The sequence below is a fragment of the Mycobacterium sp. 1164966.3 genome (genome assembly GCF_001665395.1).
Lineage (GTDB): Bacteria > Actinomycetota > Actinomycetes > Mycobacteriales > Mycobacteriaceae > Mycobacterium.
In genome coordinates, this window is the sequence record NZ_LZSG01000004.1 from 1 (window position 1) to 57,671 (window position 57,671).

41 protein-coding genes and 5 pseudogenes (1 of these 46 running past the window's edge) are annotated in these 57,671 nt (G+C 65.3%); 17 read left to right on the plus strand and 29 right to left on the minus strand.

The features are described 5' to 3' along the window. Positions 1-60 precede the first annotated feature (60 nt). Both A9W99_RS01770 and A9W99_RS01775 read left to right on the plus strand, forming a co-directional pair. Positions 61-1,116: a glycosyltransferase gene (locus A9W99_RS01770; RefSeq protein WP_067372627.1), complete on the plus strand. Its 1,056-nt coding sequence runs from the start codon at positions 61-63 to the stop codon at positions 1,114-1,116. Continuing rightward, positions 1,113-2,327 carry an acyltransferase gene (locus tag A9W99_RS01775; RefSeq protein ID WP_067372516.1) on the plus strand — a complete coding sequence of 405 codons (1,215 nt, stop codon included), beginning with the start codon at positions 1,113-1,115 and terminating at the stop codon, positions 2,325-2,327. The genes A9W99_RS01770 and A9W99_RS01775 overlap by 4 nt, the downstream gene beginning before the upstream one ends. Positions 2,328-2,342: 15 nt before the next feature. On the opposite strand, the gene A9W99_RS01780 is transcribed toward A9W99_RS01775, so the two are convergent. The 5 genes from A9W99_RS01780 to A9W99_RS01800 all read right to left on the minus strand — a co-directional run bounded on the left by A9W99_RS01780 (position 2,343) and on the right by A9W99_RS01800 (position 10,102). Next, the gene (locus A9W99_RS01780) at positions 2,343-3,446 is read right to left on the minus strand and encodes a glycosyltransferase family 4 protein (RefSeq protein ID WP_067372519.1); all 1,104 of its coding nucleotides are present in this window, start codon (positions 3,444-3,446) and stop codon (positions 2,343-2,345) included. Beyond that, positions 3,443-4,876 (minus strand): O-antigen ligase, encoded by a 1,434-nt coding sequence (locus A9W99_RS01785; RefSeq protein ID WP_253869522.1) that lies wholly within the window; start codon positions 4,874-4,876, stop codon positions 3,443-3,445. Before A9W99_RS01785 ends, A9W99_RS01780 begins: the two co-directional genes overlap by 4 nt. A gap of 32 nt (positions 4,877-4,908) precedes the next feature. Then, the gene (locus A9W99_RS01790; RefSeq protein ID WP_067372630.1) at positions 4,909-6,402 is read right to left on the minus strand and encodes a polysaccharide biosynthesis tyrosine autokinase; all 1,494 of its coding nucleotides are present in this window, start codon (positions 6,400-6,402) and stop codon (positions 4,909-4,911) included. Between the two features lie 133 nt (positions 6,403-6,535). Beyond that, the gene (locus A9W99_RS01795; RefSeq protein WP_067372524.1) at positions 6,536-8,233 is read right to left on the minus strand and encodes a hypothetical protein; all 1,698 of its coding nucleotides are present in this window, start codon (positions 8,231-8,233) and stop codon (positions 6,536-6,538) included. Positions 8,234-8,236: 3 nt separating this feature from the next. Next, positions 8,237-10,102, minus strand: a complete 1,866-nt coding sequence (locus A9W99_RS01800; RefSeq protein WP_067372527.1) for a bifunctional diguanylate cyclase/phosphodiesterase — start codon at positions 10,100-10,102, stop codon at positions 8,237-8,239. A gap of 402 nt (positions 10,103-10,504) precedes the next feature. Here A9W99_RS01800 and A9W99_RS01805 point away from each other — a divergent pair, with 402 nt between their 5' ends. From A9W99_RS01805 to A9W99_RS01820, 4 genes are all read left to right on the plus strand, one after another. Next, positions 10,505-11,305: an FkbM family methyltransferase gene (locus A9W99_RS01805; protein WP_067372530.1), complete on the plus strand. Its 801-nt coding sequence runs from the start codon at positions 10,505-10,507 to the stop codon at positions 11,303-11,305. 87 nt (positions 11,306-11,392) lie between these two features. Continuing rightward, on the plus strand, positions 11,393-12,589 hold the full coding sequence (locus tag A9W99_RS01810) for an NAD(P)/FAD-dependent oxidoreductase (protein WP_067372533.1): 1,197 nt from the start codon (positions 11,393-11,395) through the stop codon (positions 12,587-12,589). After that, complete coding sequence (locus A9W99_RS01815; RefSeq protein WP_067372535.1) at positions 12,586-13,515, plus strand: RNA polymerase sigma-70 factor; 930 nt, start codon at positions 12,586-12,588, stop codon at positions 13,513-13,515. Before A9W99_RS01810 ends, A9W99_RS01815 begins: the two co-directional genes overlap by 4 nt. Positions 13,516-13,543: 28 nt before the next feature. Continuing rightward, the gene (locus A9W99_RS01820; protein WP_067372538.1) at positions 13,544-14,782 is read left to right on the plus strand and encodes an aminodeoxychorismate synthase component I; all 1,239 of its coding nucleotides are present in this window, start codon (positions 13,544-13,546) and stop codon (positions 14,780-14,782) included. Between the two features lie 276 nt (positions 14,783-15,058). Here the strand turns inward: A9W99_RS01820 and rsmI are convergent, their stop codons facing one another. Further along, positions 15,059-15,910, minus strand: coding sequence for a 16S rRNA (cytidine(1402)-2'-O)-methyltransferase (rsmI, locus tag A9W99_RS01825; RefSeq protein WP_067372540.1), 852 nt, complete (start codon positions 15,908-15,910; stop codon positions 15,059-15,061). A gap of 24 nt (positions 15,911-15,934) precedes the next feature. Here rsmI and A9W99_RS01830 point away from each other — a divergent pair, with 24 nt between their 5' ends. After that, positions 15,935-17,506: a dolichyl-phosphate-mannose--protein mannosyltransferase gene (locus A9W99_RS01830; RefSeq protein WP_067372543.1), complete on the plus strand. Its 1,572-nt coding sequence runs from the start codon at positions 15,935-15,937 to the stop codon at positions 17,504-17,506. Positions 17,507-17,577: 71 nt separating this feature from the next. Here A9W99_RS01830 and arcA read toward each other — a convergent pair whose 3' ends face one another. Beyond that, positions 17,578-18,792 (minus strand): arginine deiminase, encoded by a 1,215-nt coding sequence (gene arcA, locus A9W99_RS01835; protein WP_067372546.1) that lies wholly within the window; start codon positions 18,790-18,792, stop codon positions 17,578-17,580. A 76-nt stretch (positions 18,793-18,868) separates the two neighbouring features. On the opposite strand from arcA, the gene A9W99_RS01840 reads away from it, so the two are divergent. Continuing rightward, complete coding sequence (locus A9W99_RS01840; protein WP_216639701.1) at positions 18,869-19,465, plus strand: alpha-ketoglutarate-dependent dioxygenase AlkB; 597 nt, start codon at positions 18,869-18,871, stop codon at positions 19,463-19,465. A gap of 6 nt (positions 19,466-19,471) precedes the next feature. On the opposite strand, the gene A9W99_RS01845 is transcribed toward A9W99_RS01840, so the two are convergent. The 3 genes from A9W99_RS01845 to A9W99_RS01855 are packed head-to-tail and all read right to left on the minus strand — an operon-like array spanning position 19,472 to position 21,827. Continuing rightward, a complete protein-coding gene (locus A9W99_RS01845; RefSeq protein WP_067372549.1) occupies positions 19,472-20,125 on the minus strand; it encodes a DUF5642 family protein in 654 nt (217 codons plus the stop codon). Between the two features lie 28 nt (positions 20,126-20,153). Further along, on the minus strand, positions 20,154-20,858 hold the full coding sequence (locus A9W99_RS01850) for a DUF5642 family protein (RefSeq protein ID WP_067372552.1): 705 nt from the start codon (positions 20,856-20,858) through the stop codon (positions 20,154-20,156). 18 nt (positions 20,859-20,876) lie between these two features. Next, on the minus strand, positions 20,877-21,827 hold the full coding sequence (locus A9W99_RS01855) for a GNAT family N-acetyltransferase (RefSeq protein ID WP_156622903.1): 951 nt from the start codon (positions 21,825-21,827) through the stop codon (positions 20,877-20,879). A 235-nt stretch (positions 21,828-22,062) separates the two neighbouring features. Here A9W99_RS01855 and A9W99_RS01860 point away from each other — a divergent pair, with 235 nt between their 5' ends. Further along, positions 22,063-22,809 (plus strand): class I SAM-dependent methyltransferase, encoded by a 747-nt coding sequence (locus A9W99_RS01860; RefSeq protein ID WP_067372557.1) that lies wholly within the window; start codon positions 22,063-22,065, stop codon positions 22,807-22,809. Positions 22,810-22,902: 93 nt separating this feature from the next. Here A9W99_RS01860 and A9W99_RS01865 read toward each other — a convergent pair whose 3' ends face one another. Continuing rightward, positions 22,903-25,095 (minus strand): molybdopterin-dependent oxidoreductase, encoded by a 2,193-nt coding sequence (locus A9W99_RS01865; RefSeq protein ID WP_067372560.1) that lies wholly within the window; start codon positions 25,093-25,095, stop codon positions 22,903-22,905. A 179-nt stretch (positions 25,096-25,274) separates the two neighbouring features. Between A9W99_RS01865 and A9W99_RS01870 the strand changes: the two genes are divergently transcribed. Beyond that, on the plus strand, positions 25,275-26,015 hold the full coding sequence (locus A9W99_RS01870; protein WP_253869524.1) for a GAF and ANTAR domain-containing protein: 741 nt from the start codon (positions 25,275-25,277) through the stop codon (positions 26,013-26,015). Between the two features lie 15 nt (positions 26,016-26,030). Here the strand turns inward: A9W99_RS01870 and A9W99_RS01875 are convergent, their stop codons facing one another. Together A9W99_RS01875 and A9W99_RS01880 are read right to left on the minus strand one after the other, a co-directional pair. Then, positions 26,031-26,393, minus strand: a complete 363-nt coding sequence (locus A9W99_RS01875) for a DUF4333 domain-containing protein (protein ID WP_253869526.1) — start codon at positions 26,391-26,393, stop codon at positions 26,031-26,033. 106 nt (positions 26,394-26,499) lie between these two features. Beyond that, positions 26,500-27,321, minus strand: a complete 822-nt coding sequence (locus A9W99_RS01880; protein WP_067372564.1) for an enoyl-CoA hydratase/isomerase family protein — start codon at positions 27,319-27,321, stop codon at positions 26,500-26,502. Positions 27,322-27,377: 56 nt separating this feature from the next. Here A9W99_RS01880 and A9W99_RS01885 point away from each other — a divergent pair, with 56 nt between their 5' ends. Next, entirely contained in the window at positions 27,378-28,277 is a 900-nt protein-coding gene (locus tag A9W99_RS01885; protein ID WP_082929773.1) for a helix-turn-helix domain-containing protein, read from the plus strand. A gap of 12 nt (positions 28,278-28,289) precedes the next feature. Here A9W99_RS01885 and A9W99_RS01890 read toward each other — a convergent pair whose 3' ends face one another. The 3 genes from A9W99_RS01890 to A9W99_RS01900 all read right to left on the minus strand — a co-directional run bounded on the left by A9W99_RS01890 (position 28,290) and on the right by A9W99_RS01900 (position 29,903). Beyond that, on the minus strand, positions 28,290-28,826 hold the full coding sequence (locus A9W99_RS01890) for a hypothetical protein (protein ID WP_067372566.1): 537 nt from the start codon (positions 28,824-28,826) through the stop codon (positions 28,290-28,292). An 82-nt stretch (positions 28,827-28,908) separates the two neighbouring features. After that, complete coding sequence (locus A9W99_RS01895; protein WP_253869528.1) at positions 28,909-29,379, minus strand: helix-turn-helix domain-containing protein; 471 nt, start codon at positions 29,377-29,379, stop codon at positions 28,909-28,911. A 119-nt stretch (positions 29,380-29,498) separates the two neighbouring features. After that, positions 29,499-29,903, minus strand: a complete 405-nt coding sequence (locus A9W99_RS01900) for a DUF6188 family protein (RefSeq protein ID WP_067372571.1) — start codon at positions 29,901-29,903, stop codon at positions 29,499-29,501. Positions 29,904-30,279: 376 nt separating this feature from the next. On the opposite strand from A9W99_RS01900, the gene A9W99_RS01905 reads away from it, so the two are divergent. After that, the gene (locus A9W99_RS01905) at positions 30,280-30,678 is read left to right on the plus strand and encodes a lipoprotein LpqH (RefSeq protein WP_067372574.1); all 399 of its coding nucleotides are present in this window, start codon (positions 30,280-30,282) and stop codon (positions 30,676-30,678) included. Between the two features lie 82 nt (positions 30,679-30,760). Here A9W99_RS01905 and A9W99_RS01910 read toward each other — a convergent pair whose 3' ends face one another. From A9W99_RS01910 to A9W99_RS01920, 3 genes are all read right to left on the minus strand, one after another. Beyond that, a complete protein-coding gene (locus tag A9W99_RS01910) occupies positions 30,761-31,063 on the minus strand; it encodes a hypothetical protein (protein ID WP_067372577.1) in 303 nt (100 codons plus the stop codon). Between the two features lie 357 nt (positions 31,064-31,420). Further along, positions 31,421-31,696 (minus strand): hypothetical protein, encoded by a 276-nt coding sequence (locus A9W99_RS01915; RefSeq protein WP_067372581.1) that lies wholly within the window; start codon positions 31,694-31,696, stop codon positions 31,421-31,423. 136 nt (positions 31,697-31,832) lie between these two features. Further along, entirely contained in the window at positions 31,833-33,353 is a 1,521-nt protein-coding gene (locus A9W99_RS01920) for an adenylate/guanylate cyclase domain-containing protein (protein ID WP_067372583.1), read from the minus strand. Positions 33,354-33,447: 94 nt separating this feature from the next. Here A9W99_RS01920 and A9W99_RS27670 point away from each other — a divergent pair. After that, positions 33,448-34,760: pseudogene (locus A9W99_RS27670) on the plus strand (adenylate/guanylate cyclase domain-containing protein). A gap of 274 nt (positions 34,761-35,034) precedes the next feature. On the opposite strand, the gene A9W99_RS01930 reads toward A9W99_RS27670, so the two are convergent. Together A9W99_RS01930 and A9W99_RS01935 are read right to left on the minus strand one after the other, a co-directional pair. Continuing rightward, a complete protein-coding gene (locus A9W99_RS01930) occupies positions 35,035-35,310 on the minus strand; it encodes a DUF3303 domain-containing protein (protein WP_067372587.1) in 276 nt (91 codons plus the stop codon). A gap of 317 nt (positions 35,311-35,627) precedes the next feature. Then, positions 35,628-36,398, minus strand: a complete 771-nt coding sequence (locus A9W99_RS01935) for a class I SAM-dependent methyltransferase (protein ID WP_067372589.1) — start codon at positions 36,396-36,398, stop codon at positions 35,628-35,630. A gap of 860 nt (positions 36,399-37,258) precedes the next feature. On the opposite strand from A9W99_RS01935, the gene A9W99_RS01940 reads away from it, so the two are divergent. Beyond that, positions 37,259-37,480, plus strand: a complete 222-nt coding sequence (locus A9W99_RS01940) for a hypothetical protein (protein WP_067372591.1) — start codon at positions 37,259-37,261, stop codon at positions 37,478-37,480. 187 nt (positions 37,481-37,667) lie between these two features. Here A9W99_RS01940 and A9W99_RS01945 read toward each other — a convergent pair whose 3' ends face one another. Together A9W99_RS01945 and A9W99_RS01950 are read right to left on the minus strand one after the other, a co-directional pair. Next, positions 37,668-38,156 (minus strand): hypothetical protein, encoded by a 489-nt coding sequence (locus tag A9W99_RS01945; RefSeq protein WP_156622900.1) that lies wholly within the window; start codon positions 38,154-38,156, stop codon positions 37,668-37,670. 11 nt (positions 38,157-38,167) lie between these two features. Next, positions 38,168-38,908, minus strand: coding sequence for a winged helix-turn-helix transcriptional regulator (locus tag A9W99_RS01950; protein WP_156622901.1), 741 nt, complete (start codon positions 38,906-38,908; stop codon positions 38,168-38,170). 582 nt (positions 38,909-39,490) lie between these two features. Between A9W99_RS01950 and A9W99_RS26930 the strand changes: the two genes are divergently transcribed. Beyond that, positions 39,491-40,015: a hypothetical protein gene (locus tag A9W99_RS26930; RefSeq protein WP_156622902.1), complete on the plus strand. Its 525-nt coding sequence runs from the start codon at positions 39,491-39,493 to the stop codon at positions 40,013-40,015. 434 nt (positions 40,016-40,449) lie between these two features. On the opposite strand, the gene A9W99_RS01955 is transcribed toward A9W99_RS26930, so the two are convergent. After that, positions 40,450-41,967 carry an adenylate/guanylate cyclase domain-containing protein gene (locus tag A9W99_RS01955; RefSeq protein WP_067372597.1) on the minus strand — a complete coding sequence of 506 codons (1,518 nt, stop codon included), beginning with the start codon at positions 41,965-41,967 and terminating at the stop codon, positions 40,450-40,452. 586 nt (positions 41,968-42,553) lie between these two features. Here A9W99_RS01955 and A9W99_RS01960 point away from each other — a divergent pair. Beyond that, positions 42,554-42,739: a hypothetical protein gene (locus A9W99_RS01960; protein ID WP_067372600.1), complete on the plus strand. Its 186-nt coding sequence runs from the start codon at positions 42,554-42,556 to the stop codon at positions 42,737-42,739. 439 nt (positions 42,740-43,178) lie between these two features. On the opposite strand, the pseudogene A9W99_RS01965 reads toward A9W99_RS01960, so the two are convergent. The 3 pseudogenes from A9W99_RS01965 to A9W99_RS01975 form a co-directional block, all read right to left on the minus strand. Continuing rightward, positions 43,179-43,544, minus strand: a pseudogene (locus A9W99_RS01965) (zinc-ribbon domain-containing protein); the annotation flags it as partial. Positions 43,545-43,635: 91 nt separating this feature from the next. Next, positions 43,636-45,186, minus strand: a pseudogene (locus tag A9W99_RS01970) (adenylate/guanylate cyclase domain-containing protein). Positions 45,187-45,384: 198 nt separating this feature from the next. Next, a pseudogene (locus A9W99_RS01975) lies at positions 45,385-45,835 on the minus strand (adenylate/guanylate cyclase domain-containing protein); the annotation flags it as partial. A gap of 21 nt (positions 45,836-45,856) precedes the next feature. On the opposite strand from A9W99_RS01975, the pseudogene A9W99_RS25760 reads away from it, so the two are divergent. After that, positions 45,857-46,017: pseudogene (locus A9W99_RS25760) on the plus strand (serine protease); the annotation flags it as partial. 90 nt (positions 46,018-46,107) lie between these two features. Here A9W99_RS25760 and A9W99_RS01980 read toward each other — a convergent pair. Both A9W99_RS01980 and A9W99_RS01985 read right to left on the minus strand, forming a co-directional pair. Next, positions 46,108-46,890, minus strand: coding sequence for a S9 family peptidase (locus A9W99_RS01980; protein ID WP_067372609.1), 783 nt, complete (start codon positions 46,888-46,890; stop codon positions 46,108-46,110). Positions 46,891-47,017: 127 nt separating this feature from the next. Further along, on the minus strand, positions 47,018-57,671 hold the 3' portion of the coding sequence (locus A9W99_RS01985; RefSeq protein WP_067372612.1) for a non-ribosomal peptide synthetase. Its footprint extends 2,078 nt past the window's final position; the window shows 10,654 of its 12,732 coding nt (coding positions 2,079-12,732); the start codon falls outside the window, past its right edge; it ends in the stop codon at positions 47,018-47,020.

Consider the following 57,671-nt stretch of genomic DNA (forward strand, 5'->3'; position numbering starts at 1 on the left):
GCGGCTCGCGGAGAGGGGACAGCCGTGAATCCGCTTAAGGCGCTGTGGCTTTCGCCGTGGATGCGTCCACTGGCGCGGGTTCAGGCCGAGGCCTTGCGCCGCGGAGGTGTCGACGTCTTGCTGGTGACCACCGACCATCACCATCCGGAAGCCGACGCGGCACGCGACTACGAGCTGGTGCTCGATCCGCGGTTCCGCACCGCGGCCACCTGGCCGGCCTACCTGGCGGCCTGGCGCAGGGTGCGCGAGTTTCGCGCCGACGTGGTGATCGCCGAACTGGTCAACGATCCGCGCTGGATCGCATTGGCCGGACTGGCGCCGCGCGTCCAGTTGGTGCACGACGACAATCCCAAAGACGCTCTCGAACAGCGGCCCGCCTACGAGCGAGCGGTATTCGACCGTTGGGGCGCCCGCTCGACGGCCACCGTTGCCTACAGCCAGCATGTCGCCGCCGCGATCGCCACCCGGCGTGACGTGGCCGGGACCCCGGTGCACGTGCTGCCGCTTAGCAGTGACCTTGCCACGGACCTGGTTCCCCGGTTCGTCGATCCCGAAGGCCGCCGCGATTTCGTGATGATCGGGCGGCTGAACCCGTACAAGAACCTCGAGGTGGTGCTGCAAGCCTGGCGGCAGCACACGGCCGGGCCGGCGTGGCGCGGCGACGAGCTGGTGCTCGTCGGTGACGGGGCGGTCGACATTGGCGCGTTGCCCGCGCACACGCGTTGGCGCGCAGGCAAATACCGCTATGTCGACGTAGCCCCCACCCTGGCCCGCGCGAAGGGTTCGATCGTCCACTATCGCCGCGCGTCGCAAAGCGGTGTGCAGGTGGTGTCGATGCAGCTGGGCGTGATGCCGATCGTGTCGACGGCCGGTGGTCTACCAGAGTTCCAGCCGCCGGGTCGCCCACCGGTCGGTGTCGACGACGTCGACGGGCTCGCCGCCGCGTTCGACGCGCTGGCCGACCCATTGAGCGCGACACTGCGCGGCGCCGAAGCCAAGCGCCACTTCGCGCAGCGGTTCGCCGTCGACCGCTGCGCCGACGGGTTGCTGAATGTCATCACCGAGGCGTTGCAGCGGTCTGCGCGGGTGCCGGCCGTCACCGGGACGACGCGATGACGGCGCAACCGGTTGGGACCGTCGCCGCCCGCGCGTTCGGCCGCTCGCGCCGCGGCGCCATCGAGCCGAAATCGGGTTGGGTACAAGCCAACTTCGACCGGTTCATGGCGATCCGCCGCTTCAGCGCGCTGGACGGTTGCCGGGCGTTGAGCGTGATCGCGGTGGTGTGGCAGCACACGTCGGGCAGTCCAGGCCCGTCGTTTCTGCACAAGGGATTCTTGGGAGTGGACTTCTTCTTCGCGATCAGCGGCTTTCTGATCACCAGTCTGCTACTGCGCGAACGGGATTCGACAGGCGCAATTTCGTTGCGGAAGTTCTACGCCCGCCGTGCCCTGCGGATCTTTCCACTGTACTACTTGGCGCTACTGGTCTACGTCGGCCTGGTGGCCGCGACCCGTCGGCACAGCGCGGAAGGGGTTCAGTTCTTTCATCATCTGCCGGCATTCGCGACCTATACATACAACTGGTTCTCCAGCTCCGGTCATCAGGTGACGTTCAATTTCGCCTGGTCGCTGGCCACCGAGGAACAGTTCTATCTGTTGTGGCCGCCGCTGCTGGTGGCGACGCTGATGATAACGGGCGGCAAGCGGGTCTGGCCATCGCTGGCTGTGCTGGCGGTGCTGATCGCGGTTTCCCAAGGCGTCGGCCTGTTCACGGACGCCTCGGTCATGCCGTGGCGCATCCCGGCGAGCCTGTCGCTGCCGATCCTGCTCGGTGCCGCCGCAGCGCTCGTGCTCACCACCCGGCGCGGTTTCGCGGTGGTGAGCGCGGTTGCCGGGCGGCTGTGGTCCGCGCCGGTCGCGGCGCTGCTGCTGGCAGCGGCGATCATCGCTGACACGCCACTGCAGGTCGTCGAGGTATTGATGATCTTGGTGGTGGTGGCGACATGCATCGTCGAATGGACGCCCTTGCACCCGGTGCTGCGCTGGCGCCCACTGGCCTTCGTCGGGGTGATCAGCTACGGGGTGTACCTGCTGCACAACCTTTGTGCGAACCTGGCTCGCGCCGCAATCGGTGAGCACGAAGGGATCCCACTGTTTGTCGTCACACTCGTGGTGGTGGTCCCGGTGGCCTATCTGAGCTTCCGCTTCTTCGAGACACCCGTGCTGAAACTCAAACGCCGATACGAGACACGCGGTGAGCATGAAGGTGACGAATTGTCCCGGATAGCGGCACTGTCGCGGCCCGATCCCAACCCGAAAGCCCGCTAGCTCAACTCCGCTAACTCAACGAAGGGCGGGCCGATCGCCGGCCAGTTCGGTCCACAACCGCGTCAAACGCTGATACCAGCGTTCCAGCGCGAAGTCACCGGCGCGGCTGCGCGCGGCCCCGGCCAGCCGAACCCGCAACCGCTCGTCCTCGACCAGCGCCGTCAGCGCAGCGGCGATCTCGTCGGGATGACCGGGCCGCACAAGTATGCCGTTGATGCCGTCGTTGATCGCCTCCCCGATGCTGCCGACCATCGTCGTCACCGGCACCAGTCCGTACGCCATCGCCTCCAGCAGTGCCATCGGCAGACCTTCGTCGTAGCTGGGAAGTACGAAAAGGTTTGCGCTGGAGAGCAATTGGTCACGAGCCGAGGAGTCGAGCCAACCCGCCACCGTGATCGTGTCGGTCAACCCGGCGGCCGCCACCGCGGCACGCACCTCCGCGATGTCGCCGTCGCCGGCCAGCGTCACTTGCAGCTGGCTGCGAACCGGCTCCGTCAAGGCCCCGACCGCGGCGATCACGTCGTAGCTGCCCTTACGCGCGCCCAGCCGGCCGAGCGCCACGGCGTGCACCCGCTCGACACCGGCCTGTGCCACCGGTGCGTCCGGCAGCCGGACAGCGTTGTGCAGCACGGTGATTCGTCCCCGCTCGACAGCCAGCCGGCTGGCGTACTCGTCGACGTGACCGGCACCCAGAACCATCCACGAGTCGGCAACCAGCATGCGTCTGACCGCCGTCCGGACCGGCGCCGGCTGCCGGTCGAACCAGCCGCCGAAGTCATAGCTGTGCGCGTGGATCACGGCCGGCACCCCCACGAGATGCGCCGCCCACAGGGGCAGTGCCTTGCGAATCACGCTGCCGCCGTGGGCCAAATGGACGTGCAGCACGTCGGCACGCCCGCGCAGCACGAGCCAGCTGGACCGCAGCATGCCGCCGACACCGACAAGGAGCCGCTGCAACACCGGGCCGTCGACGTAGGTCGGCACCACCGTGATGGAAATCTTATCGTCGGGATGTGCCGCCATCAGGGCGGCCACCGTGGCCATGCCCCCGCGGCTGACTGTGCCGGCCGGTGCCGGACCGGCCACCACGACGCGCAGCCTGCCCTGGAGCGAACTCACCGGGACATCTCAGCCGGGACGGGCTCGGCGTCCACGGCCTCGGCGGCGTCGGGCTCCTGTGCCGGGCGTCGCAGGCTGGCGTACGCCATGGCCGCTCCCAGCGCTAAGCCCAGCGTCAGACCGTTGGGAGACTCCTCGGGCAGCGGGTCGACGTTGCACATCACCAGCAGGCCGATCGAGACCGCCGCGCTGATCTTCGCCGGCGCCGAGCCGCGACGCAGCGCCCGGATTATCGGCACACTCGCGAACACCACGAAGGCCGCCATGCCCACCGCCCCGGCCTTGACCAACCACCACAGGTAGAAGTTGTGCGCGTAGGTGGTGCCCAGCGTCTCGGTGAACCCGTTCGGGTCGTTTCCGAAGGGCAACTGATAGGCGTAGCCAAGCCCGTGGCCGAACACCGGCGCTTTGGCGATCGCCGGAATCAGATGGTCGTTTTCGGCCAACCTGTCCAGCGTCGACTGATCGACGGCGAGCGCACTGGCCGACACGCCACCGAGCACCCGATGGCTGTACGCGGTGAGCTGGTCGCCCAGCCACGTCCCGGCCGCGGAGTGCTGCAGCAGGAACAACGCACCTGGCAGGGTGACGGCCAGTATCGCCGCGCCGACGGCAAGGAAGCCGAAGGTGCGGCGCAGGGCCGACCAGCCCAGGTTGGCCAGAAAGACGACGACGGCGGCGACCGTCGCCGAGATCAGGGTGTTCCGCGAGAACGCCAGCAGCGCAATGACCAGCGCCGGAGTGCCCAGGACGAGATACGTCGCGGGTTGGACCCGCCCGACGATCGTCGCGGCGACCAGCGCGGTGAGCACGGCTACGGCCGGCGTCAGTGCGGTGGTGATCACCCGGGTCACCGACTCGCCGGTTTCCACGCCTACCTCGCGGCCGACCAGCGCGACGCCGTGCAACGAACCCATTACCGCCATGCCCGCCGAAAACCACAGCATCACGGCGATCGCCCCCATGACGCCCCTGATGTAGTCGCCGGCCACGACCAAAAGCGCCAGCACGAACCCGGCGACCATCTCCAGCAGGAACGTGGCCTCGCGCACCACGGCTACCGGGGCATGCCCGGTCTCGAAGCCGACCGCGGTGAAGTACAGCACGATGACGACGAACATCGCCGGCAACAGGAAGTCCGTAAACCGCGGCCGCACAAAGGGAATGAGGTAGCAGATTCCCAGCAGCAGGGCCAGGTGATAGGCGTAGATCGAGGCCGGCCCGACGACTTTGCCGACGTGCAGGCCCTGCGGCAGCGACGCCATCGCCAAGAACAGCCCGACCCACATCATCGCCTCTGGTCTCGACCAGTACACGACCAGGCAGAACATCGCACCGACCAGCATCAAGCCGTAGACGGTGGTGCGAACCGAGAACACGCCGAACAAGAAGCACCCGAACAGGAACAGCCCCAGCAAAGCTGCGTTCATCGCCAGGCGCTGTCGGCTGCGCAGGTACAGGATCACGCCGAGCCGCTGACCTTGGCCCGGTAGGTGCGCGTCGCGGCCTTCGCGTGCCGGGGCAGTCTGGCGCCGGTCAGCACGGTGCCGACGACGTTGGCGCCCGCGGCGCGTAGAGCGGTCAAGGCGTCGGTGAGCTCGTCCTCGGTGGTGCGGCCCGCCCGGACGACGAGCACCGTGGCGTGCACGGCACCGGCCAACAGTCCCGCGTCAGCGGTGGCAAGCACCGGGGGGCCGTCGACCACCGTGCGGTCGAAGGCGGCCGAGACGTCGCGCAGCACTTGGTCCAGCCGCTCGGGCAGGTATGCGCTGCAGGGCAGCGTCTCGCGGCGCGCCGCCCGCGCCGCCAGCACGAACAGCTTCGAAATCGGCGTCTGCTTAACGGCTTCCGGCGCGATGTCCGGGTCGGCCAGTGCGTTGCCCAGCCCCTCGCCCGACTCGACTTTGAGCAAGCCCGCGATCACCGGTCGACGGGTGTCACCCTCGACCAGCAGCACATCCTCCCCGAGTTCGGTGAACGCGCGGCACAGGTTCAGCGCCGTCGTCGTCGTACCCTCACCGCCGAACGGCGCGGCCAGCAATACCCGGCGACCCTCGGGTCCCATCGCTCGCAGCAACCGGGCACGCAAGCCCCGCACGGCGTCGTCGAAGGAGATGTTGGTCCCGTACCGCGGTGCCCTGCCGCGGCTTCCGGGCAACTCGGCGAGCGTCCGCACCCCGGACAGTTCCTCCAGCTTTTGGCGGGTGCGCACGGTCCGGTCGGTGGCCTCGCGGGTCAGTGCCACCCCGATGCCCAGCAGCAAACCGGCGACCAGCCCGATCGCCATGTTGCGCATCGGCACCGGCTTGAACGGACGGTCGGGTACCCCGGCACGCTCCACGACCGTCGCCCGTGCGATCGGCGGTTGCTGGGTCGGGGGTGTTGTCGGCTGCGGGTCGGCGGCCGGTGTCGGGACCGGGACGGTGGTGGTTTCACCCGGCGCGGCCGTCGGCTGGCCGTCGGGGCTCGCCGGCTGCAGAGTCTGCGGCGGAGCAGCCGGTGCGGGCGGGCTCTTGGGGTTCCCTCCAAGCGTCCCGACTATCGCGGTGAACTGGTCGGCCATCGCTTGCGCGAGCGCGGCTGCGCGCGTGGGATCGGTGTCGGTGACGGTGATGGTGAACAGCGTCGATTTCGGGGTGAACGTCACCTGGGTCCGGCTGGCCACGTCGTCGGCGCTGATCGGTAGGTGCAACTGCTTGACCGCGCGCTCGGCGACCGCATGCCCGCCCGCGACGGCGGCATACGACGACAACCGCTCCTGAGCGGCCTGCGTGCCCTGGAACACCTGGGTGAGGTCGGTTTCGCCGGAGAACGAGATCAACACCGTGGCCGACGACTGATAACTCTTCGTCTGGAATACGGTGACGGCTGCGGCGCCGACCAGACAGGCGAGCAAGGCGCCGACGAGCAGCAACCAATGCGAAGCCAGGGTGCGGGCAAAAGTGCGGAAATCCACTAAGACTCCCCAGGTGGCAGTGGCGCGGTGCACTTCGCCGAACACTCGAGAGCGCCGATTGGTCGACTTCGCCCGGGGCGGGCAAAGTCACCGGACATTATGACCCATGACGAGTGCAAAACGGCAGGCCAGGTCACCGCTGGGGCGACGCAGAGGTCAGCGCGTCGCGAGGAACGTCGAGCGTTGCGATCGAATACCACCCGGCGTCGTCGCGCCCCTCGCGTGCCAACTGCATCGGCGGATAGTTCACCACGTGAGTCCCCTGCGGCTTGTGCTGCTGCCAGCCGACCGAGGCTTGCAGTCGGTAGCGACCCGGGGCCAAACCCGCCATGCTGACCGCCACCGACTCGGTTGACGACGCCGGGACCGGTTGGTCACCCGAGTTGTCGCTGGTGTTGACGAGCATCTTCAGCGCCACGGCCGCCGGCAGCGTCCGGATGACCGCACCGGAGAAATCAATCAGCCGATAGCCGGGAACCCATTTCTCGGTGGCCGCGGCGGCGCCGTAATTCGTCCAGGTGACCGCGATTCTGGCGGTGCCGTCGCGCAAGGTTTGCGACCCGGCCCGCGCCTCCACCGAATACCGATAGCCCGCCGCGACATTGGCTTGGGCCCACAGCAGGTACAGCTGCGGGTCCATCGCGGTGGTCGAATTGGCGTCCAGAAAGTTAACGCTCGAGGTCATCGACACGTGGTACTTGACAACGTCGCGCAAGCCCTTCACGTAATACGCCCTGGGATCGGTCTTGGTCGGCGGCGCGCCACCCCATTCGGTGATCACCGGTGCCTCCGCCAGCCGCTTCTTCAAAGCGGCGACGAGCGGATCCTGGTGCTGCACGTAGTGGGATGCGCTGTCCTCTGCCCAGACCGGAAGGGGTGCGTAGACACCGAGTGCGTCGGAGCGGATGCCCACCGGGGCGACCAGCTTCTTGGTGACGTCGTCGGCGAGCACCTGACGCACGATCTCCGGGTTGGCGACGGTGACCACCAGCTGCGTATGGGGAAAGGCGTTGACGTTGGCCGCGACCAGTCGCCGGATGGCGGCGATGGTGATGTTCTGGTCCCGAAACTGGCTGTAATAGCCCAGGGCGGCCACACTTTCGTCGGGCGCCGGGCCCGGCGCGTTCAGCGTGTCACGCAGATAGGCGATGTGGTCTTCACTGAAGTCCCCGTAGCCGGAGAACTCGAAAACGCTGAGCCGCTCGTCGTTGTCGTAGCGCCGACCGAGTGCGGCCAGCAGCTGTTCGAATCCGTCGAGGTAGCCCGCATCGTTCCAGTTCGGCACCACCTGCGTCAGGCCGTGCGTCGACGAGCCGGCCGGCGGGCCGGCGTAGCTGGTGCTCGCACCGGGAAGGGCACGCACCCAGTCCGGGATCTCGATGTTGGTGTCGTTGGGATACACCGCATCGCAACAGGAGTTGTACGCGTACACGCGCAGGGTGAGCCGCATGTTGCGGGCGGCCAGCTTGCTCAGCGCATCGTCGATGACGCTGAAGTCGTACTTGACATCGTCGGGAGCATTCGGCGGCAGCGAGCGCGGATCGGTGGGCTGTAGCTGCCGCCAGGACACTCGCATGCTCGCGTCGTTCGACGCGGGCCACGCCGGGTACCGCTGCTGGGCCGGATTGCCTTGTGGGAAAAGGGGAACCAGCAAGTCTTCATATTGACCGCGCAGCGGATTGGGAGTCTCCTGGACGCTCGCCGGTATCACCGAACTGACGATTGCGTTCAACGGCCCGGACCCGGCCGGATGGTCACCACCACATCCGTTGAGCGCCAACGTCGCGCACGCGCCGACGACCAGCGCCTTCCTCCGCAGCATACGAAGCATCGACTAGATCGCGCCGAGCGACAACGCCTCGCGGTCGGCGAGGAACGGCATCGGCATCCACCGCGCGGCCAGCAACGCCTCCATGGTGTTGCCCGGAACGGGTCGCGACAACAAGAAGCCCTGTGCGCGGTGACACCCGTGCTGCATCAAAGTCAGTGCGGCAGCGGGTGTTTCGACTCCCTCGGCGACCACTTGCAGACCGAAGGCCTCGGCCAGGCCGATGATGGCGCGCACGATGGCCAGGTCGCCGGCGCTGTTGCCCAAGTCGCGCACGAATCCCAGGTCGATCTTGAGCATGTCGACGGGAAGGGATTTCAGGTGGGACAGGACCGCGTAGCCGGTGCCGAAGTCGTCGATGGCGATCTGGACCCCGACCTCCTTGAGCTCGGCGAGGGTCTTGCGGGTGGTTTCGATGTCGTGTACAACCGCGCGCTCGGTGATCTCGAGACATACCGATCCGCCGTCGATACCGAATTCCTCGATGGTGTCGGCGACACTGCGGACGAAACCGCGGGTGATCAGTTGCACCGGCGACACATTGATACGCAGGGTCGCGCTCTGTCCGACGCCGTTGGCTCTCCAGCGGCTGAATTCGGCGCACGCGGCGCGCATCACCCAGCGGCCCAATTCCCCTGCGAGGTTGGTGGATTCGGCTACGCCGATGAACGAATTCGGCAGCAGCAGCCCCCAGATCGGGTGCCGCCAGCGCACCAGCGCCTCGGCCGCCACGATGGCGCCGGTCCACAGATCCACCTCGGGCAGATAGTGCAGCAGCAGCGCCTCGCTGTCGATGTCGCCCTGCAGGTGCAGCTCGATGTCGTTGCGGAACGCGCTTTTCAGCGACATGTCGTCGGTGGACAGGGCGACCTGGTTGCCGCCCTCGCGTTTGGCGCTCAAAACGGCCTCGTCGGCGCGGCACAGCAAGTCGGTGCTGTTGTCACGCCCGGGCATGCCCACCGCCAGCCCGATGCTGACGGTGCGGGTGATCATGTGACCACCGATCGCCAGGCGCTCGCGCAGCATCGAGCCGAGCCGGCGGGCGAACGACTCAGCGGTGGCACTCGACATCGGCTGCTCGGGGATGACCACGAACTCGTCCCCACCGATTCGGGCGATCATGCTGTTGTTTCCGGCGCACACCCGGATCCGCTGCGCGAAGACGCGGATGAACCAGTCGCCCGCGGTATGCCCGAGGTAGTCGTTGATCGGCTTCAGCCGGTCGAGGTCCAGATACAGCACCGCAACCGGACCGGGGCTTCCCGCAGCGAGCCGGGCGGAAAGGTGCGCGACCAGCGCCCGACGGTTGTACAAGCCGGTCAAATCGTCGTGCTCGGCAAGGTAGCGCAGCTTCTCCTCAGCCGCGATACGCGCTTGCAGCTGCGCAAACAGGGCAGCCACCGCCTCGAGCGTGTTGATCTCTTCCTGTTTCCACTTCTTGGTGCCGGCCTTGACGAAACCCAGCACCCCGGTGGTGACGTCGTGTGAGACGAGCGGCGCGGCGGCCACGGTCGGGGATGAATCGTCGACGGCGTCCCCGCCGCGGCGCTGGAAGAGCCGGTTGCTGTGGTCCGGCCGGATCACGACGGGTTTGCGGCCGTGTTCGCACTCGGCAAGTACCGGGTCGGCGCTGGTGAAATGCACGACGGCGAGCGGATCCGGATCGGGGACGTCCACTCGCGGCGGCCACTCGGCAACCAGCAGGGAGGCCCGGATGTCGTGGTCGTGGTGGCGCAGGAAGCTACCGCTCAGACCCATCTGGTCGACGAGCTGCGCGAGGACGTTTTCGGTGACTCGGGTCGCGCTGGACGCGGTGGCCTCCATCAGCTGCTTGGCGACGGAGGTAACGAGCAGGTCCAGACTGCGCGGCACTAGATCCTCCGATAGCACATGTCCCTTCTGGGCGCCCGCTCATCGAGGCCCGACCAGGGACTGGTCGTCTTACCGACTGCTTTTCCCGATGCACAACCGCGCGCAATAGGGATCCCCGTTTGTTCAACTGGTTTCGTGGTTAGCCGACCCGGGGCAAGGCCGAACTGTGTCGGAAAGCGTAGCATGTGCGGCCCGCGCCCACCCGGTTCAATCCGGGCCGCGACCTGCGCTGAAACCAGTCTCGCGGGGTTACGGCCGGACACCCGTCGACGTCGGCTACGGTTGTTGCCTCAGCAAACGGCACAAGGCAGTCTGGGCGCGGTCGGGGGACTATCGGGCCGCCTCGAAGGGCCCGGTCAAAAGCCCGAAGCGTTATTCGAAACGGCCAGGAGCCCACCGCAGATGTCCGTCGCACACTCGATCAGGCGTTGGCTGGCGCCTGCGGCGAAGACGGTGGCACCGCGGCGGTACTGGCGGCGCAAATTCGGCATCCTGCAGCGTCTCGGCGAATCGCACCCAGACGTCATGCTGGCCCGCTCGCTGTGCCATCCGGACCGCATCTCGCTGGACATCGGGGCGTCCATTGGCGAATTCACCATCGCCATGCTCGCGGCGTCGCGCGCGGTGATCGCGTTCGAACCGCGGCCGACGCAGGCCCGCGATCTGATGGCGATGTTCGACGCGGTCGGCGCTTCGGTCCGGGTCGAGGCGGTGGCGCTGTCGGATCAGCCGGGAGTGACCGCGATGCGGGTGGTGCCCGACGATCCCGGGCGCAGCACGATCGACGACAGCAACCCACTGAGCGACCTGGGCGAGGGCGGAGATTTGGTCCAGGCCATCGACGTGCCGGTGCGGCGCCTCGACGACTTGGAGCTGGACAACGTCGGCCTGGTCAAGATCGACGTCGAAGGCCACGAGCTGGCAGTGCTGCGCGGCGCCGCGGACACCCTCACCCGCAACCGGCCCGCGGTGCTGGTGGAAGCCGAAGAACGCCACCACCCCCACGCCGTCGCATCGATCACCGAGTTTTTGTCCGGTCTCGGCTACACCGGTTATTTCGACGTCGGCGGCACCCGCCGGCCGGTGCAGGAGTTCGACCCGGCCGAGCATCAAAACCCGGCGAACATCGGCGGCCGGGAGGAGGGCTGGGCCGTCCGCGGCGTCTACGTCAACAACTTCGTCTTCCTGCCGACGGATTCGTGAAACAGGTCACAATCGGGCCCTAAGATGTCACGCCCGGCCGGCTCGCGGTGTCTCAAGGTCACAAGTCCGATCAACAGGAGACAGGAAATGACCAAGAGAACCCATGTCGTCGTGGTCGGGGGCGGATACGCCGGCACCCTGGCCGCCAACCATCTGCGGCAGCGCCCCGACATCGACATCACCCTGCTAAACCCGCGCCCGATGTTCGTCGAACGGATCCGGCTGCACCAGTTGGTCGCCAACACCGGCACCGCCACCGTCGACTACCGTTCGCTGCTCGGCGAAGGAATCCAGCTGATCGTCGACAGCGCCGACCACATCGACGCCGATGCCCGGCGGATCGTCCTGGCGTCCGGCGCTTCGGTGGACTACGACTACCTCATCTACGCGGTGGGCAGTACCGGCGCGACCACCGCCGAGACGTCCGCGGTCCCCGGGGTGGCTCAATTCGCTTACTCCGTAGCCGATTTCGAGAGCGCGCAGCGGCTGCACTACGCGGTGACCGATCTGCCTCTCGGTGCTCCGGTCGCGGTGGTGGGCGGCGGACTGACCGGCATCGAAACGGCTTGCGAGCTGGCCGAGCAGGGCCGTCCGGTGACGCTGATCTGCGGTGGGATCCTGGGGCCGTCGTTGAGCGAGCGGGGCCGGCGCAAGGTGGCCAAGCGACTGCGCGCGCTCGAGGTGAACGTACTCGAGTTCGATCCGGCCGCCGAGGTGCAGTGGGACGCGGTGGTGCTGTCGGACGGCGCCGTCGTGCCCAGCGCAGTGACGGTGTGGACGGCCGGCTTCGCCGTGCCCGATCTGGCTGCACGCAGCGGCCTTGCCACCGACGCGATGGGCCGGCTGCTCACCGACGAGACGCTGACCAGCGTGGACGACGAGCGCATCGTCGCCGCCGGTGACGCCGCCGCGCCGTCGAGCCTGCCGCTGCGGATGAGCTGCCAGGCGGCCGGGCCGTTGGGCGCGCAGGCCGCCCGCACTCTGCTCAGCCGGGTCGCCGGCCGCACTCCCGAGCCGCTGAACCAGGTGTTCGTCGGCCAGTGCATCAGCCTCGGCCGCAGCGAGGGCATCTTCCAGATCTCGCACAGCGACGACACCCCGCGGAACATCGCGGTGGCCGGCCGGACCGCCGCGTCGGTCAAGGAGGCCGTCTGCAAGGGCACGGTGTGGCTGCTGCGTCGCGAGGCGGCCAAACCAGGTTCCTACCGGTGGCTCAAGGGCGGCATGCGCAAGGCGCAATTGGCCGCGTTCGAGCCGACGCCAGATCAGGTCGCGCCGCGATGAGTTCGTCGCCGGGCGATGGTGAACACGCCGAACGGTTCACGCTGCTGCGACCGTTGCTGTTCACCATCGCCTACGAAATCCTCGGCTCGGCAACCGAAGCCGACGACGTGCTGCAGGACAGCTACCTGCGGTGGGCCAACGTCGACCTGGCGGGGGTGCACGACACCAAGTCCTATCTGGCTCAACTGGTCACGCGCCAGGCCCTGAATGCCTTGCGGGCCGGCGCGCGGCGACGTGAGGAGTACGTGGGGCCCTGGCTGCCCGAACCGCTGCTCCTCGAAGAGCAAGACCCGTCGTCGGATGTGGTTCTGGCGGAATCGGTTTCAATGGCGATGCTGGTGTTGCTGGAAACGCTCAGCCCGGACGAACGCGCGGTGTTCGTGCTGCGCGAGGTGTTCGGGTTCGACTACGGCGAGATTGCCGAAGCTGTCGACAAGCCGGCGCCGACGGTCCGCCAGGTCGCCCACCGGGCACGTGAACACGTCCGCGCCAGGCGCAAGTGGGGCGGGGCCACCCGAGAACCCGTGGACCCGCAACGCAACGCCGAGATCACCGCGCAGTTCTTGCAGACGGCGGCCAGCGGCGATGTCGAGGCGCTGATGGCGATGCTGGCTCCGGACGCCACCTGGATGGCCGACGGCGGAGGCAAGGTGAGCGCGGCCCGCAAGCCGGTTATCGGCGCCGAGCGGGTGGCCCGGGCCATCACCGGCCTGATGCGCAAAGCTGGGACCGGAGTGCGCGTCGAGATGGTGACCTGCAACAGCGCCCCGGCGGTGTTGTTCTACCTCGACGAGCAGCCGGCGATGGTGGTCACGCTCGAGATCGCCTACGAGGTTGACGGGCCGAAGATCACCAACTTCTACGTGATGCGTAACCCGGACAAACTCGTCGCGCTGGCCACCGCACGCGAGATCAGCCGCGGCTAGAAATCCGAGGTTCTGTCAAGCTTGGGCAATGCGAATCGAGCGGCTCGGCGATCTCGGCGGCGCACCCAGAGTGTTGCGCGCCGTCGGCGACGCCACCCGCCGGCTCGGTCTGCCACCACCGGCCGCGCTCACCGGCGAGTGGTTCGGCGCACTGGCCGTGATCGCACCGAGTGTCTCGGTGCAACCGGTTGACGCGGCATTCGATGTCCGGCCCGCCCTGGATGGACCGGACGGCACGGCGGTGGGCGGCGGCTGGGTTGGGTATCTGTCCTACCCCGACGCCGGGGCCGACCGGCAGGGAAGCCGGATCCCGGAAGCCGCCGGCGGCTGGACCGACTGCGTGCTGCGCTGCGACCGCGACGCGCAATGGTGGTACGAGAGCCTCTCGGGCGCGCCGATGCCGAGCTGGCTGGCCGGCGCCCTCACAGCACCGCCGGCGCCGCCGCGGGACTGCCGGATCGACTGGGGATCGGCGGACCGCGAAACCCACCGCGACGGGGTGCTCGCCTGCCTGGAGGCGATCGGCGCCGGCGAGGTCTACCAGGCCTGCGTCTGCACGCAGTTCACCGGGACCGTCGACGGAGACCCGCTGGACTTCTTCGCCGAGGGCGTCGCACGCACCTCCCCGGCCCGCGCGGCCTATGTCGCCGGACGTTGGGGAGCGGTGGCATCGCTGTCCCCCGAACTTTTCCTGCGGCGCAGAGGTAGCGCCGTGACGTCCAGCCCGATCAAGGGCACGCTGCCGCTCGATGCCTGGCCGGCGGCGCTGAGGGCTTCGGCCAAAGACGTCGCCGAGAACATCATGATCGTCGACCTGGTGCGCAATGACCTTGGGCGAGTTGCCATTACCGGCACGGTCACCGTGCCCGAACTACTGGTGGTGCGCCGCGCGCCGGGCGTATGGCATCTGGTGTCCACGGTGTCCGCGCGAGTTCCGGCCGAGCTTCCGACGTCGGCGCTGCTGGACGCCGCCTTTCCGCCGGCCTCGGTTACCGGGACACCGAAATTGCGTGCCCGTCAGCTGATTTCGCAATGGGAGCCGCGTCGTCGCGGGATATACTGCGGCACAGTAGGTTTGGCTTCCCCGATAGCGGGCTGCGAGCTCAACGTGGCGATCCGCACAGTCGAATTCGACCCTGCGGGCCACGCCGTGCTCGGAGTCGGCGGCGGCATCACCGCCGACTCCGATCCCGACGCCGAATGGGAAGAATGCCTGCACAAGGCGGCCCCGATCGTCGAACTGCCGACCGCCGCGCCTGTCGGCTGAGCGGTTGCCGGGCTTTGGGTGTGAATCCTGGGCTTTGGTGTGAAGCCTGGGCTTTGCGAGTGAAGCCTGGGCTTTGGGTGTGAACCCTGGGCTTTGCGAGTCAAGCCTGGGCGGAAATGCGCGCCGATTTCCCGCCCTACTGTCACGCCGAAAGCCGTGATTTCACAGCGAAAGCCGTCAGTTCACGCCGAATGCGCGATACGTGCTGATCCCCGCCGAACAAGAATGCCGAGGCCGATACTGATGCCGTCCATGCATCCCGCGGCTGGCCGGACTTCAGTCTTCCTCGCGCGACCGCAGCACCGCGTCATAAAGCTGGCGGGTGCGCACCTCCGAATGCCGGCCGGCGACCAGGCTGCAGGCGTCCTTGATGCGGACCCCGCCGGCGACCAGCTCCTCCACCTCTTCGACCAGCGAATCCACCAGCGAGGACGGGTCGCCGTGCGGGAGCGCACCGCCCAACACGACCGTTATCTCGCCGAGCACACCGTCGGCCGCCCACTCGGCCAGCTCGTCGAGCGATCCGCGAACGACTTCCTCGTGCACTTTGGTCAACTCCCGGCACACCGCCGCCCGGCGCGCACCCCCCAGCTGCTCGACGGCGTCGCGCAGGCAGGCGGCCAACCGCCGAGGCGATTCGAAGAAGACACAGGTCCGCGACTCGTCGGCCAGGGACGCCAGCCAGGTTCGGCGCGCCGATTTCTTGCGCGGGGCGAAGCCCTCGAAGCAGAACTTCTCCGCCGGCAGACCGGATACGGCCAACGCGGTGATCACCGCGGACGGTCCGGGCAGACACTGCACCGGCAGCCCGGCAGCCGCGCACGCGACGACCAGCCGGTAGCCGGGGTCGCTGATCACCGGCATTCCGGCGTCGCTGACCACCAGCACCGTCGCGCCGGATTCGATCGCGGGCAGCAGCGATGCGGCCCGGGCCGCCTCGACCCGGTCGAACAGGCTGACCACCCGACCGGTGATCGTGACGTCGAGCGCCTTGGCCAGGTTTCGCACTCGCCGGGTGTCCTCCGCGGCCACCACGTCGGCCTGCGCCAGCGCGTCGATCAGCCGTGGCGAGGCGTCTGAGGGCTGGCCCAACGGGGTCGCGGCGAGCAACAGGCGGCCATGGGTCATGACGGACAGCCTACGATCGACGTGATGACCGCCCCGCCCCAAGAAATGCCTGACGTCGTGCAGGAGCGAGTCATACCCGTCGTCAGCCCCGGCCCGGTGGTTCCGGTCGCCGATTTCGGGCCGGTGGACCGGATGCGCGGTTGGATCGTCACAGCCGTGGTCGCGCTGCTCGGGGTGATCACCCGCTTTCTGAACCTGGGCTCGCCGACCGATGCCGGTACGCCGATCTTCGACGAGAAGCACTACGCGCCGCAGGCCTGGCAGGTGTTGCATAACCATTGGGTCGAGGACAACCCGGGCTACGGCCTTGTCGTCCATCCCCCGGTCGGCAAGCAACTGATTGCGCTCGGCGAGGCGCTCTTCGGTTACAACGGAGTGGGCTGGCGGTTCACCGGCGCAGTGCTCGGCGTCGTGCTGGTGGTGCTGGTGACGCGCATCGTCCGGCGGATCAGCCGTTCGACGTTGGTCGGCGGCATCGCCGGGGTGCTGCTGGTCTGCGACGGCGTCAGCTTTGTCGCCGCACGGACCGCACTGCTCGACGGCTTCCTCACGTTCCTGGTGGTCGCGGCTTTCGGTGCGCTGATCGTCGACCGCGATCAGGTTCGGCAACGGATGCACGTCGCGCTGCTGGAAGGCCGTATCGCGGAGACCACATGGGGGCCGCGGCTCGGTGTGCGCTGGTGGCGGTTCGGCGCCGGGGTGCTACTCGGATTGGCTTGTGCGACAAAGTGGTCCGGCCTGTACTTCGTGCTGTTCTTCGGCGCCATGTCACTGGCCTTCGACGTGGCCGCGCGCCGTCAATACCAGGTGCCCAGGCCGTGGGTGGGGGTGTTGGGACGCGACGTGCCACCGACCGGTTATGCGTTGGGGCTCATCCCGTTTGCGGTCTACCTGGCCAGCTATGCGGGTTGGTTCGCGTCCGAGACCGCGATCGACCGCCATCAGGTTGGCCAGACCATCGGACCCAAAAGCGTTGTTCCGCTGCCGGATGCGATTCGCTCGCTGTGGTATTACACCGCAAAGGCCTTCCAATTCCATGCCAGCCTGACGAATTCCGCGGGCAATCACCATCCCTGGGAATCCAAACCGTGGAGCTGGCCGATGTCGTTGCGGCCGGTGCTCTACGCGATCGACCAGCAGAACGTTCCCGGCTGCGGCGCACAGTCCTGCGTCAAGGCCGAGATGATGGTCGGCACCCCCGCCATGTGGTGGCTGGCCGTGCCCGTATTGCTCTATGCGACATGGCGAATGCTGGTCCGACGCGACTGGCGCTACGCCGCGGTATGGGTCGGCTACTGCGCCGGGTGGCTGCCCTGGTTCGCCGACATCGACCGGCAGATGTACTTCTTCTATGCGGCGACGATGGCGCCGTTCCTGGTGATGGCCATCGCGCTGATTCTCGGCGATGTTCTCTATCAGGTCCCCCCCGTCAGAACGCGGCAGGGTGCCGAACGACGCACGCTGGGGCTGATCGCCGTGTCGTGCTACGTCGCCTTGGTGGCGACGAACTTCGCCTGGCTATTTCCGGTGCTCACCGGTCTGCCGATCTCGCAAGAGACCTGGGACATGGAGATCTGGCTCCCAAGCTGGCGGTGACTGTGCCCAGCAGACGCAAAATCGCCTCAATCAGGCGTAATTTGGGCGATTCTGCGTCTGCTCGCCCACACCTACTCGAGCGGATCCCGGGCGGCTGGGCACGACATACAGCGTGGCCCCCCGCGACCGGTGCCCAATTCGGAGCCCGCGATCGTCAAGACTTCGATACCCGCATCCTCGAGGCGGGTGTTGGTCTGCAGGTTGCGCTCATAGGCAACGACGACGCCGGGCGCCAGGGCCAACGTGTTGTTGCCGTCGTCCCACTGTTCGCGTTCGGCGATGACAGGGTCCAGCCCGGTGTCGATGACCCGCAGCTTGTCGATCCCCATCGCGTTGGCCGCGGCTTCCAGAAAGGGGGCCGCGTCGCTGATGGCCACGCCGTCGGGTGTGCGCTGGATGGTGAACGCCGTCAGCGTGTCGACGACGTTGGCGTACATCACCACGGTGTCGGTGTCGACCATCGTGCACACCGTATCGAGGTGCATCTGCGCGCGACGCTGCGCGATCGGCACCGCCAGCACGGTACGCGCCAGGTCGTCGTCAAAGAGGCTGCGCGCCAGCGCTTCCGCACCGGCCGGGGTGGTCCGCTCCCCTACTCCCACCGCGACCACACCCGGGGCCAGCAACAGCACGTCACCGCCCTCGACCGGTGCGGTGCGCGACTCATACGCGCGCCGGACGCCGGTGAACCGCGGGTGGTGGGCGTAGATGAGGTCGGTCAGCGACGCCTCGCGGACCCGCGCCCGCAGCGCCAGCGACGGGATCACCACCCGCGGCCCGATCCAGATCGACGAGTCGCGAGTGAACACCAGGTTCGGCAACGGCTCAATGACGAAATCCCCCCCGTGGTGCATGCGCAGCACCAGCGACACATCGGTCCGGGTGTCCGACGGCAGCTCTTCGAACGTCATGCCGGCCATCAACACGGGTGCCAGCGCGGCCGGCTCCAGGCCACGCAGGTATACCGAAAGCTCTTGCGCCAACGGCGTTCCGAGTCGGCGCGCATCGACGGCGGCAGCGACACCCTGCATCCGGGCGGCCCCGCTGTGCTGCAGCGCCTCGGTCAGCAGGTCCGACATCAGCAGCACTTCCACGCCGCGGGAACGTAAGACCTCGGCGAACTGGTCGTGTTCCTCCTGTGCGCGCGACACCCAGGGCAGCCCGTCGAACAGCAACTGGTCGTTGTTGCGCGGGTTCAGTCGCCGCAGCTCCGCGCCCGGTCGGTGCAGTATGGCGACCCGTAGCACTCCCACTTCGGAATCGGTGCCCAGCTCGACAGGACTCACAGTTAGAACCGTAGCCGCTGAGCCTTGGTCGAGGATGATCGAACGGGTGTGCGATAAGCTGGTCGACGTGGGGACGGTGATTTTGGCAGCACAGGGCTCGCTGTTCGAGCACACCGAACGGCGCCAACTAGGAGACGGCGCCTTCATCGAAATCCGCTCCGGCTGGCTCGACGACGCCGAGGGTCTGCTCGACGAGCTGCTAGCCACGGTGCCCTGGCGAGCCGAACGACGCCAGATGTACGACCGGGTCGTCGACGTGCCGCGCCTGGTCAGTTTTCACGACCTGACGATCGAAGAACCACCGCATCCGATGCTGGCCAGGCTGCGGCGGCGACTCAACGACATCTACGGCGCCGAACTGGGTGAGCCGTTCACCACCGTCGGGTTGTGCTGCTACCGCGACGGCAACGACAGCGTGGCCTGGCACGGCGACACCATCGGTCGCAGCAGCTCCGAGGACACCATGGTGGCGATTGTGAGCCTCGGCGCCACTCGCACGTTCGCGCTTCGCCGGCGCGGGGGCGGCCGGTCGATGCGGCTGGCGCTTGCGGACGGCGATCTGCTGGTGATGGGTGGATCGTGCCAACGCACCTGGGAGCATGCGGTTCCCAAGACGTCGGCGCCGACGGGTACGCGGGTCAGCATCCAGTTCCGCGCGCGCAACGTGCGTTGAAACAGGCTAGCCGCGGATCGCGCTGACCGCCTTGACGAGCAGGTCGCGCGCCCGCTGCGTGTCGACCTTCGCAACCGGCTGATCCGGCACCACAAGCGGATTGGCGATGACGATCACCTGGTAGTCGCCGAACTGGGCGGAGTAGTCGTACAGCTCGCCGGTGCGAGGCCCCCCGGGGGTCACCGCCTGCAGGACCCGGTGCACTCCCGACGTGCGGGCACTTTGGATGCGCGGCGCATCGACAACCTCGATGCCGCCCCGGACCTGGCCGCCGGCGAAGGCGACCTTGGTGCAATCCTTTCCCGGGTCGTTGAACGGCAGTTGCTTCGATGTCTCCACGGCGATAACGACGAACCGGTTGCCATTGCCCTCGGCCGACACGGCGGCCATGTTGCCCTGCAAATCCGGTGGCATGTCCGGCCCAGCCGCCACTTTCGCGCAGTTCGCGGGATCGAATTTCAGTCCGTCGGGCAGTTTGCGGGCGGAGAGCAGCTTGGGGTCGATCGCCCGTTCGGAAATGTCCAGGATCTTGAACTGGGGCCCAAAACTCGACTTGACGCCGGTGACCTTGGCGATGTCGGCGTTCGCCGGGATCTCTGCTCCCGATGAGCAGCCGGCGAGCACGCACACCGCTGCGACCGCGAGCACCACCTTGAACATCGTGGCCAATGTACCCAACCGCAGACGTTCAGCTGCGTAACGTGGACACCGTTTTGACCAGCAGATCGGCGGCGAATTGCGGTGTCAGCGCGGGAAGTACTGAGCCGGGGTCGGTGGTCACCGTTGTGAATGCGTAACAGTCGCCCAGATAGGCGATGAATGTGTATGTCCGCGAATCGATTTCGGCACCGGACTCGACGGATGTGCGAACGTCGGCCACCATCCCAACGGTGTCGGCGCCGTCGATGTGGGGAGGATCGGTCAGGCGGACACCGGCCTCGATGTGGCCCGTTTGCCGGTCGACCATGGTCCACTGACCACACGCGGCGATGAGGTTGCGGTCAGGAGCGACCGGGCCCGGCAAGGCCGGCAACGCGACCACCACCGCGTTGACGATGCCGCCCGAACCCGATCCGGAAACGCCCTGCGCCTGGCCGTGCCCATTGCCGGGATCGGCCAGCGCCGCGCATTGCGGTGGGTTGCTCGTGATAAGCGCGGCTTCGGCTTTCAGACCCCAGATCACCCGGGGCGTAGCCGTGCCGGGAACGCCGCTGGTCACCTCGTAACCCGCGGGCAGTTCGCGGCCCATCCGCTTGATGTTGGCGGGGTTCACGCCGCTGCCGTGGCCCGACGGGGATCCAGACGGTGCGGGCACCGGCGCGGGCGGCTGAGCACACGCGGCAACCACCAGCGCCGCGCACACAGTCCAAGGACCAATCCAGAACGGCCGCATGCTCGTTCATAGCACGCGTCAGCCGACCGCCTCGATTACCTGTCGGGCGACGCGCTTGATTTGGTCAATCATGTCGCGCCCGAGCTGCAGGTCGCCGGTCCGCGGCACGTCGATGACGGTGGTGATGACGCCGACGTCTTCGCGCTGCCAGACCGCGCCGTAGTGATCCATGATCGTGCGCATGGCCAAGTTGTCGGAGAGCATCCGCGCGGTGAACCTCTTGACCCCGCCGACGCGGGCAGCGACCGACAGCGCCTCAACCAAGAAGCTGCCTATGCCGCGGCCCTGATAGGCGTCGGCCACCAGGAAGGCGATCTCGGCGACCGTCGGATCGTTTTCGTCGCGGACGAAGCGCGCGTCGGCCACCGGGTTACCGTCGTCGGTGACCACCCACACAAAGTGGTCGACGTAGTCGACCTCGGACAGGTAGTGCATCAGCGCAGGAGTCGGCACGCGGGCCGTCATGAACCGCCGATACAGCGTCTCACTGGAGAACTGGACGTGTCCGCGAATGGTCCGCTCGTCGTCGCCGGGAAGGACCGGACGCAGCATCAATTCGGTTCGGTCGCGAAGCCGTATGGGGATCGGGGTGATGAACGCCGCCAGCCGCTGACGCACCGTACGCAGCAACCGCGCCGCGATCCCGGGGATGTGTACCAGCCGCGCGAAGGCGTCGTCGCCGCCGATCCACCCGGTCAGGGGCTCGGTCGTGGTGACCGTCGCGGTGCGCGGGATGCTGCGCAACAGAGCGATCTCGCCCACAATCATGCCGGGGAAAGCGTGCTCGACGATCACCACACCGTCGTCGCCGACGTGCTTGATCTCGGCCGCACCGGATGCGATGAGCAGGAACGATATCGCGTGTTCGCCCTGCTGCATCAGCACTTGGCCGGCCGCCGCCCGCAGCGGCTCGACACTGGCAGCCAGCGGCATCAAATCCTCGGCGGGGCATCCCTCGAAGATGTCCATCGCGGCGAGTTCTTCCACCCGCGGGCCAGTCAATTCGGCCACTGCGATGCTCCGGGGTCTCGCGGTGCCCGCACTGCCATGAACCTGCCTGTTCACGTCCCATCCGCGCCAGGCGCACTGCCCCGCTCACGGTCCGATGCGACTCAGGTTATGGCGTCTGCTGCGGCGGCGGCAAGCAGACGCGTTAGCCTGGCAGCTGTTCGCCAGCTCTGCACGAACCCGGAACGGACCAGCAATGGACGACGGCAGCAGCCCGCTCGAGTTGACGCGCGCCCTCCTCGACGGAACTGCGGAGTTGAGGCACGGCTTCCTCGACGTGTTGGGCGAATCGATCAGCGCCCCCGCTCCGACGTTCGCGCAGCGGGCCATGAACAGTCCGTTCGTCGCAACGGTGTACGAACGGCTGTGGCGTCCGGCGTCGTTCTACGTCGCCAGCGGCGTCACCTCGGGTGCCGAGCAGCGCCGCGCCGCATCGGCCCTGCGCCTGTCGAGCGCGCGTAGGTTGCTCGACGTCGCTTGCGGCCCAGGCAATTTCACCGGGCCGTTGGCCGCGCAACTGCCCGACGGCGGGCTGGCGGTGGGATTCGACATTTCCGAGCCGATGCTGACCCGCGCCGTGCTGGACAACAGCGGGCCGCGGACGTGTTACGTCCGCGGCGATGCCCACATGCTGCCGTTCGGCGACGAAACATTCGACGCCGTTTGTTGTTTCGGTGCGCTGTACTTGATGCCCCAACCGTTCCGGGTGGCTCACGAGATGGTTCGGGTGCTGCGGCCCGGCGGGCGGATCGCGATCCTCACCAGTTACGCCGGCCAGCCGGCGCCGATCCAGCGTGTTCTGAAGGCGGGCGCCGGCGTCATCGGACTCACAATGTTCGACCGGCACGCGTTCGTCGACCTGTTCTCGTCGGCCGGACTGGTGGACATCGAACAGGAAACGCAGCGGGCGCTGCAGTTCGTCGTCGCGGCAAAGCCCGGATGAGTCCTCGTCGCCGAGACTGTAGCCTTGGCTTGCCTATCGCTCCAATACGCGCCCTGGACGCAGGATCGGCGCCAGCACCGCAGACTCGGGTGCTTAAGCGCCAACGGGTTCCACCCGCACGGGCACACCCGTAAGCCACGCCATACCCGAGAGCGACTCGACGTCCTGCGGCTCGCTCGACGTCAGTCGATTGACGTTCGCTCCGCCCGCCCGGTTGGCCAATTGCCAAGTCCCGGTGCCCTTGTGACCCCAGCCGTGTGGTACGGCGATCACTCCGGCCATCAAGTCTTTGGTCGTGGTGATCCCGACGGTGATCTCGCCGTACGGAGAGGACACCCGCACCAGGTCTCCGTCGAAGACGTGCAGCGCGGCCGCGTCGTCGACGTGGATCAGGGCGCGATGTTCCCGCTCTCCGCGTATCGACGACGGGCGCATCAACAACGGGGAGTTGTGCATCCACGAGTTCTCGGATCGCGGCTCGCGCATCCCGATCATCCGCAGCGGATAGCCATCAGGGTGCACATCTTGGGAGAGCCTATCTACTTCGGCGGCAATGTCCTTGTGTACCAGCTTGATCCGTCGTGACAGGTAGGCCACCGCGTCGCGCAGCACACCGGTGCGGATGTGTGGTGCCACGACGACTCCGTGCGGAAGCTGTTCGGTCAGGCGGCGCAGGGTCAATCCGCCGCGGCGCAGGCCGAAACGATCGCCGCCCTGTGACATCCGGATAAGGGCATCGATCATGATTCGCGGTGCGAGCTCAATTCCGAACAGGCCCAGCACTTTTCGGAGAGCCTTGAGAGTGGCGAATACCGGGACGTTGCGCGAAAGGCGAGCGGCGAGGTCCTCGACGATGTCCCATTCCGGCCGCGCCTCACCCGCCGGTGCGACGACGGGCTCGGTGGCCTGTCGAAACGGCGTGGCCTGGAAGGGCTGGAAGACGAACGGAAAGTCGTCGCGCTCGTACATGGTGGTGACGGGCAGGATGTAGTCGCAGTGAGCAGCGGTCTCGGTGACGTAGAAGTCGAGAGCCACCGAGAGTTCGAGTGCCCTGAACGCCTCCTCGAGTTCGTCGCCGTTGGGCACCGACAGGACCGGATTTCCGGCCGAGACGAACATCGTCTTGATCTGGCGATGGCCGGGCGTGGTGATCTCCTTCGCCATCAGGGCAGCCGGCTCCGAGCCGATCGTGCTCCGGATTCCGCCAATGCGTGAGCGCTTTCGATACGAACGCCGCAACGCAACGCCCATAATCGTTTTCTGCCACCGCTCGCCCACCGTCTCCATCGAGCCGAAGACCGAGCCGCCTGGCGTGTCGAGGTTTCCGGCAACCAGGTTCACCGCATCGATGAGATAGTTCGTCAGCGTGCCGTATCGGCCCACGCAAGTGCCCACCCTGCCGTAGACAGCGGCGCGCGGTGTGTTCGCCAGCTCGTGCGCAAGCGACCGAACGCTTCCCGGGTCGATGCCGGTGTGAGAGGCAGTCAGCTCCGGGGTGAACCTTCCACACAAAGCCTGCAACCATTCGATCCCGTCGGCCTGCCGGCTCACCCATGCGGGGTCGACGAGGTTGTCGGCGAACATCACCTGCAACAGGGACAGCAGCAGGAAGCAGTCGGTGTCGGGGACGATTCCCAGCCATTCGAATGATGCGGCCGTCTCGGTGCGGCGCGGGTCGACGACCACGACGCGACCCCCGCGCTTGACGATGTCGTGCATGCGGTCTTTGATCCGCGGGGCGGTGAGGAAACTGCCGTGCGAAACAACGGGATTCGCGCCCATCAGCACCAGGAGGTCGCTGCGGGTCAGGTCGGGGATCGGTACCGAGGTCGGCACGCCGTAGAGCAATTGGCTGGCGATGAGCCTGCTATTGGTGTCCTGGGAGGACGCGGTGAAGTAGTGCGCGCCGCGCCCGATGCCTTTGATGAACAGCAACGCGGCCAAGGTGTGCGCGTAGCTGAACGCGCCGGGGTTGCCCATGTACCAGCCGACCGCCCCCGCACCGTCGGCTCGGAGGATGGTGGTAAGCCGGGCCGCGATATCGGACAGTGCATCGTCCCAAGTCACCGGTTCTAAACCGGTCGGCGTGCGGCGCAACGGGGTGGTGACGCGGTCGGGGTCATTGTGTACCTCGGCGAACGCGATGCCCTTCTGACAGGCGAACCCGGATGACAGCGGGTGATCTTTGTCCGGACGAAGAGCGACCAGTCGCCCGTCCTCGACCGAGGCGATCATGCCGCAGAGCGGTTCACAAATCCGGCAGAACGTCGGCTTCTGCTGCATCATCGGTGTCACCTGTCACACGATACTGTAAGTTTTACAGTTTCTTCCTTCGGAAATTAGCTGAGCGCGCGCCGGCATATTCAGCCAACTTCTCCCTGCCGCGTGCAACGGCAACTGTCGCGACTTGGTCTAAAGGACTTCGCCTTCTGGACACAATGTGGGCGAGGTGCGGAGTAGGGTTAGTGCTCCGGGACCAAGGAGAGGGGCCTGACCTGCAAGTAAGTCCCAATGGTGACATTCATCAGCGCATCGCGGACTTGGCCCGTAACCTCCACAACAGCCCGCAAGATACGGCTGACGTGGTGCTCGAGCGCATGGTCGAATATGCGGTCAGTGAAATTCCTGGCGCGAAGTACGCCGGTGTCACCCTCGCGAAATCTGCGAGCCATCTGGAAACTCCCGCGACGACTCACCCGTTTCCTGCGCTCCTGGATGTGATCCAGGAACGTCACGGACAGGGACCGTGTCTGAGCGCGGCCTGGCAGCAACACACCGTCCGCATCGATGACCTTGCCGATGACTACCGCTGGCCGTCTTATCGGCGCGACGCGCTGAAGGCCACACCTATCCGGTCGATTCTGTCCTTCCGGCTGTTCAGCTCGGATCAGACGGTGGGGGCGCTGAACCTCTACGCCGACCAACCGCATGCTTTCGATGAGGAGTCCGAGGAGATCGGGTACGTATTCGCGACGCACGCTGCGCTGGCATGGGATACGGTGCGCCGCGAAGAGCAGTTCCGCAGCGCGCTGGCGAGCAGAGACCTGATCGGACAGGCCAAGGGAATCCTTATGGCGCGCTTCGGGATTGACGCGATCCAAGCGTTCGAGCTGTTGAAGCGGGTCTCGCAAGACAGCAATACGCGTCTGGTGGAAGTGGCCCGCAAGCTGACGACGATGCGGAACTTCGACCAACTGATCACGTGACCGGCCTGGGCTCAACTAGCTTCGGAACGTGCGCCACTGGCCGAAGGTGACATCCTCGCCGTTCACCTGGGTGACCTTCATGTGCGCGGTGTACGGCCCCTCGGGACCAGTGAAGTGACAATCGAATTCGGCCCCGACTTTGGCCTCGACCCCAGCGGGACACTTCACGTCGGTCGGTGTGAAGCCCGTCTGCTGCGACACGTGATCGGTAAGAAACTTCGCAGCCATGTCGGGCTTGATCACCGTCTTCTGTCCGCAGCCCGCAAGCTGCAGAGCCGCCGCAGTGACGAGAACGGCGGCGGCCAGGCGGGCACTTGGAGCCTGGGTCATAGCACGAGATTTTGCGCCCGGCCGGTCGATCACGTCAAGGATTGCCAATACGACGCTGGTTAGCGGTTGGGAGCCAAGGCTTTTCGTCGGCGGTCGCGTTCGGTCAGGCTATTGTCTCGTTGTCGAATAGCCGCGAGGCGACATTCCCGGTAGCTCAGCGGTCCTGCCAAAAGTTCTTGGACAGACGGCGACGTTCCTCGCGTGCGCGCTTGTCCGTGAAGTCCTGAATGCCCTGTCTCTCAAAGGGAAACGGCATGATGGGGACCTCGAAAGCCAACGCACCAGAGATGTGTATGTCCGCACCGTGGTTCAGGATGAACTTCGTCCGTCGGGTGGTGACCGGATGCTTGGTGAGAATCACCTCCGTCAGCGCGCTCACTTCACTCTCCAGGTCTTCGGCCGAACAGACCCGATTCACCAGGTCGTAGCGCTCGGCGGTTTCCGCGGTGAAGAGTGCGCCCAGCAGGTTCCATTCTTTTGCTTTGCGACGACCGGCAATTCGCGCCAGCCGCGACGTGCCTCCCCACCCCGGAGTGATGTCCCAATCGATCTCAGGCATGCCCCACCGAGAACGGTCCGTGGCGATCACGAAGTCACACACCAGCGTCAGTTCAAGACCGCCGCCGGTGCATACGCCGTCAACGGCGGCGATGGTGATCGGCGTGAGGTCCTCGATGATCTGAACGGTCTCCTGGTATTTGCGCACCTGCCAGTAGGGATCCTCGGGAGTCCAGCTGTTGAACTCGGTGATGTCGTCGCCGGCGCAGAACGTATCGCCGGCGCCGCGCAGGATCAGGACTGCGCACTCGCGGTCGTCCCGGACTTGGCGCACGGCTCTGTTGAGTTCGTCGGAGAGCGCTCGATCAAGCGCGTTGTGCACCTCGGGCCTGTTGAACGTGATCGTGGTGATCGATTCGCGCCGGTCGAAGATCAACTTTTCGTAGTCCTGCGACGTGATTTCGGATTTAGCTTGCATAGCGAGACTAAACCAGAGTTAGTCTTGTTATGCAAGCGTTTGGGTAGAATTCGAGCGTGCAGCGGGTGCGGTTGGAGCGCGATTGCTCGGTGTTCCGTGCCGTCGGCGCTATCGGGGATGCGTGGTCGTGGATGGTGCTGCGCGAAGTGCTCTTCGAAGGTGTGACTCGTTTTGACGAGTTCCAATCGCGCCTCGGAATCGCTCGGTCGACGCTGGCCGCCCGGCTCGACCAGCTAGTTGTTTCCCAGGTGCTGGACCGCCATGGCGGTCACTATCTGCCGACCGAACGCGGCGATGACTTCATCGGTTGCTTGTTGACCGCAATGCACTGGGGCGACCAGTGGTGCGGCAAGACCAAATTGCCACCCGTCCAGGTCACTCATCTCGACTGCGGTCGACAGATGCATGCGCAACTGGCCTGCGCGCAGTGCGGGAAGCCGGTGTTGGCGCGCGACGTGGCGTTCGACCGCACACCCGAGCCCATGCGCCGGCCCGACGGTCTGCTGCGTCGTAACCGGATGCCCGGCCTGGATCTCCTCGAGCGCAACCGGCCATGCTCAATCGCCCGCACGCTGCAAGTCATCGGTGACTTGTGGAGTGCGCTGATCATCCAGGAGTGTTTCTTTGGGACGCATCGCTTCGACGACTTCCAACGCCGACTCTCGATTTCGTCGAACATTCTGTCGCACAGGCTATTTCGACTAGCTGAGCTGGGCGTGCTGGCTCGTTCTGCGACGGCCGGGGCACGCCACACGTACGAACTCACCGCCAAGGGCCTCGATCTCTATCCAGTGCCGTTGGCCATGCTCATGTGGGGCGACCGCTGGCTAGCCGACGATGATCCCCCGATAATGCTCGACCACAAAGTCTGTGGGCATCGGTTGCGCGCAGTTGTGTCGTGCTCGCATTGCGGGGTCCCGATTGCGCGGGCCGACTTGGATGTAACCCGCACCTGACGGACTTCGTCCTCAGAGCCATCCGGTGCGGGCCGCGGCAACGGGTTCGGCGGGAGCAGGTGCCAATGTACCGTCCCGCACGCCGTCGAGCATCCTTTTCACGACGGCGACGATCTCCGGGGCTGTCGCGGCGATTCCGATCTTGTCGGCTTCGCTGACCTCATCGGGATCCACGCCCGCCCGCGTAAGCACGGCCGCCGGGTCGGCCAGTTGACCGGCCAGCCAGGTGAGCGGATCGGCGGACAGCTCGTCGACGAAGTGTCGGCGTCCGGGTTCCCAACCGTTGAAACGCGGATGGTGATGGGCCCGGTCCAGCGTTCCGGGAGGGCTCTCCGTTGACCCGAAAAGGTCGACCCGCCACACCGGGCGGCCGAAGGCGATCGGGATGCCGGCGTAGATCGACCCCTGGGGCTCGTCGCGGTCGATGAGACGGAGTTCGAGCCTGACCCCCCGTTCCGGTGTTTCCTGACCCTCGAGCGGAGCCGGGTCGACGAAATACATGTCCCCGACGACTACGCCGAGGGTTTCGAATCCGAACGCTGCGAGCATTGCGTGCCTTTCTTGTGTCTTTCGAGGGTAGACCTGGGCGACTTGTGCCTCGTGTACCCAGAGCCTTACTCGTCGACGAGGCCTAGCGTTGCGTGCCGGGAAGGTCTGCCCAAGGAGTTCCCCAACCTTGTCGTGCGCCCGGTCCGGGGGCGATCCCGGTGTCGTCGGCGCGAAGCGGCTCGCCGCAAACGGAACACCTGATCGCGGCCTGGGTGTGCTTTCCACATGATTTGTGGCGGATCAGCATTGGCTCTCCGTCACTCGAAACCCAGCGATCTCCCCACGCCATCAAGGCCAGTAGCACGTCCATCAGCTCCTGCCCCTTGTCGGTGAGCCGATATTCGTATCGCTCGGGATCGCGCTGGTACGACGTACGCTCAACCACTCCTACGTCGACCAGGGTCTTCAGTCGGTCGGTAAGCACCTTGCGCGAGATGTTCAGGTTGCGCTGGATGTCGTCGAATCTGTGTCGGCCGAGCCACATGTCACGAATGATCAGCGGCGTCCAGGGCTCACCGATGACATCGAGGCTGCGGGCGATAGAACAGGCCATGGCCGCAAAGGAAGTCCGCTGCATAGTCGTTACACCATAGTCGCTTTAGTGAACGGACTTCTGCGGGCTTCGGTCGCTTACCCGCGCTGACGAGATGTGCACGGCGACAACGGAAGCCGTCATTTTTCGTCGAGAAGGTCGTGCCGAAGCACGCGAACCTTTCCATGTGGCAGACTCGCCACGTATCCGTGGTACTTGCTGTACAGCTCCCAAGCGGTGACGTGCTCGTCGTGCGGCACGTCGATTCGGTGGCCGTCGGAGAATTCGACGTGGAGATCGCCGGCGTCGTTCCACAAGGCGCTGGTGCATGTGGTCCCCGAGATATCGAACAAGGGACGCTCTTCATCGCGAGTGGCCATCGGGTCGATGGGCACGACTTCGGTGGGGTAGGCGCCGACGGGCGGCAGGGTCAGGCGCATCGGCACCCTGATCACCAGCTCGTTGTCGTCGTCGAGATTCACCACCAGACCGTCGCGGAACATGATCCGTACGACCGCACAACCTTCGATCCATTGGTGTGTCATGGTTCTCCTTTCCCGCACCCGGCCGGGCAACGACCGTCGAAGGCTGATGCTTCGCGTGAACCGTGGGCAGCCGATGCGTAATCCACCGCTCTTCCTCAGGTGCTGCTACGGAGGTGAGTTCCTTAACGGAACTCTACTCTTTTCGCGATGGCCGTGAAAGGCACCGGGAGAATACGACGGGCCCGAAATACGGGTTTCGCGGCCCTGACCTGCTCAAACTCGGTGGAGCTAAGGGATTTGAACCCCTGACCTACTTGATGCGAACGAGACAACAGATTCTGACGTCGGACACTGAGGTATTACTGCTCTCGGGGGACGGTCCACCCGTGGCGACGGACCATGACGAAACGGAGAGTGGTCAGTGAAGCGTGGAGTAGTGCTCGCCATCGGCGGCGCGGCGATTGCGGTCGCATTTGTGGCAGCTTGTGGCGACTCCGGGAAAATCAAACTTTTGATCGAAAGCCAGGAGCAGAATATCGACCATTCGAACGTTCGTTGCAGACCTGATGGAGCTGAGTTCGTGATCGGGAGTGCGGAAACGTATGCCCGGCTGAATCAAGGCGACCCTCCCGAGGTGAACTCCTACTTACTCGGCACCTTCGACGGCGTCCAGCTCAGTTGGCAGAAGTGGGGGACTACAGAACCGGCTCCGGCGGTCACGAAGGACGGCAAAACGTACAAGATCAGTGGTACAGCGACGGGCGCGACGAGGACGATGCAGGAGCAGGGGGTCCATGTCAGCAAGAAGTTCGAGCTGGATGTGACCTGCCCCTAGTAGCGGCGGCCGACGCGATGTCGCAAGGCACAGAGCGCTGATGGCTGCGGCCGATGAGGTTGACGCGCTGGGCGACGCGCTGTCAGCAGTGCCGATAGGTTCCGTTGATAAAGCACTCGTGGTAGTGGTCTAACTGGTGGGCGCTGAGCCAGTAGTAGTAGCCGACGGCGACAAGTCCCGCCGCGATCGACATCATTCCCAATGCGATGCCAGCGGTTGCGGGCTTGTTGCCGTCGGTTTGCGCACGCTTCCGAGCAACCAAACCGGCGATCACCGCCGCGACACCAAAGACCATCCCGATCACCAGCCAGCTAGTGATCAGCGCGATCGCACCCAGCAGCACCGAAGCGACGCCGACGCTATTGGACGAGACCGGTTGACTCACGCGCACCGATTCTAGGCTTCGGCCGCGCGGGAATCTGACCCACGCGCAAGTGGCGGCATTGGCGGGCTGGTGTGGAGCACGTCGAAGACGTCGGTGACCGACCGCGACACGTTTCCCCGTCGTCCCGGCTCTGGGGTGAAGAAACCTCCTCAACAACAACCGTCGCGTGTGCGTGGGCGCATACCCACGACATTCGCTGCGGCAGGACGACGACAGTACGAGTCGAAGGACTCCCCCGTCGCTGGGCTCATACTGAGACTGTCTTTTGAGACGCACTGTTTGAGACGGATTTTCGAGACTCTGCGAACTGGCGGATGGGACCGCCAACCACGCGCTGACGGCTGTCTCAAAAGCGGTCTATTTCAAGACAGCGTTCAGTTCCGCTCGGGCCTGGTCGATTTGGTCGCAGGCGTACGCCGCTGTAGCACCCGGGGTCATCGTTTCGCCCTGGCGGGCTAACGATTCGTAGGTCCGGTCGCCCAGGACATGGCGCAGGTGGGCGATGAGGTCGTGCATCTCAGGGGAGGTGCTGCGGGTGAAGGGCGTGTCGGCGAAACCGCAGATGGTCGCGGCAGGTTTATAGCGTCCGAGCCGGTCGAGCACGGTGCCAAGAATTGCCAACGGGGTCAACATGAGTGAGAAGCTGCCTGAGTCGCAGTGGTTGCGAATCGCCCCTGCGAGGAGCTCGAGCGCGTCTAGAACTTCGCCTTGCGCGGCGGCGACAAGTGAGAGGTTTCCGGCCAGGTGTGATTCGAGCTGTCGGTTACGTCTAACTCGAAAGCTGGCTCTCCAGGTCGACACCGAAGACCTGCACCTCGGCTGACTTCCCTTTCAGCGCATGCGATCCCCGGTCGGCGAGTCCGGGTGATCGAGCAGTCAGGGCGTCAACGGATTGCCCGGTGACAAGGATCGTGTCGCCGGTGGTCTTGGTGAGCTGCTCGACTCGCGCGGCGACGTTGACCGTGTCGCCGATCAAGGTGAACTCCAGCTTGCTGCCGCCTCCGATGGTTCCGGCGATGACCGTACCGGTATTGATGCCGATGCCGATCCGAAGCTCTAGGCCGAACCGCTCGGTGACGAGACGGTGGATCATCACGGCGGCGTTCAGCGCCGCATCCGCGTGATCGGCAAGGTCGTTCGGTGCGCCGAAGACTGCCAGTGCGCCGTCGCCAAGGAACTTGTTGACGTGCCCACCGGCGTCCACGACGGCGGGCACCACGATCTCGAACAGCGCGTTGAGGCGGGCGACGGTGTCCTCGGCGGTATTCGCTTCGGCGTACGGGGTGAAGTCGCGGACGTCGACGAACATGACCGTAACCTCACGGCGCTCGCCGGTGAAGACATCGTCACCCTGCTCAAGCAAGCGTGCCGCCAAGACCGGGTCGACGTAGGTCCCGAACGCGGCCTGGAGTCGTTGCCGCTCGGCCAAACCCGCCTGCATCCTGTTGAACGACGCCGCCAGTGCACCGAGGTCATCGTCTTGAACCACCGGCAGACGCCGACTGTAGTCACCAGCGGCAACTCGCTCGGTTCCTTCGGCGAGGTCGCGAATGGGACGCAGGGACGGTGAAAGCATGGCGACGACCGCGATTGGCACCGCGTAGCATGCCGTCAGCCCAAAGCCGATCGCCAGCGCCAGAAACGGCACTTCGCGCGCCTCCTTGAACACCGCGGCCAGCATCGCGCTGGCGACAGAAAAAACAAAAATCTCGGCGAGCACCGAAATGTTCGACCAAGTAACAAAAGTGGGTCGAGCGCGCGGTAGCCCATCTCCGATCGCTGTGTCACCGGCCATCGCAACTCTGGCTGGACGCAACGCCGTCTCTACGTAACTGTGCATGGACATTAGCGACGAGCTAAGTCCGACCGCGCCGCCAAGAACTCCGTACTGGATCAGCCTAGACTCTCCCGCTCCGGCAATCGCTCCGACAAGCAGGAAAAGAAGAGCAACGCACGCGGGATTACCGACCAGTGCTCGAACGACCGTTACGCGCGCCCAGGCGTAGGTAGCTTCTAGGGTCATTGCGCTGTGGATCTCGTGGCCACCAGCCCATCGCTCGATCAGGCGGAACGAGCCGGAGCCCGGTAGAACCAACACGTACACCAACACCAACACGGCGACAACGGTGATGACTATCGCTTCGCCGTATTGACCCGACTTCTCGTAGGTAACAACAACCCACGACCACAGGAGGTAGGTGGGCAGAAGCAGCGCAAAGGTGATTCCATAAACCACCCACGAATACCTCGCCCCGTACCGATCCCACGCCCACTGCCAGATGCGATCCATGCACGGAGATTAAACGTCGACATCAGAAACTACGTGTGGATATACGGAAAGCATTGGCGGCAATTCGACCCGCTCGTCGGCATACACTTCCGCAATGTTTTCAGAGACGCGCTATGCGATGAATGGAAACTTGCGCGTCGCCTATCGCGCGTCGGCTGAGGGTGAGCGCGATATGGTTTTCGTCCCCTACTGGGACACCTGCTGCGAGCACCTAGCCGAGCTGCCATCGATCCAGGGCTGGGTGGAAGCGATGACGTCGCTCGGTCAGCTGATCTTCTTCGGTCAGCCCGGCACGGGAGCGTCCGATCCCGTCACACTGGGTGAGCTGCCCACCTTGGAGCAATGGGCCGACAGCATCACGGCGGTGCTAGATGACCTTGGGAGTCGCGAAGCAATTCTCCTTGCGTCCGGCCCCGCGTTCGCGGGGCCGCTGCCCTGTTCGCGGCGACTCCCCCGTCTCGCACCACCGCGCTAGTCGTGCTCGAAGGTTACGCAGATGCGAGCGGCACCTCCAACGCTCAAGACGGAACCAAAGCTTTGATGGTCCGCACGTGGGGCAGCGGGAAGCTCCACGTCTGATCAATCCGGACATGCCGTGGAACGAGGAGATCAGGACGACGTGGGCACGACACGACCGCTTGGCGGCAAGCCCGCGAACGGTCGCCTTCATGTTCACTCTTATCTCCGACGTCGACGTGCGGGCGGTCCTTCCGATAGTCCGCGCGCCAACCCTCGTCGTCCACCACACCGACGACCTCCTTACCCCCGCCCGCGAAGGGCAGGCACATCGCTGATCACATCTCGGGCGCGAAATATGTTGAGCCGCCAGGCCGCAACGCGTATCACTTCGTCGAACCGTGGCGTGATTCCTTTCGTGAGATCGCCGAGTTTCTCACCGGTGAGCAGGCCGATGTGGCAGATGATCGCGTCCTCGCCACCGTACTTTTCACCGACATCGTGGATACGACGCGCCGCGCCGCGGAGATGGGAGACTGCGACTGGCATGCTCTGCTCGACGCACACGATGCCATCGTGCGCGTACAACTGAACCGCTTCCGAGGCCGCGAGGTGAACACATCGGGAGACGGTTTCCTTGCGATGTTCGACGGCCCGCAGCGAGCGATCCGCTGCGCCATGGCAATCCGTGACGCGGTGCAGGCGCTCGGCATCCAGGTCCGCGCGGGGTTGCACACCGGAGAGTGCCAGGTGCGCGGCGATGACATCGGAGGGATCGGCGTGCACATCGGCGCGCGGGTGAGCGCGCTGGCGGGGCCGAACGAGGTGCTCGTGTCAAGCACGCTGCGCGACCTGGTGATCGGGTCACGACTTGAATTTGAGGAACGTGGCACGCACCAACTCAAGGGTGTGCCTGGCGAGTGGCGCCTCTTCGCGGTCGCTTCTCCATAGCGGCGGGTTTTGGCGGCGGGCGGAACGGTCGTCATCCCCGCTACGTAGTGTTGTCGACCGCTGCGGCGCCCGGTGCGTGAGCCTTGACCAACTCATTCCCGTCTCGACGCAAGCCTTTGGCGAATTGACCCGCGCCGGTGGCGATGATCTGCCCCGGCCGCCTTCAGCCGGAACCGGAACTCCCCGGATTTGTCCCCTAAATGCGGGACGACCGCGCCAAGGAAATTACCGCCCGTGCTCTGACAGCTCGCGGATCGAAAGATCAGCAAAGGCGTTATCCGAACAGCTTGCCGAGGACTTCTCCCGCTTCCTGGTCTGCGATCGCCGGGGTGGCCTCGATCTGCATGAACTCTGACCACTCGGTCACGAGCTCCAACACCTGCTTGGGGTCCGAGGCCTCCACCACAAGACAGCCCTTGCCGTTCGTGCCGAACCAACGACCTACTAACTCGACGCCCTCGGGAGGCTTGCCGCCAGTCTGAAGGAATCTCTTAGCCGCAGACCGCACAGCGGACGGCTCCGATAGATGCCACTGAACCAGATATTTCATAGTTGTCCCCCGATTTCATCTCAACTACCCGGTAGATACCGATCGGGCCCAAAGCGTAGCGGAATTGGAAACATCGTGGCTGGGATTGCCGATACTTAAGGCAATCTTCATATCTTCGGCGCCGAGAAGGGGCTCGAAGGGGTTGGTGCGACCATGGCCAAAGTTTCTCTGCGTGCTGGACGATAGCCATAAAGTCCGCAGCCGGATGCTGAAATCTGCCGGTTGCGTTAGCGGTCGCAAAGACTCGCCGAGTCCATGCAAGTGACAAATTCCCTTGCGCCGCGACCCTTCACCCGCCAGTTGGCGTCGAGCCGTGCTCAACCGGGTAGCGAGAGTGATGGGCGCCGGGCATGACGGGCGGCCCACGCGGTAGCGGTTATGGTGAACGGCCCCCGACCCAGACGTTCGCGAGCCACTGATTCGAGACGTGCGCGATTATTGTCATTGAGTTGCTGAACGTAGTCACCAGCGGGACCGACACCGTATGTATACGGCTCCCACCATTCTTCGAAGGTCGGATGCACAACGTCGACCGTAATAGCTTCTTCTTCGACGTCCGGCAGGCCAGCTGTCTCGAATAGTTCAGCCAGGTGCCCCCTGCGCGCCCCGGCGAGTAGCGTTTCATCCTCAGCTTCAGGGTCGATTACATGAACGGCATCCCAGAACGGCGCCAATGCGCCGGTCGGCCCGTCCCACACGCATGCCGCGATGACACCGTCACTCCGAGTCACCCGGTCCATCTGTCTGAGGCCGACCACCGGGTCCGTCATAAAGGGCACCACCAATTGCGCGAGAACGGCGTCGAAAGCGCCAGTCTCATAGGGTAATTCCTCTGCCGTACCTCGACGCACGTCCATGTCTGGGAAGCGTGCACCGATCGCGTTGATGAACGGCGGCGAAGGATCGATAGCAGCGACCTCGGCTCCGAGCGACAGCAATTGCGCCGTCAGTGCGCCGGGCCCACAACCAACGTCGAGCACCTTATCGCCCACGCCCACCCCGACAAATGCCACAAAGACCTCGGCGAGAGGTTGGGCATATCGGCCCATGAAGCGGGCGTAAGCCTCTGGCGGAACGACAAAACTCACCAGGGAATGCTACGTCGCCAGTGACAGGCCCCGCCGCGCCGCCTAGCGTCCCCATACCCGCTTGGACGATCGACACACTGGGCCGCCGTCAGCGCTCAGGCGCCGCCCTTCTCGGTTAGTCGCCGCACCGACGCGAGCTGCCCACGACGGCCTAGGCGCGGCTGCCTCATGCAACCTGTCTAGCAACGCGATTAGCACCTTCGCGGCGGGCGGCTGGCTGGACAGCGCCTTCTGGCTGTCCAAGATGCGCGCCAACGCGTAAGCGGCCTGCACCAGGCCAGGACGGTCGGCGGTCAGTCCATCGAGTTCGGACTGCACCGCCGACTCGACGGGCCGGGACCGCTCGGTGTTACAAGGTGTGGCACATCTGCCACACATAGAAGCTCGCCAGTGAGCCGCCGCTGGCGGTAATCCGCTGCTCGGCGGCGGTGCGAATCCCTGCAGGCATCACAGCGACACCCTTGGTTATAGCGGTTCGCAGTTCCGTGCTTAGCTGCCATTGCGTTCAAAGTCCTTGCGTATCAATGCATTTTTGTGCGCGAAATCCGTTGTGGCAGTGCCACTTTCAACGCCGCTGGCGAAACAGGGACGAGCCAAAGGCTGGACCGCCGCAGGGTTCGGCGGGATAGACATACCCTCTCCTGACGTAGATCATCATGGCTGGCAATGTTCGGATCCTTGTGTTGAGTGGACAGTCGTTGAATCGCAATGATTCTCGACATCAGAATCGGGCAAACAGGATCGGCACGTTCGTGGCTCTCTCGAAAACGGTGAGTAAGCGACGTTGTGTGCCACCGGTTCAAGTTGTGTGTGAAATGACTGTCGGTAACGCTAGCCCCGGCTAAAAGGAATCAACAGCCATGACGACTTCAAATTCTGTCGAGCGTGAGAAACTCGTGTGCTTTCTCGAGATCTCCATGATGACTATGCCGCTCGAGAATCTCACCATGGATGAGTTGCGCGCTATTGAGACCGTCATCCGACGTGTGGTCGATCGCGCATCGCCCCCGGTCGACAACGCGATCAACCTCGCGACCTACCGTGCCGCCGGACGAGCAAGGCTACGCCGCCTGCAAGCGTGACATTGAGGCCATCGCTCCGAATTGCTATCGGTGGCGGCTCCTCGCCGTGCGGCTCGAAAGCGGCACGGGCGCACCGAAGCGTGCTGTCATCGCGCGTGAGTACCGCGCGGTGTGGCCGACGCTAATGCCGGTGTTGGAGGGTAGAGGTGCATCAGCACACTTCAGACTGCCAGCAAACGTCCTGGGATCAGCTGCCAGACTCAGCAAGGGCGGCTGGCGCCGCTGGTTCGTGGCGGTCCAGCCGGTGCGGCAGCCCAAGCCACTGGACGAGCTCTGCGAAGCTGACGACGGTCCCACCGCCGCTAAACGTCTGCTCAGAAATGAGACAGAAGCTTTTCGTCGGATCGGTGAACTGGTCTCCGAGTGCATTGACGACCTCGCGGTTCACCCGCTTCGCGATATCGGCACGGCGTTCATCATTCAGCGATCCATGCGGCACGCTTACCCGGGTGAGCACGCGGGGCTCATCGCCTCTTGACTGCACTTGGCTGCCCACCGACCAGGTACCCTCGGGCACTTCGTGAATCAGCATCCAGGTGATTGCCTGGGCCAAGGGCGATTCGTCGTAGGTTGCGCCTTCGGCCTCTAGCACTTGGCGGCTGACGTTGCGGTGCAGGGTTTGCTTGGTCTCATCGTCCAGGACGCCCTGGGGGACGTACATATCAATGACTGGCATCTCGAACCTCCCTATGGTTGTGGTAGTGGCTTGCTTGAAACCTTCGCCGGCGCACCGCCACTGTTGGGCAATGCATGTTCCGGTGATGACTGAAGGGGTGGAGTTCGACCGGCGCCAAAGAGTGCCAGGGCGCGCCCGGCGGCTTGGGCGTCGCCGCGGAACTTTGCTCGCCCTTGTTCGACGAGGTATTGGGGGTTGAGTTGACCTGAGGCGATGCCTCCGAGGTCCGACAGTGCCATTTTGAGGGTGAAATCGGGCTTTCTCGGGCGTTTCTGGGTTATGTGGATGTCGCCGTCGTCGATGGTGACCCAGAACGAAATTTTGTTGTCCACGCAAAATTCGTAGCAGTCATGGACTCCTGCGGCGGCTTCCGGGTGGAAGGCTGAGCGGACCGCGAAGAACAGCCAATCCGGCGAAAACTTGTCGCCTTTGGTTGGGTCCAGAAACGTTGCGCCCCAGGCTGCTAACGGCTGCAGGGCGCGGGCTAGGGCTTGTCCTCGGGCGGTGAGGCGATACACGACACCGCCGCGTCCTCTGCCGCTGATAGCCCGCTCGACGATCTCATCGTCCTCGAGGTTTTTCAGCCGCTCGGACAGCAAGCTAGTACCCAAACCGGGTAAGCCGTCGAGGATTTCACCGAACCGTCGGGGGCGGATGGCCAGATCGCGCACGATCAATAGCATCCATCGCTCGCCCACCAGGTCGAGTGCTCGGGCAAGCCCGCAGTACTGGCTGTAGCTGCGACGCGTCACTGATCCCCCTTCACGGTCCACATGAGAGCAGTCTACCAGAAAACCTTGCTTAGTTTTATATCAACTTGTATACTTCTGAAATAAGTAGCATACAAGACGGCGACCGGATCTATCTGTCGGGAGGCTTTCGCCGATGCCATGCGCAGACGTCTTCACCTCGGGAGTGCCGAAGGAGCTCACCAGGCCGGTGTGTGCACAGTGGAGCTTGGCCGGCCAGAGGGCTCCCAGGAATCACCGACTACGCCACAACCGGCGCCCATGCCCCAGCTCGCAATCAACCGATGCTGCGAAAACGATTCGATCAAGGGAGGCACCCGAATGTCCGCAATAACGGCCACACGGACGAACACATCTGCAGAACAACTGATTTCCGAACACGTTGCAGCCCACAGCGACGTTGGGATTTCGCCGGCGCCCGACGTCATCGCCAACCACGACCCCGCTCCAAGCCCAGCCGCCGTCGGCATGCCGCTACGGCCCACCCCTTCGCAGAATGGCGCTACCCCATGGGTCGCCGCCAGGGGGGCAATAGTCAGGATTTCGCCACTGGATCTCCGGTCGCCGCGACACTATCCACCGCGGTTGGACTTCCTGGAACCCAATGAGACCGGACGCGCAATGGATGCAAGTTCCTGGCTGGTGGGTGAAAAATCAGCGAGGCCGAGAAAAAGCGCACTGGCGACTATGTCCACTCGGCACTTGCTGATACTAGCCGCTGGCCTCTTGCTGCTCATGACGGGTCTCTTCGCACTTTGGATGCCAGTTTTTCTCGGTGATTTCGACCAATGGGGCTTCCGAATCAATTGCGGCACTGGGCTCCGCAGCGCCTTCAGCCAGGCCCAGATTGCGGACTCGAGTGGGACCCATTTCGTCGACCGATGCGGCACTGCGATAGCGGTGCGCCGTGCCTGGACTATTCCTCTGGCGGTTTCCGGAGCGCTATTCCTCAGCGCACTGGTTATCATGCCATCGCGCCGCCGCTCAGCGAACGTGCAGACCGCCCACGCCGCACCACGTCGACAGGCGAGCCGTACCGTACAACGCGTGACACGACCGGCACTGACCGGATTTGGCAAGGAAACGATCATCACCGCAGACCCGCATTGATGGAGTATTCGGTCGCTCGCCCGCACCACAGCCAACCGCCCGCGGTGCCCACTGTGCCCATCCTGAGCGCAACTTGTCCAGCCACGCACCCAGGACCTTGGCCGCTGATAGCTCGCTTAACCTGCTAGCGCGTTGTCCAAGACTCGCGCCATCGCCCACACGGGCTGAGCAAGGCGCGGACGCGACTCGGTCAGTCCCTCAGGTTCCGCCTCAACGCCCGATTCGACAGGACCAAGTGCATTCCCGGACCACACCAGAGGTGATCCACTTGGCTCACCTGTCACAGACCGGTGAGGACAGCAAAACGCCTGCGCCCGACTGCAAGTCAATACCTTGACCGCGGTCAATCTCGCCGGCACACGCCATGCCAGTCCCAAGGTGGGTAGCCAACTCCTCATCGAGAAATGTTCGACTAATACACCCTTATCTAGGTCTCACAAAGCGGAGGCCATTGGGTCAAGGCCGAAGATCTGCACCGCGGCCGCCTTTCCCTTCAGGGCGTGGGGACCCCGATCGAGAAGTCCGTGCGGTCGACCCACCAGGGCGTCGACGCACTGCTGGGTGAGCAGGATAGCGTCGCCGGTGGTTTTGGTGAGTTGCTCGACACGTGCTGCGACGTTGACGGTGTCACCGATGAGGGTGAACTCCAGCTTGCCGCCACCGCCGATGGTCCCAGCGATCACCACCCCGGTATTGATCCCGATACCAATCCGCAGCTCCCCGCTGAACCGCTCGGCGACAAGGCGATGAATCCACACGGCGGCAGTCAAAGCCGAATCAGCGTGATCCTCAAGGTCATTCGGAGCGCCGAAGACCGCCAAAGCGCCGTCACCTAAGAACTTGTTGACGTGCCCACCGGCGTCCACGACAGCGGGCACCACGATCTCGAACAGCGCGTTCAGCCGGGAGACAGTGTCCTCGGCGGCGTTCGCCTCCGCGAACGGGGTGAAATCGCGGACATCGACGAACATCACCGTCACCTCACGGCGCTCCCCGGTGAACACATCGTCGCCCTGCTCAAGTAGCCGAGCCGCCAAGACCGGGTCGACGTAAGTCCCAAACGCTGCCTGAAGGCGTTGCCGCTCAGCCAAACCGGACTGCATCCGGTTAAAGGACGCCGCCAGCGCACCAAGGTCATCGTCTTGCACCACCGGCAGTCGTTGGCTGTAATCGCCGGCCGTGACACGTTCAGTTCCTTCGGCGAGGTCACGAATTGGTCGCAAGGATGGTGCGAACGCAGGAACAACAATGACCGGCATCCCAAAGACAAGCGCCAGCCCGCCTCCGATCACAACGGAAAGCACGGGGACCTCACTGGTCCGATCGAACACGGCCGCCAGCATGGCGCCTGCGACGGCGAAGTTGAACGTGACTCCGAGCACCGACAGGTTGGACCACGTGGCAAAAGTCGGGCGAGACCGGGGCAGCGAGTCCCCGATCCCCGTATCCCCGGCGAGGGCGACCCTGGCTGGTCGCAGCGCCGCCTCCATGAAGCTGTGAATAGCAATCAACTGGATGCCCAGCCCGGTGGCGCCGCCCAGGATCCCGTACTGGACTAGCCGCCACCCGGTTCCTCCGGCGATCGCGCCGACAACGACCAAATTCAGCGCGCACCAAACAACGTTGCTTCCCAGCCCTCGAGCGACCGCGCCCCGAGCGTAGACATAGGTTGCGTCCAGTGCCCTCGCCCGATCGACCTCGTGGCCGGCGGCCCACTTCTCGGCAAGGCGGATCTGACCCAAGCCGGGAAGAAAGGTCATGTACAACCCCAGCAGCACTACGACAACGGTGACCGCGGCCGCTTCGACGTAGTGACCCGACTTCTCGAAAGCGGCAACAAAAAAAGACAAAACGAGGTAGGCCGGCAGAATCACGGTGAACGTGATTGCACAGATTGCCCATGTGTATCTCGCCCCGAACCGATTCCACGCCCACTGCCAAATGCGATCCATGCCGGGACACTACGCGCCTGGCACCTGCGACCCAGCGGAAAAGGCCAGCATCTTTGTGACTTCCGAGCGTGTTGACGGACCGACCTTTTGAGACCGAATTTCGAGATTCACCTAACCCATCGTTTTCGAGACAGATGGATATCGCGGAGAGCCCGGCGAGCGCCAAGTCGCTGGACCAGAGGTCCCGCGCGCTGGCTGGCCGGTACTGGGTGCTTGTGTGGTCTCGCCATTGCGGTAGCACTTCTCGTACCGACGATCGCCGGACTCAGGTAGCGGTCATGGTGGTTTGCTCGTCGATGACGTTGGTGGCGTCCATTAACTTTCCTTGTTCGCCTTCCAGCGAAGGGCTCTCATATCTTCAACCGCGAGCGCGACACGGTGGAGTGGCGCTGACTAGCCTTCGCGGGGTAAAACTCCCCCGCTGATCCCGTGGCACGGCGCGGGGCCGGGGAGGACAAGGCAGGAAGTGACGCAGTGACCGAGCACGACTATGACGCCATTCGCGCTGAGGAGATCCGCGTGGTGACAACATCGAATTCCCTTCTGACCACCCGGACGTGAAATGGCACGTCGAAGAGGGCAGGGCATGAATCCCCCTGGCAACCAGCCGGGCGTGCTGTGGTACGTCGAGGCGCTAGTGGGCGATGTGCTTATCAGCCCGCTGGGCGATCTTTACACGTTCACCGTGAAAGAGGTTGGGGCGGGAGCCGAAGTCGAGGTCAAAATCAGGGGCCATGTGCCCGTCCGGCGCTACCGGCGAAACCACGGATGAAACCATCGGCGCATCGCCATCGACCCAGAGGTGGAGTTCAGGGCTGATTGGCCCCGGCCACCACGCCGACGAGAGAACCCGATGCCCTCCTCGGCATACACTTCCGCAATGTTCTCGGAGACGCGCTATGCGATGAACGGGGGCTTGCGCGTCGCTACCGCGCCTCTCCCGAGGGCGAGCGCGACATTGTGTTCGTCCCGCAGTTGTCCAGCAACTGTGACCTCATGCCGGAACTACCCTCTGTACACGGGTGGGTCGAGGCGATGACATCGCTTGGCCGACTGATCTTCTTCGACCAGCCAGGCACGGGAGCCTCCGACGCCACCGTGGCGCGATTCTTTCCAGGCGATCGCCGAGTTCCTCACCGGCGAACAGCCCGAGGTGGCCGATGATCGGGTGCTCGCGACAGTGTTGTTCACCGACATCGTGGACTCGACACGAGCGCCGACAGGCACGCCCGCACGGCGTGGTCCTCCAGCGCCACTGTTGCGCCGAACATCGCCATGATCCCATCACCGGTGAACTTGTCCACCACGCCGCCATACCGCTGGACAACCGCGGCGCACCGATCGGCCAGTTCGGCCATGATTTCGCGCAGCCGCTCGGGACCGACGGTCGCGGCGATGTCCATCGAATGAACCACGTCGGCGAACAGCACCGTCACCTGCTTGTACCCCGCCCATCTGGTGGCTCTTGTGACCGGTGCACCGCACTGGTTGCAGAACTTCGAGTTTGGCGGCAGTTCCGCGCCGCACGAACCACACGACAATTCCGCCGTCGTCAGCGTGCCGCCAGCGTCGTCCACCCCAATATCGTGTCACTGCTGGTCAAGCGGTGTGCGCCATATCGCTGGGCCGTCTTCGATACGACGCTTTCGAGACGGTCAAATAGGACCGCTACTGGCGCGCCGAGTCTGCTCGACCGCGCGTGAGATCCGTCATACGAAGGATCTCTACGTCGAGACCGAAAACCTTTACGGCGCCCGACTTTCCCTTCAGGACATGTGATCCCCGGTCGATGAGTCCGGACGGTTGAGAGGCCAGGGTCTCGACGGTGTTTGGTGAGAAGAATTACGGCGCCGGTGGTCTTGGTGAGCTGCTCGACCCGAGCGGCCACGTTGACGGCGTCACCGATGAGGGTGAACTCCAGCTTCCCGCCGCCGCCGATGGTGCCAGCGATCACCACACCGGTGTTGATCCCGATACCGATCCGAAGCTCTGCACCGAACCGCTCCGCAATAAGGCGGTGAATTATCACTGCAGCAGTCAAAGCCGAGTCGGCATGGTCCACTAGGTCGTTGGGTGCGCCGAAGACAGCCAGCGCCCCGTCACCCAGGAACTAGTTGACATGCCCACCGGCATCCACCACCGCAGGCACGACGATCTCGAACAGGGCGTTGAGCCGGGCGACGGTGTCCTCAGCAGTGTTGGCTTCGGCGAAGGGGGTGAAGTCACGGACATCGACGAACATCACCCTCACCTCACGGCGCTCACCGGCGAACACATCGTCACCCTGCTCAAGCAAGCGTGTCGGCAGGGCGGGGTCGACGTAGGTACCGAACGCGGCCTGAAGTCGTTGCCGCTCAGCCAAACCCGCCTGCATCCGATTGAATGACGCCGCCAAGGCTCCAAGGTCGTCGTCCTGAACAACTGACAGGCGCTGGCTGTAGTTACCCGCCCCAACCCGAACGGTCGCTTCGGTGAGGTCACGTATCGGCCGCAAGGACATTGAGAACACGGGCACGCTGATCAGCACGGCGAACCAAAGCGTCAAACCATAGGCAATCACCGCGCAGAGCACGGGAACCGAGCGGAGCAGAGGGATTAGCGTTCCCAACATAGCGCCTGCCGTGCCGAAGCACGCTGTGGCTGCGAGAATGGATGCGCTCGACCAGGTGGCAAGACTAGGACGCGAGCGAGGCAGAGAGTCACCGATTCCTGTATCAGCAGCGAGGGCAGCTCTGACTGGCCGCGCCGCCGCCTCCGGCGCGCTATGCACACCAAACACCGCCAGCGGGATCCCTATGGCAACACCTACGATCGCGTACTGGACAAGCCGCGACTCGCTAGCGCCGGCGATCGCGCCCACCCCGACGAGTAGCAAGGGCGCCAAGACGACATGTGCCCCAACCGTGCGGGGCACAACTGCGCGGGTCCACGCGTAGCTGCCGTGCAGCGCCCTCTCCCGATCACCATCGCGACCGGCTGCCACCGCTGCAAAACGCTGCTCTGGCCGACACCGGGAAGAAACATTACGTACACCAGCACCAGCACCATGCCGACGGTGATAGCGGCTGCCGCCGCGTAGCGATCGGACCGTTCGAAAGCAAGAACCATAAACGACGAAAGGAGGTAGACGGTAACGAACTGGGCGACGCCGACTGCGTAATTCACCCGCGAGTACCACGCCCCGTACCGATCCCACGCCCACTGCCAGAAGCGATCCATTCAGGGATACTAAGCGCCAAGCGCCTCGACCTGCGGATACTTCCAGCTAACGAAGTGTCACATTGACAAAGAGAAAACGACGAACCCCCGCGTCGTTGCTCCGAATCCCTTTTCCAGAACTTTTGTTGTGGGTTTCTCGAAAGTCGCAGCGAAAGTATCGGGTCGCATGATGGCGCGGCAGAGGTTTAATTCACCTCGCTAACTAGTGATGCCAGCCCGCACGTCCGACTCTTGGTCGTGGCCGAACACCTGCACCGAAGCTGACTTTCCTTTCAGGGCACGGGATCCCCGGTCGATGAGTCCGGGCGGTCGAGACGTCAGCGCGTCGACGCACTGCTGCGTGAGCAGGATAGCGTCGCCGGTGGTCTTGGTGAGTTGCTCGAAGGGTGCTGCCACGTTGACGGTGTCCCCGATGAGTGTGAACTCCAGGCCGCCGCCGATGGTTCCGGCGATCACCACACCGGTGTTGATCCCGATGCCGATGCGTAGCTCTCGCCGAATCGCTCGGCGACTAGACGATGAATCACCACAGCGGCGGTCAGCGCCGCGTCGGCATGATCGGCCACGTCGTTGGGTGCGCCGAAGACGGCCAGGGCGCCATCATTAAGAACTTGTTGACATGTCCACCCGCGTCCACGACAGCAGGCACCGTTGTGGAACAAGGGAATACGGGCCACTAATCGACCTCGATGGCCGGGTGCTAGGTGTGGTGTTCGGGGCGGCTGTCGACGACGCCGACCTCGGCTTCGTGCTGACCGCCGACGAGGTGGCGTCTCACCTGAAAAGGTCGGCTCTACCCAACCGGTGGCCACTGGGTCCTGCGTCAGCTGATTTGTGCGGCGAAGCGCTCGTGCCTGCCGGCGCCCGACCGGACTGGCCCAATATGCGCTCACTGCCGCCACCTATGACGAGACCACAGGGTCAGCGCGCCAGATCCAGGACCGCCGTGCGGCACACCGCCCACGCGGGGGACGTCACATCGATGAGTGCGTAGTGGTCGGCGCCGGAGAGCACCCGCAGCCGGGAGTCGTCGCCGGCCCGTCGCGCCGCAGCGACGAAGCGTTGCGATTGGCTAAGTGGCACGTCGTCGTCGGCCGTGCCGTGCACACATATCGAGGGGACGCCCATCGGAAGCAGGGCGCTGGGACAAGCCAGCGAGCAGGCCCTGGGGTGGGCCACCCAGGCGCCCAGGAAGTTCCGGATGGCTCCGGCACCCAGGTTCTCCTTCAGCGCCAACGTGAGGTTCAATACTCCTGCCTGACTGACGAAGCCGGTTAGCGGTACGAGGGGAAAGGCTCCGGGAGCGTTGGCGGGCAGCGACCCTCGACCGGCCAGCCAGCCGGCCAGCTGACCTCCCGCGGAGTGCCCGATTGCGACCACTCGCGACAGGTCGAGGCGACCGGCTGCCAGGTTTTGACCAATCGCGGCGAGCAGGTCGACACCGGCAGCAACGTCGAGACACGTGTTCGGCCAACCACCGCCTCCATGGTCCAGGCCGTCGCCCACCCTGCGGTATTCGAGATTCCAGGCAGCGAAGCCGTGCTGCGCTAGATCTTCGGCCATATCGGAGGTCAGGTCGGCGCCGTAGGCCGTCCGCCAAAACCCCCCATGGATGACCACAGCGACCGGCCACGGGCCGGGACCGTCGGGAAGGCTGAGAATGCCGTGCTGGCTGGAATGGGCGCCATAGCGTACTAGCGTCACGCGGCCTCACATTCGACGATGTCCCGGGCCAGGCGCGGGAACGTGTCGGCAACGCGCGGAGCCACCTAGGCGCCGAGGCGGCGGTAGTCGGCGAGGCTTTCGTCGCCTACTCGGGAACCAGCCGGTCCTATGATGGCCGGAAAGCCTTATCGAGGCAATCGATCAGGTAGCCGACACCGACCGTGCCGCCGGTGCCGCGGCTGTCCCCAATGAAGCGGCTGACTACGTCTAGGTGGATCAGCCGCCAGCGGGTGAGGCCGGCGATGAATACATCGAGCTGCGCGCCTAGTAGCAGTTTCTGCCGGCGGCTGCTGCTGTCGGCGTCGCGCCGGTCGGCAGCGATCTCCGTTAGCGCCGCCACGGGAGCGTAGCGAACGCCGGACAGCAAGGTCGCGAATTGGGCCGACTGTGCGGCGCTCATTCCCCCTAATCGAGGCCGGAACTGTTGGAAGTCATCCACCGAAAGATGTTGTAGGGCACTCACGGTCGTCACCGTCAGCTCAAGCACAGCGTTGGCGCGCTTCACACGACCGATCGCCTTGTCGAAGTCGCCCAGACGAGCGGACTCCAGAGCAACTTCCAAGTCAGCGAAGATCTGCGAAACCCACAGCTCAGCCGTTTGGTGGACGATCAGGAAATACCTTTCGTCGCCCCAAGAGGCGCGGTCGGCGCCGTCAGCCAAAGGTCGGACGGCCCCTAGGAGGTCGTCGAGGTGCAGGTAATCCGCATAGTGCCGCTTGAACCCGGGCTTTCGCTCGGCCTCGATGTCACCACCGTGATCACTATGCTGCGAGCCCACGATATCGGGAGGAGTCGACCCGCCCCCACCGTGCCGGACATGCGCGCAGATACCGCCCAGGGCGTCGAACCACAGCCGGCTAAGCCGGGTGACCTGCGCGCGATCCAGGGCCGAGGGCGCCCACGTCCACTGGGCATGCAGTTGCGGGCCGGCGTCGGTGTCGACGGTGACAGCGTTGACGGCCGCGGTGTGCGCTAGCGGCATGGGGCGATCGGCGTTGCCGCTGTCGGTGAACAACGAACCCCAAGAGCCGATCCGCCAGATCTCATTATCGGTCGAAGCACCGAGCACTGGTACACCCAGGCGTCCCAGATAGTTGAACCCGATCGGCGGGTCATACCCGGCCAGTTCAACGTCGGTGTTCAGATAGCGCAGCACGCCGAAGGTCAGGGGGTGCGGCAGCCCATGAAGTTGCTCGATGGCGTCCTTGATCAATGGCCCCAGCGCCGCCTCGCCGGATACCACCTGCGTCCAAGATAGCCCACCTACCTTCAACGACACCGGGTATTTCGTGGTGAACCATCCCACCGTGCGCGACAGGTCAACATCAGAAGCCAGTTCCTCGTGGCGTCCGTGACCTTCGACGTCGATGCCGATCGGCGTGTCACCGAGGGCCAAAAACTGCGTCCAGGCCAAGGCGAACCCGATCAACAGGATCTCGTGCACCCCGGCGTGACAACCCGCGGGCACCTCACCGAGCAGCATGTGGGTGGTATTGACGTCCAGCGACACCTCTATGTGGTCAGCAGTGGCAAATGTATCCGCCCCGGGCTGCACCGCGGGCAGCGCGGCAGGGATCGCCGCCACCTTTCTCCAGGCATCCACCCGGCCAACAACCTCCGGGCAGCGCGCGTGCTCAGCTAGCAGCGACGCCCACCGGGCAAACGACGTCCCAGTCGGCGGCAACATCACCTGCTGGCCCACACGGCGTTGAGCCCACGAGGTGTTAAGGTCATCCAGCAAAATCCGAAAGGACACCGCGTCGACGGCCAGATGATTTATGATCAGCGCCAACTGGCCGGTGGAAGCAACCCACAGCGCGCTGAGCATCCTTCCGGCCGCCGGATTCAGCCGAGATTGCGCCTCCGCCAGCGCCTCATCGGATAGCACATCTACCGTGTGCAGGCAACCGCCCGTATCCACCGATCCCGCCTCGGGCACCTGTAACGACCAACTTCCGGCGCTGTCGTCGTCGACGCGGAGCCGCAGCATGGCATGCCGATCTAGCAAAGCCTGCACCATAACCGTTACGTCGGCCTCGCTGACTCCCGCGGGAGCCTGCAAAACCGCCATCAGATTGAACTGCTCAACCGGGCCGTGAACACTTTGCAGCCAGCGCATGATCGGGGTCGCCAGCACCGGCCCGACACCATTATCGATCGGGCCGACCTCATCGTCGGCCACCCAGGCCACCCGGGCCAGCCGCGCCACGGTCTGCTCGACGAAAATATCGCGCGGTCTGCACATCAGCCCGGCGGCACGGGCCCGCGCCACCACCTGCATCGACGAGATGCTGTCCCCGCCCAAATCGAAGAAGGAGTCGTCGATGCCGACTCGGTCGAGGCCCAGTATTTGGGCGTAGATGGTGGCCAGGATTTCTTCGACGGGGGTGGTGGGGGCCCGGTATGCGCCGGTGGTGTAGTCCGGTGCCGGTAGGGCGCGGGTGTCGAGTTTGCCGTTGACCGTTAGCGGTAGCGCCTCGATCACCATCACCGCCGCGGGGATCATGTAGTCGGGTAGCCGCTGAGTCAGCTGGTCGCGGAGGTGGGCCGGGTCTGCGGTGCCGGTGACATAGCCGATCAGGCGTTTGTCGCCGGGGCGGTCCTCGCGGGCGATGACGGCGGCCTGGTCGACCCCGTCCAGTGCGCTTAGGGCGGCCCGGACTTCACCGCACTCGATGCGATAGCCGCGGATCTTGACCTGCTCATCAGCGCGGCCCACGTAGTCGAGTTGCCCGTCGCCACGCCAGCGCACCAGGTCCCCGGTGCGATACATCCGTGCCCCCGCCCCGCCGAACGGGCAGGCCACAAACCGCGCGGCGGTCAACGGCGGGCGGCGCCAATACCCACAGCTGACCCCGGCGCCGGCCACATACAACTCCCCGACCACACCAACGGGCACCGGACGCAAGGACCCATCGAGCACAAACAGCGCCGCCCCCGACAGCGGCGCGCCGATCGCCGGTGTGCCCGAACCCGGCGCCAACGGCGGACCCAGCGTCACACACATCGTGGTTTCGGTCGGCCCGTAGCCGTTGATCACCACCCGCCCGGACCCCGCCCAACGGTCCACCACCTGGGCCGGGCAGGTCTCACCGCCGAGCACCAAGGTCAGCGCATCCAACCCCTGCGGGGATAACGCCGCCACCGCCGAGGGGGTTTGGGTTAACACGCTGATGTGTTCAGCGGCCAGCACGTCATGAAACTCGGCGGCCGAACGGGTCACCGCGTCCGGGATCACCACCAGCCGCCCACCGTGTAACAGTGGGCCCCAGATCTCCCACACCGAGATGTCGAAGGCATGCGAATGACACTGCGCCCACACCCGCCCCGACCCGCCGGTGAGACCGGCGTCCAAGCACGCCAACAGTTGGGTGATGTTGTGGTGGGTGGCCGCCACCCCTTTGGGCACCCCGGTGGTGCCCGAGGTGTAAATAAGGTGCGCAATATCCTCGGGGCCCGGCCCCGGTAGCGGGTTGGCGGGCTGGTTGTGCACTGCGGGATCGTGGACATCGATGACCGCCACGTCGCACCCGTCGAGGCGGCCGGCCAAATCCGCGGTGCTCAGCACGGCCACCGGGGCGGCATCGGCGAGCATGAACCCGATCCGCTCCCGGGGAGCCTCGGCATCGATCGGCAGATAGGCCGCCCCGGTTTTCAGCACCGCCGCGATCGCGGCGACCGCGGCTGCTGAACGCTCCACCAGCAACCCCACCACACACCCGCGACCCACACCGCACCCGGCCAGCAGGTGCGCCAACCGGTTGGACTGCTCATCGAGCTCGCGGTAGCTCCACGACACCTCACCGCAGACCACCGCCACCGCATCCGGGGTCCGGGCCACCTGCGAAGCAAACAACACCGGAACCGACACCGGCGCAGCCGCGGGCCGGGTCAACACCGCCTGGTTCCCGATCGCCGCCAACCGGGCATGCTCAGCGGCATCGAGCAGATCCACCGAGGACAACGCCCGGGTCGGCTCGGCGGTCAGCGCCACCAACACCCGCTCGAAGCGCTCGATGAGCCTGTGAATGCTGGCGGTGTCAAACACGTCGGTGCGAAACTCCACCGCCCCGCCAATCCCGGCGGGCTCACCGGTCTCGGTGAACCGTTCGGCAAGAGAAAACGCCACATCCATGCGCGCGCTATGGGTGTCCAACGGTATGGACGTGACCTGCAGGCCCTCCAACACCAAACCCGCGGCCGCATCATTGTGCCCGGCGAAATTCTGCCAAGCCAACAACACCTGCACCAGCGGATGATGCCGCAATGACCGCACCGGGTTGAGCCGCTCCACCAGCACCTCAAAGGGCACGTGCTGATGTTCAAACGCCGCCAAACTGCGCGCCCGCACCTGGCCCAACACCTCACTGAAGGCCGGATCACCGGCCACATCCACCCGCAGGATCAAGGTGTTGACGAAAAACCCCACCAACTCATCTAGGGCCGTATCCCCCCGGCCGGCGACCACGAACCCCACCGCCACATCAGTGCTGGCACTGATCTTCGACAACAGCACCGCCAACACGGCCTGCACCACCATGAAACTGGTGGCGTTATGCTCCCGCGCCACCCGGGCAACCTGGCGCTGCAACCCCGCCGACCACTCCACTGCCACACTGGCGCCACGCTGATCAGCAACCAGCGGATAAGGCCGATCGGTCGGCAGCTCAAGACGTTCGGGCATCCCCGCCAACACCTGCTGCCAAAACCCCAACTCAGAAGCGATCACACTCTGCGGATCAGACTCAGCCCCCAACCACTGCCGCTGCCACAACGTGTAATCCACATACTGCACCGCCAACGGCGCCCACCCCGGCGCCCGACCCGCGCACCGGCCGGTATAGGCCACACCCAAATCGGCGGCCAACGGCCTTAGCGACCAGCCATCCGCAGCGATATGGTGCATCACGATCACCAGCACGTGCTCGTCGGCTGTGATGCGGAAAAGCCGTGCCCGCAGCGGGATCTCGGTGGCCAGATCAAAGCTGTAGCGTGCCGCGGCGTCGAGGGCCTCGTTGAGCTGGCTTGGCGACCAGCCGCTGGCATCAACCACCTCCCACCCGAAATCGGCGCCCTCAACGGGGATAACCACCTGCTGCGGTGTTCCCCCGACCGCCACAAACAGCGTGCGCAGGCTTTCATGGCGGCCCACCACATCGGCCAGCGCTGCACCCAGCGCATCAACATCAAGCCCACCACGTAACCGCAACGCCGCCGCTACGTTGTAGACCGGCGAGGGCCCCTGCAACTGGTCGATAAACCACAACCGGCTCTGGGCAAACGACAACGGAACCACCGCCGGGCGCTCACCTGCCGCCAACCGCGGGAGCCGACTGGAACCCTCATCGATCCGCGGCGCCAACCGGGCAACCGTGGGCGCGTCGAACACGGTGCGTACCGAAAGGTCGGCATCCAATGCGGCATTGATCGCGGCGATCAGGCGCATCGACGAGATGCTGTCCCCGCCCAAATCGAAGAAGGAGTCGTCGATGCCGACTCGGTCGAGGCCCAGTATTTGGGCGTAGATGGTGGCCAGGATTTCTTCGACGGGGGTAATGGGGGCCCGGTATGCGCCGGTGGTGTAGTCCGGTGCCGGTAGGGCGCGGGTGTCGAGTTTGCCGTTGACCGTTAGCGGTAGCGCCTCGATCACCATCACCGCCGCGGGGATCATGTAGTCGGGTAGCCGCTGAGTCAGCTGGTCGCGGAGGTGGGCCGGGTCTGCGGTGCCGGTGACATAGCCGATCAGGCGTTTGTCGCCGGGGCGGTCCTCGCGGGCGATGACGGCGGCCTGGTCGACCCCGTCCAGTGCGCTTAGGGCGGCCCGGACTTCACCGCACTCGATGCGATAGCCGCGGATCTTGACCTGCTCATCAGCGCGGCCCACGTAGTCGAGTTGCCCGTCGCCACGCCAGCGCACCAGGTCCCCGGTGCGATACATCCGTGCCCCCGCCCCGCCGAACGGGCAGGCCACAAACCGCGCGGCGGTCAACGGCGGGCGGCGCCAATACCCACAGCTGACCCCGGCGCCGGCCACATACAACTCCCCGACCACACCAACGGGCACCGGACGCAAGGACCCATCGAGCACAAACAGCGCCGCCCCCGACAGCGGCGCGCCGATCGCCGGTGTGCCCGAACCCGGCGCCAACGGCGGACCCAGCGTCACACACATCGTGGTTTCGGTCGGCCCGTAGCCGTTGATCACCACCCGCCCGGACCCCGCCCAACGGTCCACCACCTGGGCCGGGCAGGTCTCACCGCCGAGCACCAAGGTCAGCGCATCCAACCCCTGCGGGGATAACGCCGCCACCGCCGAGGGGGTTTGGGTTAACACGCTGATGTGTTCAGCGGCCAGCACGTCATGAAACTCGGCGGCCGAACGGGTCACCGCGTCCGGGATCACCACCAGCCGCCCACCGTGTAACAGTGGGCCCCAGATCTCCCACACCGAGATGTCGAAGGCATGCGAATGACACTGCGCCCACACCCGCCCCGACCCGCCGGTGAGACCGGCGTCCAAGCACGCCAACAGTTGGGTGATGTTGTGGTGGGTGGCCGCCACCCCTTTGGGCACCCCGGTGGTGCCCGAGGTGTAAATAAGGTGCGCAATATCCTCGGGGCCCGGCCCCGGTAGCGGGTTGGCGGGCTGGTTGTGCACTGCGGGATCGTGGACATCGATGACCGCCACGTCGCACCCGTCGAGGCGGCCGGCCAAATCCGCGGTGCTCAGCACGGCCACCGGGGCGGCATCGGCGAGCATGAACCCGATCCGCTCCCGGGGAGCCTCGGCATCGATCGGCAGATAGGCCGCCCCGGTTTTCAGCACCGCCGCGATCGCGGCGACCGCGGCTGCTGAACGCTCCACCAGCAACCCCACCACACACCCGCGACCCACACCGCACCCGGCCAGCAGGTGCGCCAACCGGTTGGACTGCTCATCGAGCTCGCGGTAGCTCCACGACACCTCACCGCAGACCACCGCCACCGCATCCGGGGTCCGGGCCACCTGCGAAGCAAACAACACCGGAACCGACACCGGCGCAGCCGCGGGCCGGGTCAACACCGCCTGGTTCCCGATCGCCGCCAACCGGGCATGCTCAGCGGCATCGAGCAGATCCACCGAGGACAACGCCCGGGTCGGCTCGGCGGTCAGCGCCACCAACACCCGCTCGAAGCGCTCGATGAGCCTGTGAATGCTGGCGGTGTCAAACACGTCGGTGCGAAACTCCACCGCCCCGCCAATCCCGGCGGGCTCACCGGTCTCGGTGAACCGTTCGGCAAGAGAAAACGCCACATCCATGCGCGCGCTATGGGTGTCCAACGGTATGGACGTGACCTGCAGGCCCTCCAACACCAAACCCGCGGCCGCATCATTGTGCCCGGCGAAATTCTGCCAAGCCAACAACACCTGCACCAGCGGATGATGCCGCAATGACCGCACCGGGTTGAGCCGCTCCACCAGCACCTCAAAGGGCACGTGCTGATGTTCAAACGCCGCCAAACTGCGCGCCCGCACCTGGCCCAACACCTCACTGAAGGCCGGATCACCGGCCACATCCACCCGCAGGATCAAGGTGTTGACGAAAAACCCCACCAACTCATCTAGGGCCGTATCCCCCCGGCCGGCGACCACGAACCCCACCGCCACATCAGTGCTGGCACTGATCTTCGACAACAGCACCGCCAACACGGCCTGCACCACCATGAAACTGGTGGCGTTATGCTCCCGCGCCACCCGGGCAACCTGGCGCTGCAACCCCGCCGACCACTCCACTGCCACACTGGCGCCACGCTGATCAGCAACCAGCGGATAAGGCCGATCGGTCGGCAGCTCAAGACGTTCGGGCATCCCCGCCAACACCTGCTGCCAAAACCCCAACTCAGAAGCGATCACACTCTGCGGATCAGACTCAGCCCCCAACCACTGCCGCTGCCACAACGTGTAATCCACATACTGCACCGCCAACGGCGCCCACCCCGCCGCCCGACCCCGCCGCCGCGCCCGATACGCCTCGCCGACATCTCGGACCATCGGAACCGGTGACCACCCGTCAAAAGCAATGTGGTGCAATACAATCCCCACGACATGCTGGTCGGGCCCCACCGCATAGATCTGGGCGCGAATCGGGATTTCCGCCGACAAATCAAACTGATACCTCGCGAGCGCCCCCAAAGTGCCGGCAACATCTTGTTCTGGCAGGGACACCACCACCGCGCCGCCGCGGTGCCACATCCCCGGCCGGGCCGACAACACCTCTTGGAAAGGCACACCGTCAATGTCGGGAAATATGGTGCGCAGCGACTCATGGCGAGCTAGAACATCGTCGAGCGCCGCGGCGAGCGCCTCGACGTCCAGCGCCCCAGTGACCCGAAAAGCGGTCGGCATGTTGTAGGTCGCAACCCCGCCCTCGAATCGGTTGAGGAACCACAACCGCTGCTGGGCATACGACAATGGGATCGGCTCCGGGCGCGCCATCACCCGCAACGGGGCGCGGGCAGGCCCGCCACGATGCCGGTGCAGATACTCCGCGAGCTCCGCGACGGTGGACGCGTCGAACAAATACCGAACGGGCACTTCCCTGCCCAACGCCAATTGCAGCCGCGCGCTGACCCGAGTGGCGATCAACGAATCCCCACCGAGGACAAAGAAATCGTCATCGAGCCCGACCCGGTTGAGGCCCAACACCTCGGCGAACACCTCGGCGACGATTTTTTCGGTCTGAATCTGCGGCGCCCTATAGGGGGTGGTGGCAAACACAGGCGCCGGCAGGGCCTTGCGGTCGATCTTCCCCGAGGAGGTCAACGGGAACTCCTCGAGCACCACAAGGTGCGCCGGCACCATGTAGTCGGGCAACCAGGCGCTCACCCGCTGACGCACCGCGCTGATCTTGGTGTTGGTGTGCGGGTCATTGGCGTACGTGGCGGGTCGGTGGGCCCCGGCGGCGGCCAGGTAGAGGTCGGTCAGCGCCTGGGTGTGCCCGTCGTGCGGGTCGGTGGGGATGATGAAGACCGCGTCGAGGGTGCCGGGCTGCGCGCCCCAGGTGACGGCGACGTGGTAACCGGTGGCTTCGCCGAGGCGGTGCAGTTCTTCGGGGGTGGCAGTATCGGAGGTCGCGGTGGCGCGCGCCAGTGCGTCGGCTAGGGGTAGCCCGTCCGCCAGCCCGGCTTCGATGCGGACGTCGGTGATTAGCCCGGCGCGCGGGATGTCGGTGACGCGAACGGTAACCGGAGAGTCGGATATCAACCGGCTGTGCAACCCTGCCAGGCCGGCACATTGGGTCCACGCCCAGGTGGGCGCAATAGCCAAAGAGCGCACCGGTGTAGGGGTTTTGTAGATGGTGACGTCGTAGCGGTACCGGTTGAGTTCGTTGTCGGCGGCTCCGCGCTTGACCTGGATGTCGAGCCCGGCTACCGACGGATGGTCGGCAGCATAGCTGGTGAAAAACGCTGGGGCCAGCAGTAATTCGGGTTCGCTGACGATGGCGCGCTGGACTCGTTGGCGGATCTCGGCGGCTTCCAACGGGTCGGTGGCGCGGGTCAGCGCGACCCCGGTTTGGAACGCGCCCTGCAGGGCGTAGTTGCGGACATCGCCTATGAACGCTGCCCCGCCGGGCGCCAGCAGATGCACGACGTCGTCGATGACCCCTGTCAGATATTCGGCGTTTGGGAAGTACTGGATGACCGAGTTGAGAATGACGGTGTCGAAGGAGCCGCGAGGCAGGGCCTCGGTCACGTGGGCGGGCTGGGCTAACAGCTGGACCCGGGCACGCCAGGGGATCTGGAACTGCTCCAGGGAGCGGGCCAGGTTGTCGATCGCTGTTGTCGACATGTCGGTGGCTACATAGCGCTCACAGTGCGGGGCGATCTGGGACAACATCAGCCCCGAGCCTGCGCCGATCTCCAGCACTCGACGTGGGTGGAGGGCCATGATCCGATCCACGGTGGCCGAACGCCACGCCATCATTTCCTCGAGGGGAATCGGATCCCCGGTGTAGCTGCTGTTCCATCCCCGAAAATCGAGACCGAACCCCGGCACCGGGGCGTCAGCGCCGTACAGCTGATCGTTCATGTGCTGCCACTGTTCGACGATTTCGGCGTCGAGATCAGCGGTGGTGGTGGGCCTCAGGGAGATGTAGGCAATGAGTTGGGCGCCGGTGGTGCTGGGGTGCATGGTGGCGGCGGCCTGGGTGACCTGCGGGCAGGCCCGCAGGGTGTTTTCGACTTCACCCAGTTCGACGCGCTGTCCGCGCAATTTGATCTGGGTATCGGCGCGGCCTAAACACTCCAGGGCTCCCTCGGCGGTCCAGCGCACCAGGTCACCGGTGCGATACATCCGCTGCCCAGCACCCTGATTGGGGTTGGCCACGAACCGTTCGGCGGTCAGCCCCACCCGGCCCACATAGCCGTGCGCCACCGCAGGCCCGCCCAGATACAGCTCGCCCACCACCCCGATGGGGGTAGGGTTTAGCCGCGCGTCGAGCACCAGCGCACATACCCCGGGGATCGGGGCGCCGATGCCGACCGGCTGTCCCGCCGACTGCGCGGTGCTGCAGGTGGCGCAGATGGTGGTCTCGGTGGGGCCGTAGCCGTTGAACATTCGCCGACCCGGCGCCCAGGCGGCCACCAACTCCGGCGGGCAGGCCTCCCCCGTGGTGATTAGGGTGGTCACCTCGTCTAGCCGGGCCCGATCCAACGTCGACAGCACCGTCGGCGTCAAGACCGCCGCGCTGACCTGCTGCTCCTGCAGTAACGCCGTCAGC

Bases quoted from the DNA above. Each gene is read 5' to 3' on its own strand.
- A9W99_RS01860 (WP_067372557.1), top strand. From the start codon at position 22,063: ATGGACGACGGCAGCAGCCCGCTCGAGTTGACGCGCGCCCTCCTCGAC.
- A9W99_RS01915 (WP_067372581.1), bottom strand. From the start codon at position 31,696: ATGTTGACCCCGTTGGCAATTCTTGGCACCGTGCTCGACCGGCTCGGA.
- A9W99_RS01920 (WP_067372583.1), bottom strand. From the start codon at position 33,353: ATGGATCGCATCTGGCAGTGGGCGTGGGATCGGTACGGGGCGAGGTAT.
- A9W99_RS01855 (WP_156622903.1), bottom strand. From the start codon at position 21,827: ATGGACATCTTCGAGGGATGCCCCGCCGAGGATTTGATGCCGCTGGCT.
- A9W99_RS01900 (WP_067372571.1), bottom strand. From the start codon at position 29,903: ATGACACACCAATGGATCGAAGGTTGTGCGGTCGTACGGATCATGTTC.
- A9W99_RS01930 (WP_067372587.1), bottom strand. From the start codon at position 35,310: ATGAAATATCTGGTTCAGTGGCATCTATCGGAGCCGTCCGCTGTGCGG.
- A9W99_RS01805 (WP_067372530.1), top strand. From the start codon at position 10,505: ATGTCCGTCGCACACTCGATCAGGCGTTGGCTGGCGCCTGCGGCGAAG.
- A9W99_RS01830 (WP_067372543.1), top strand. From the start codon at position 15,935: ATGACCGCCCCGCCCCAAGAAATGCCTGACGTCGTGCAGGAGCGAGTC.
- A9W99_RS01890 (WP_067372566.1), bottom strand. From the start codon at position 28,826: ATGCTCGCAGCGTTCGGATTCGAAACCCTCGGCGTAGTCGTCGGGGAC.
- A9W99_RS01845 (WP_067372549.1), bottom strand. From the start codon at position 20,125: ATGTTCAAGGTGGTGCTCGCGGTCGCAGCGGTGTGCGTGCTCGCCGGC.
- A9W99_RS01770 (WP_067372627.1), top strand. From the start codon at position 61: ATGCGTCCACTGGCGCGGGTTCAGGCCGAGGCCTTGCGCCGCGGAGGT.
- A9W99_RS01895 (WP_253869528.1), bottom strand. From the start codon at position 29,379: ATGGCCTGTTCTATCGCCCGCAGCCTCGATGTCATCGGTGAGCCCTGG.
- A9W99_RS01945 (WP_156622900.1), bottom strand. From the start codon at position 38,156: ATGCCAGTCATTGATATGTACGTCCCCCAGGGCGTCCTGGACGATGAG.
- A9W99_RS01810 (WP_067372533.1), top strand. From the start codon at position 11,393: ATGACCAAGAGAACCCATGTCGTCGTGGTCGGGGGCGGATACGCCGGC.
- A9W99_RS01795 (WP_067372524.1), bottom strand. From the start codon at position 8,233: ATGCTTCGTATGCTGCGGAGGAAGGCGCTGGTCGTCGGCGCGTGCGCG.
- rsmI (WP_067372540.1), bottom strand. From the start codon at position 15,910: ATGACCCATGGCCGCCTGTTGCTCGCCGCGACCCCGTTGGGCCAGCCC.
- A9W99_RS01865 (WP_067372560.1), bottom strand. From the start codon at position 25,095: ATGATGCAGCAGAAGCCGACGTTCTGCCGGATTTGTGAACCGCTCTGC.
- A9W99_RS01850 (WP_067372552.1), bottom strand. From the start codon at position 20,858: ATGCGGCCGTTCTGGATTGGTCCTTGGACTGTGTGCGCGGCGCTGGTG.
- A9W99_RS01940 (WP_067372591.1), top strand. From the start codon at position 37,259: ATGACGACTTCAAATTCTGTCGAGCGTGAGAAACTCGTGTGCTTTCTC.
- A9W99_RS01820 (WP_067372538.1), top strand. From the start codon at position 13,544: ATGCGAATCGAGCGGCTCGGCGATCTCGGCGGCGCACCCAGAGTGTTG.
- A9W99_RS01880 (WP_067372564.1), bottom strand. From the start codon at position 27,321: ATGCAAGCTAAATCCGAAATCACGTCGCAGGACTACGAAAAGTTGATC.
- A9W99_RS01960 (WP_067372600.1), top strand. From the start codon at position 42,554: ATGAATCCCCCTGGCAACCAGCCGGGCGTGCTGTGGTACGTCGAGGCG.
- A9W99_RS01775 (WP_067372516.1), top strand. From the start codon at position 1,113: ATGACGGCGCAACCGGTTGGGACCGTCGCCGCCCGCGCGTTCGGCCGC.
- A9W99_RS01815 (WP_067372535.1), top strand. From the start codon at position 12,586: ATGAGTTCGTCGCCGGGCGATGGTGAACACGCCGAACGGTTCACGCTG.
- A9W99_RS01785 (WP_253869522.1), bottom strand. From the start codon at position 4,876: ATGAACGCAGCTTTGCTGGGGCTGTTCCTGTTCGGGTGCTTCTTGTTC.
- A9W99_RS01955 (WP_067372597.1), bottom strand. From the start codon at position 41,967: ATGGATCGCATTTGGCAGTGGGCGTGGAATCGGTTCGGGGCGAGATAC.